Below are 56,750 nucleotides of genomic sequence, written 5' to 3' on the forward strand. Positions count from 1 at the left end.
GCCGGCGCCGACGCCGATCACGAGGAGTTCACGCATGCCGCGCACGCTACCGGGGCGGGTGCCTCACTAGACTGGCAGCCGTGCACACCCCGTACGAGGACCTCCTGCGACTGGTCATGACCACCGGCACCCCGAAGGCGGACCGCACCGGCACCGGCACCCGCGCCCTGTTCGGCCACCAGATGCGCTTCGACCTGGCCGAGGGCTTCCCGCTGATCACCACCAAGAAGGTGCACCTCAAGTCGATCGTCTACGAGCTGCTGTGGTTCCTGCGCGGCGACTCCAACGTCGCATGGCTGCGGGAGCACGGCGTCACGATCTGGGACGAGTGGGCGGACGCCGACGGCGAGCTCGGGCCCGTGTACGGCGTGCAGTGGCGGTCCTGGCCGACCCCGGGCGGAGAGCACATCGACCAGATCACCAAGGTGATCGAGACGCTGAAGACGAACCCGGACTCGCGCCGGATGATCGTCTCGGCGTGGAACGTCGCCGACCTCGACGCGATGGCGCTGCAGCCGTGCCACGCGTTCTTCCAGTTCTACGTCGCCGACGGCCGGCTCAGCTGCCAGCTGTACCAGCGCAGCGCCGACCTGTTCCTCGGTGTCCCGTTCAACATCGCCAGCTACGCGCTGCTCACCCACATGGTCGCCCAGCAGACCGGCCTCGAGGTCGGCGAGTTCGTCTGGACCGGCGGCGACTGCCACGTCTACGACAACCACGTCGACCAGGTCACCGAACAGTTGTCGCGGGAGCCGTACCCGTACCCGACGCTGACGCTGCACAAGCGGGACTCGATCTTCGACTACACGTACGAGGACGTCGAGATCACCGGGTACCACCACCATCCCGCGATCAAGGCACCGGTCGCGGTCTGATGACGGGACTGATCTGGGCCCAGGCCCACCGCGGTGTGATCGGCCGCGACAACACGATCCCGTGGCGCATCCCGGAGGACATGGCGTACTTCAAGGACGTCACCACCGGGCACCCGGTGATCATGGGCCGCCGCACCTGGGACTCGCTGCCCCCTCGATTCCGGCCGCTGGCCGGACGGCGCAACATCGTGGTCACCCGCGACCGGGACTGGTCGGCGGACGGCGTCGAGGTCGCGCACTCCGTCGACGAGGCGCTCGCGCTCGCCGGTCCCGGCGAGACGTGGGTGATCGGCGGCGGCGAGATCTACGCGGCCGCCCTGCCGAGCGCCGACCGGGTCGCGGTCACCGAGGTGGACCTCGACGTCGAGGGCGACGCGCACGCCCCCGCCCTCGGCCCCGAGTGGCACGCCGAGCGGACCGGCGACTGGCAGATCTCGAGCCGCGACGGGACCCGGTTCCGTTTCGTGACCTACGTTCGCCGCTGACCGTACGGCGAGTACGGCGCCACCGGCCGCCGGGTGGGCCATACTGCAGGGGCACGACGATCCCATCAGGTCTTTCCCAGCGAGAGGCACGCACATGGACAAGAAGTCGCTGACCGCCGTTGCGCGGCAACAACTCAAACTCGCGACCGCGGCGACCAGCGGTCGCAGTTCGCAGACGATCTACGGCGGTCACCAACGCAGCCTGCGGCAGACCGTGGTCGCGCTGACCGCGGGGCAGGAGTTGGCCGAGCACGACTCCCCCGGCGAGGCGACGCTGCTGGTGCTCAGCGGCACCCTGACCCTGGTGGCCGGCGACGACTCCTGGAAGGGGTCGACCGGTGACCTGCTGGTGGTGCCTGCGGTCCGCCACCGGGTCGAAGCGGTCGAGGATGTCGCGTTCCTGCTGACCGTCGCGAAGAAGTAGGAACCCGCCCAAAAGAGTGTGAATTTTGGTCACACACACCTCTTGACCCGGGTGAGTGGGCGGGCCTACGTTCCAGAGGTGACGGAACTCTCCGACGCGACGGAGGCTCACCGATGACCAGCACCTCTCCCGCCGACCGCGAGGTCGTCGCCGCCCGCCTGCTCGCCGGGTCGATCAAACGCTCCTACGACCCGGCGGTGGACCTCGACTGGGACGCCCCGCTCGTCGAGGGCCGCTACTTCCTGCCGCCGACGGTGCTGTCGCTGTACGGCACCCCGATGTGGGAGTCGATGAGCGAGGCGCAGCGGATCGAGCTGTCCCGGCAGGAGGCGGCGAACATTCTCAGCGTCGGCGCCTGGTTCGAGAACATCCTGCTGCAGGCGTTGCTGCGGTCCCTGCTGCACCAGGACCCGACCTCGCTGCACACCCGGTACACCCTCACCGAGATGGGTGACGAGTGCCGGCACATGACGATGTTCGGGCGAGCCATCGCCGCGATGGGCGTCAAGCCGTTTCCGTTGCGCAGGCACGAGGCGATGGTGGCGAACCTGCTGCCGAAGACGTTCCGCGGCACGATGCTCTGGGTGGCGGCTCTGATCGGCGAGGAGATCTTCGACGCCACGCAGCGCCGGGTGCAGAACGACCCGCAGCTGCAGCCGATGATGTCGCGGGTGATGCGGATCCACGTGACCGAGGAGGCCCGGCACATCCGCTTCGCCCGCGAAGGCGTCCGCCGCCGGGTCGCGCAGAGCCATCCGATCGAGAAGGTGTGGGTCGGCTCGGTACAGGGCGTCGGCGGACTGTTGCTGCAGCGGTTGTTCACCAATCCCACGATGTACAAGCGGGCCGGGCTCGACCCGCGCGAGGCCCGTCGGCAGGCCCTGGCGAACCCGTACTTCCGGGCGAACCAGCGCCGCGGCTTCGACAGCCTGGCCGCGTTCCTCGAGGAGAACGGCCTGATGCGGGCGCCGTCGCGGGCGATGTGGCGGCGGGCGGGTTTCCTGTGATCCGACGCCGCGCGATCCGGCGCCACCGCACCCCGGAACCGTTCGACCGTGCGGCCCTCGAACCCGACACCGCCTACACCGGACCGGCGGTGCTCGGCACCGACACCGGCCCGCTCGCCGTCGAGGTCCACCTGAACGGGCACTTCGAACCCCTCGACGGGCGCTTCCACTGGTACGGCCGGGTCGACGGGACCGGACTGGACGGCATCGCCGGGCACACCCGGTCCCGGTTGACGCTCGCCGTCGGCACCGGCGCGCCACGCCCCGCGACGCTCGGGGAGCAGGATCCGTGGGGGCACTTCCGGATCAGCGGCACCGGGGCGCCGCCGTTCCCGCTCGACGAGGTCGAGGCGGACCTGCCGATCCCGTAGGTTCACCTGCATGAGCGAGCTGTTCGAACGCGACGGCGTGATCGGCGACCTGCACCGGCCCGAGGGCGACCCGGTCGCGGCCCTGCTGCTCGCGCACGGTGCGGGCGGCGACCGCACCGCGGCGCTGCTGCAGCGCGCGGCCGCCGAGTTCGCGGCGCGCGGCCTGCTGGTGCTGCGGTACGACCTGCCGTTCCGGCAGCGCCGGCCGAAGGGTCCGCCGAGTCCGTCGACCGCGGCCGCGGACCGGGACGGCATCGCCGCGGCGGCCGAGGCTATCCGCGAATCCTGCTCCGGCCCACTCATTCTGGGCGGCCACTCGTACGGCGGACGACAGTCGTCGATGCTCGCGGCCGAGCGCCCCGAGGCCTGCGACGGGCTGCTGCTGTTCTCCTACCCGCTGCACCCGCCGGGCAAGCCGGAGAAGGCGCGCACCGCGCACCTGCCGGACCTGCGCTGCCCGTGTGTGTTCGTGCACGGCACCCGTGACCCGTTCGGCAGCCCCGACGAGATGCGCGCCGCGCTCGACCTGGTCAGCGCCCCACACACCCTGCTCCTCGTCGAGGGCAAGGGCCACGACCTGGCCCCCGGCAAGAGCCCGGCCGTGCCGATGGCCGTCGACGGCGTCGCCGCCGCATTCGGGTTCTGACCGGCGACCTCGGGCTCCCCAGTAGGCTCGACCACATGGTCGACGATCCCGCAGGCGGCCTGGACGACCTGCTCGACACCGTGCATCACCGTCTCGGCGCGGGGGTCGCCTCCCCCGAGACCCTCCGCGACCTTCTCGAGGCGGTGCTGGTGGTCGGCGCCGGACTCGACCTCGACACCACGCTGCAACGGATCGTGCGGGCGGCGACGGAACTGCTCGGCGCCCGCTACGGCGCGCTCGGGGTGCGCGCGCCGGGCGGTGGGTTGTCGGAGTTCGTCTACGAGGGGATCGACGCCGAGACCCGTGCCACGATGGGTCACCTGCCGGAGGGGCGCGGGCTGCTCGGGCTGCTGATCAACGACCCGCGACCGGTGCGGATCCGCGAACTGGCCACCCACGCGGCGTCGGTCGGGTTCCCGCCGAACCACCCACCGATGCGCAGTTTCCTCGGAATGCCGATCATCGTGCGCGGGCAGGCCTTCGGCAGCATCTACCTGACCGAGAAACAGGGCGGGCCCGAGTTCACCGACGTGGACCAGACGATCCTGACGGTGCTGGCCGAGTCGGCGGCGCTGGCGATCGACAACGCGCGGCTGTTCGAGCAGTCCCGCACCCGGGAGCGGTGGCTGAGCGCGATGTCGTCGATCACGTCCCGGCTGCTGATCGGCGGTTCGGTACCCGAGACGCTGGACCTGCTGGTGCGCAGCGTGCGGGACCTGAGTTCCGCGGAGGCCGTGACGCTCGTCGACACCGTGGACGGCGACGCAGGCACCGTCATCGCGACCACCGACCCGCGGGTGACCGTGACCCGGGACGTCGACTTCGCAGAGCTCAGTGCCGGGGCGGGGCGGGCGGCGACGCTGCCCGTGTCCGGTCCCCAGCACGTGCGCGGCGCGCTGGTGGTCAGCGGCGAGGGCGTGGCCGAGTGGGATCCCGACGAGCTGCAGCGGCTGGCGTCGATGGCGGATCTGGCCGCGGTCGCACTCGAGTTCGCGCACCAGCAGCGGCAACAACGCCTGCTCGACGTGCTCGCCGACCGTGACCGCATCGCCCGCGACCTGCACGACAACGTCATCCAGCGGCTGTTCGCGACCGGGATGAGCCTGCAGTCGGTGTCCGCCACCGCGGAGGGGCGCACCGCGGACGTGCTCGCCCGGTCGGTCGAGCAACTCGACCGGACGGTCCGGGAGATCCGGACCACGATCTTCGATCTGCAGTCCGGCGAGGCGACGCCGGACGCGGGTCTGCGGCGGCGGCTCCTCGACGTGGTCGGCGAGCTGACCGCCGGCGTCACCCCGTCCGTGCAGTTCTCCGGCCCCATCGACACCCTGGTCCCGCCTGCGATCGCCACCCACGCGGAAGCCGTACTGCGCGAGGGACTTTCGAACGCCCGTCGGCACGCGCACGCCACCTCGGTGACGGTGACGGTGTCCGCGGCCGAGGACTTCACGATCGTCGTCGGCGACGACGGTGTCGGGATGTCCGGCACCGAACCCCGCAGCGGACTGGCGAACCTGGAACGGCGCGCGAGCGCGTGCGGCGGTCGCTGCGAGCTGCGCAGCCCGGAGTCGGGCGGCACCACGATGACGTGGCGGGTGCCGCTCCGCTGACGGAGCGGCACCCGGGCGCGGCTACGCGATCGGCGGCAGCTGCACCACCTGGCCGGCATAGGCCAGTCCGGCGCCGAAGCCGAGCAGCAACGCGGTGTCGCCGGGACGGGCACCGCCCGAGCGGATCAGCTGTTCCATGGCCATCGGAATCGACGCCGCGCTGGTGTTGCCGGTCTCGACGATGTCCCGGGCGACCGCGACGGTGTCGGGCAGCGCGAGCGTCCGGATCAGCGCATCGGTGATGCGGCTGTTGGCCTGGTGCGGCACGAACGCGTCCAGGTCGTCGGTGGTGACCCCGGACTTCTCCAGTGCGTCGCGGCAGGCCTTCTCCAGGAACGTCACGGCCCACCGGAACACGGCCTGACCGTTCATCCGGATGTACGGGCGCTCCGCGTCGGCGCCCTGCTCCTGGACCTCGGCGAAGAACTGCTTGAAGTCCTTGTCCTGCTTGATGGCCGTGGTCTGGGTGCCGTCCGAGCCCCACGCGACCGGACCGATCCCCTCGGCCTCGGACGGCCCCACGACGACCGCGCCGGCACCGTCGGCGAAGATGAAGGCGCACGTCCGGTCGGTCGGATCGAGCAGGTCGGACAGCCGTTCCACCCCGATCACCAGGACGTGGCGGGCCTGCCCGGCCCGGACGAGGGCGGCCGCGTTGCCGAGCGCGTAGCAGAAGCCGGCGCAGCCGGCGGAGATGTCGTAGGCGGCGGTGTCGTGCATGCCGAGTTCGCTGGCCACGACGGCGCCGGCCGACGGTCCCAGCACCATCTGCGACGAGGTGGCCAGCACCACGGCGTCGATCTGGTCGGCGGCCAGTCCCGCTGCGGCGAGCGCGTCGCGGGCGGCCGCGACACTCATGCTGACGATCGTCTCGTCGGACTCGGCCCAGCGACGAGCCGTGATGCCGGACCGGGTCCGGATCCACTCGTCGGAGGAGTCGATGCGGTCGACGATCTCGGCGTTGGGGACGATCCGCCGGGGCCGGTACGCCCCGAGGCCGAGGAGGGCCGCATGGGCGACGGGACTGGCAGTGGCGATGTGGGCGGGCATGGCATCCTCTCCATATGAACCGATCGGTTCAGGTTCGGATCTAACATGAACCGATCGGTTCACACAAATTTTCCGGAAGGGACCCCGCATGACCACGGCCAGACCGCGCGCCCGACTGCTCGCGACCACCATCGCGACGGTCCAGGAGCTCGGGGTGCACGCGGCCGGGCTGACCGAGCTGCTCAAACGGAGCAACGCGTCGCGCAACTCCCTGTATCAGCACTTCCCGTCCGGCAAGAGCGAGCTCGTGGAGACGGCCACCCGGATCGTGTCGAGGGTGGTGCACTCGCACCTGAGCGCGATGGCGGACCGGCTGCCGGGCACCCCGTCAGTCGGTCAGTGGCTCGACGACCTGTTCGCGTTCTGGCGTGAGCCGCTCGAGTCCAGTGAGTACCGGCTGGGTTCGTTCATGATGGCGGCGGCGCTGGACGAGCTCGATCCGGCGGTGCAGTCCGCGGCCGGTCAGGCGTTCACCGAGTGGACGTCCCGGCTCGCCGACGGCATGGTCGCGGCCGGGGTCGACGACGCGGCCGCGCGGTCGGTCGCCGGGTTGCTGCTGTCGGTGATCGAGGGCGCCATCGTGCAGAGCCGCGCGCTCGAGTCGAGTGAGCCGTTCGCCGACGCCCACGCCCAACTCAGCGTCCTGTTGGACCACCACCTCGCCCGCGCCCGCCGGACGGCCTGATCACCGGCCTCGTTCGGGCCGCCCCCGGAGTTCGGTGGCCAGCACCGCGGCCTGTGTCCGGCGCTGCATGCCCAGCTTCGACAGCAGCCGCGACACGTAGTTCTTCACCGTCTTCTCGGCGAGGTGCATCCGGGCACCGATCTCCCGGTTCGTCAGCCCCTCCCCGATCAGCTCGAGCACGACCCGCTCCTGGTCGGTGAGTTCGTCCACGAGACCGCTCTGGTTGCGCTGGGCTCGGATCCGGGCCAGAACCGCGGCCGTGTCCCGGTCGTCGAGCAGCGATCCGCCGGCGGCGACGGTGCGGATCGCCGCGATCAGGTCGGTGCCGAGGATCTGTTTGAGCAGGTACCCGGACGCCCCGGCCATCACCGCGTCGAACAGCGCCTCGTCGTCCGAGTACGAGGTGAGCATCAGGCACCTCAGTTCCGGCCGCGCCGAGCGCAACTCACGGCACAGTTCGACCCCGGAGCCGTCCGGCAACCGCACGTCCAGGACCGCGACGTCGACCTCGACGGTGGGGACGGCCGTGAGGGCCTCGGCCACGGACGAGGCCTCCCCGACCACGGTGAAGTCGGGGGCGCTGCCGAGCAGGTCCACGAGGCCGCGCCGGACGATCTCGTGGTCGTCGACCAGGAAGAGCCGTGTCTGCATGCACCAATCCCAGCACATCGGGACTTTCGGCACTATCGCCCAGGTCGCCGGTCCAGCAGGCTCGTGTGGACTGTCGGCACTGCGAATGGGACTTCACAACCGTGACTCGCGAACTCACACAGCTCGAGTTGCTCCGCGAACTCGAGTCCGTCGCCGAGGAGAACGTGCACCGGCACCTGGCGATGGCGAAGGACTGGCACCCCCACGACTACGTGCCGTGGGACGACGGCCGCAACTACGCCGCGCTCGGGGGTGTCGACTGGGATCCCGAGCAGTCGCAGCTGACGGACGTCGCGAAGGCCGCGATGGTCACGAACCTGCTCACCGAGGACAACCTGCCCTCGTATCACCGGGTGATCGCGGAGAACTTCTCCCGCGACGGCGCCTGGGGGACCTGGGTCGGGCGGTGGACCGCGGAGGAGAACAAGCACTCGGTGGTGATGCGGGACTACCTGGTGGTCACCCGCGGTGTCGACCCGGTCGCGTTGGAGAACGCCCGGATGACCCACATGACCCACGGCTTCAATCCCGATCTCCAGGAGGGTCTGCTCGACGCGGTCGCGTACGTCACGTTCCAGGAGCTGGCGACCCGGGTGTCGCACCGCAACACCGGCCGGGCGTGCGGCGATCCGATCGCCGACCGCATGCTGGCCCGCGTCGCCGCCGACGAGAACCTGCACATGATGTTCTACCGCAACATCACCGGCGCCGCCCTCGACGTCGCACCCGCGCAGGCGATGCGGGCGATCCTGAAGATCCTCACCAACTTTCGGATGCCGGGCGTGACGATGCCGCAGTTCCGCCGCAATGCCGTGCTGATCGCCAAGGGCGGCATCTACGACCTGCGCCAGCACCTCGACGACGTCGTTCTTCCGGTGCTGCGCACGTGGAAGGTGTTCGACCGCACCGACTTCACCGGGGAAGCGGAGACGCTGCGCGAGCAGTTGGCGGTGTTCCTCGACGGACTGCAGGCCGACGCGGCACGGTTCGAGGAGTCCCGCGACCGGGCGCTGGCCCGCGCGGCGGCCCGGGGACAGAAGGTGGGTGTGCAATGACCGATGTGACGACGGAGCGACCGGCGACCGACACCAAGGCACTGTTCGAGGCGGCGCTGGAGATGGCGGCCGCGGCCAAGCGCGGCAACGTCGCCCGGTGGGCGGAGGCGAAGTCCGCCCGGCACGACCCCGACGCACTCGCCTTCCTGAACTCGATGCTGCTCGGGGTGCTGATCGAAAATGACGCCGTCCGGCGCGGAGTGCATCCCACCGACGTGTGGGCGCGACTGCGGGCGGGCGGGCTCGACGAGTTCGGCTGAACCGACATCGGCCCCGACGTCACCAGCGGGGCGGACTCGTCCGGCAGACGATGGGCCGGTCCCCGATCGGGGACCGGCCCGTCGTTCGTCTCCGGGTCTATCCGGCGGCCGACTCGGGCCGCACGATCAGCACCGGGCAGTCCGCGGTGCTCATCAGCGCGGCGCTGGTGGAGCCGAGCAGCATGCCCTTGAAGCCGCCGCGGCCGTGGCTGCCGACCACGAGAAGCTGCGCCCGCTCGGAGAATTCGCTGAGCACGCGCACCGGGCGGTCCCGGTGCACGACCCGCTGCACCGGCACGTCCGGATACTGTTCGATCCACCCGGCGAGCCGCTCGGACAGCACCGCCTCCTCGGCGGCCTGGATCGCGCTCCAGTGCGGGTCGTCCTCGGTGGCGCCGAGCGACGGCTGCACGGAGACGTCGCTCCAGACGTTCACCGCGACCAGTTGCGCGTTCCGGGCGGAGGCCTCCTCGAACGCGACGGGCACCGCGGCCTCGCTGATCTCGGATCCGTCGACCCCGACCACGACGGGCCCCTCGGTCGGCGGACGGCCGTCGAGGGTGCGGCCGCGGATCACGGCGACCGGCACCGTCGAGTGCGAGGCCACTGCACGGGCGACAGACCCGAGCAGGGCACCGCTGAACTCGCCGAGCCCGCGGCTGCCGAGCGCGATCATCGTCGCCTGCGGTGCGTACTGCAGCAGGACCTCCGCGATCCGGCCCTCGTGCAGCTTGGTGTCGACGTCGAGCTGGCCGACCTCCTCGGCGACCTCGTTCGCGAGGACCGCGGCGCTGTCGAGGTGGGCCCGGCCGGCGTTCTTGAGGTCGTCGCCGTAGCCGCGCACCAGGTAGGGCTCGGTGTAGTAGTAGGCGGGCACGTGCACGACCGAGACCAGCAGCAGCGGGAGCTTGCGGGCCGCGGCCGTGCGGGCGGCCCACACCACGGCCGTCGACGCCGATTCCGATCCGTCCACTCCCACCACGACGGGCTTGCTTGTGCTCATGCTGCTCCCTCACTTGCGATCCGGCACCGGCTGTCGGGGCGACGCACCCCGGACCATTGTCCCGGTTTTTCCCCGGCCCCGCGCGGGCCGAAGGTCCCCACTCCGCCGAGCGCACCGCTCGTCCGGCACCGGATCGACCCCCGGCGCGGCTACGATGATCGTGACGACCTGCGGATTCGCCGGTCGCCGACCTGTGGGCGCAGCCAGTCAGGAGTGTTGCGATGGCCGATCAGAGAAGCGCGAAACCGTCACTGCTGTCGACGATGACGCCCGCGAGATGGCTGGCGCTGATCCTGATGGTGCTGGCGGTGATCTTCATCTTCCAGAACACCGCGACGACCACGATCCAGCTCGCGTGGCTGCACATCAACGCACCGCTGTGGCTGGCCCTGCTGGCGGTGTTCGTGATCGGCTGGGCCGCGGGCTGGCTCACCGGTCGCCGCCGGGTCCGATAGCCGGCAGCCCGCAGACCCGTCGGCCGTCGTACGGAGCCGCGGATACGCGTGCGGGACGACGCCGTCCGCCCGATCCGCGGCTAGGTTGGAGTCCATGCCACCTCGACCGGGCGACGCCCTGGCCGCCGTCGCCGTCGGAGTCGTCTCCGCCGCCGGCTCGGTGGGTGCGGCCCGGCACGGCAACCCGGCCCACCCCCTCGACGCGGCGGCCTTCGTGCTGCTCGCGGTCGGGTCGGCGGCGCTCCTGTGGCGCCGCGTCGCGCCGGTGACGGTGCTGGCCGTGACGCTGGCGGCGGCGCTGGCGTACCTGCTGCGCGGCTACGGCATCGGCCCGGTCTTCTTGCCGGTCGTCGTCGCGTTCCTCACCGCCGCACCGAGGCTCCCGCGTTGGCCGATGTACGCCCTGCCGCCGATCGGATACGTGCTGTTCCTGTGGGGTGTGCCGTGGGCGACCGGCCGCGAGTACCCTCCGGTGTCGGCGGCGGTCGGGGTCGCCGCCTGGCTGCTGACCCTGGTCGCGGTCGCGGAGGTGATCCGGCAACGGCGCGAGGCGATCCGGGCCCGACGCCAGCGCGCCCGCGAACGCGCGCGGGTCGCCGAGGAGGAGCGGCTGCGCCGGGCCAGCGAGGAACGCCTCGACATCGCCCGCGAACTGCACGACGTTCTGGCGCACAGTCTTTCGATGATCAACGTCCAGTCCGGGGTCGCGCTGGAGCTGCTCGACTCCCGGCCCGAACAGGCGGGCGTGGCGCTGGCGTCGATCAAGGAGGCCAGCCGCGACGCACTGGTCCAGGTGCACGCGATGCTGCAGTCCCTGCGGCGGGGCGCCGAGACACCGCCCCTGACGCCGCCGCCGTCGATCACCGATCTCGATCGACTCGTCGCACGGGCACGTGACGCCGGAATCGAGGTCGCGACCACCGTTTCCGGGGACACGAGGCCCCTGCCGACGGCGGCGGACCTGGCGGCGGCACGGATCGTGCAGGAGTCGCTGACGAACGTGGCACGGCACTCGACGCAGACCGCGGCCCGGGTGTCGGTGCGGTACCGGTCCGACGCGGTGGAGGTTCAGGTGGACGACGACGGCCCCGCCCATGCACCGCCGGGGTCCGGGGCCGGCGGAGGCAGTGGCATCGCCGGGATGACCGAACGCGCCCGCGCACTCGGCGGCAGCCTCGCGGCAGGCCCCCGCCCCGACGGGGGCTTCCGGGTGCTGGCACGGATCCCCCTGTCCGACACCGGATCCGGTGCGTCGTGACCATCCGTGTCGTGGTCGCCGACGACCAGGCCCTGGTGCGGGCCGGTTTCGTCGCCCTGCTCGACGCGCAGGACGGGATCGAGGTGGTCGGCGAGGCCGAGGACGGCGAGCAGGCCGTGCGGTCGGCCGTGGACCTGGTCCCGGACGTGGTGCTGATGGACATCCGGATGCCGGTCCTCGACGGGCTCGCGGCGACTCGCCGGATCGCCGGCCGGACCGAGCTGGCCGGGGTCCACGTCGTGGTGCTGACCACGTTCGAACTCGACGAGTACGTCTTCGAGGCGATCCGCGCGGGCGCCGCCGGGTTCCTCGTGAAACACACCGAACCGGCGGACCTGGTGCGGGCGGTTCGTGTGGTCGCGGCCGGGGACGCGCTGCTCTCCCCCACCGTGACCCGGCGCCTGCTCGCCGAGTTCGCCGCCCGCACGAAACCCGTTCCGGACGGGACCGTCCTGGCCGCGCTGACCGACCGGGAGCGCGAGGTGATGGCACTGGTGGCGGAGGGGTTGAGCAACGCGGAGATCGCCGAACGGCTGGTGCTCAGTCCGGCCACCGCCCGTACCCACGTCGGGCGGATCCTGCTCAAACTCGGCGCCCGGGACCGCACCCAGCTCGTCGTCCTCGCGTACGAGTCCGGTCTGGTCCGCCCCGGTTGGCGGTGACCGCGCCGCCGTACGCGCGCGGACGTACCGGTGGTGCCGTACGAGGGCCGACGCGCAGGCGGCCGGATCCGAGCAGGCTCGGGGGCATGAACACTCTGACTGCACAGACCTCGTTGCTGCTGGCCGACCACTGGGACGGGCCGTGGGGACCGGGATGGGGCATCGGCCCGTGGTTCGTCCTGATCCCGATCACCTTCTGGCTGGTCGTCATCGCCGTGTTCGTCGCCCTCGGGCGGCGACGCCGGGGCAGGCACGGCGAATCCACCCTCCGTGACGTCTACGCGCGCGGCGAGATCACCGAGGCCGAGTACCGGGCGCGGCTCGCCGTGTTGCGGGAGACCCGACGATGAGGATCGTCGCGGTGGAGGCCCCGCGCGGCGGCGCGGACTGGGCCGATCGGGTACGACGGTTCGAAGACATGGGGTTTCACGCGGTCCTGGTCCCGGACACCCTGTGGACCCCGTCGCCGTTCCCCGCGCTCGGCGCGGCCGCCGCGGTCACCACGACGCTGCGGCTGCGGACCTGGGTGCTCGCCGCCCCGCTGCGTACCCCGGCGGCCCTGACCCGGGAAGTCGCGGCGCTGCAGGCACTCTCGGACGACCGATTCGAGCTCGGCATCGGCGCCGGGCGACCCGACGCCGAGGACGAGGCGCGCCGCCTCGGGGCACGGTGGGGCGACGCGGCCACCCGGATCGCCGCGATGGAGGAGTCGGTGACGGCGGTGCGCGGCGGCGTCGAGCCGGCCCCCGAGATCGTGGTGGCGGGCGCGGGACCTCGGATGCTGGCCGCCGCGGGCCGTGTCGCGGACCGGGTGGCGCTCGCCCTGGGCCCCGCCACCACCGACGCGGAGCTCGCCGTCGCGGCCGCCCGCGCCCGTGAGATCTGCGGCCCGGCAATGCCGTTCACACTCTCGCTCGTCGGGGTCGGCGACCGCGTTCCGTCCTGGTTCGCGCGCGGCGGCCCAACCGCCGAGCAGCTCCGCGGGATCGGCGGGTTCGGGCTGCTGGACGCCGACCCGGAACGCGCGGCCGACACGCTGCGTTCGTACGAGGACCGGTTCGGCGTCGACGAGGTCACCGTCCCCGGCGAGCTCGCCGACGCGTTCGCTCCGGTGCCGGCCCGGCTCGCCTGCTGACTCCACGCCGAGCGGGCACCTGCCACGGTGCGCGCTCGGCGGGAGGCGGACCGGCTACGCGTCGACGATCGCGCGCAGCTTCTCGATCTGGGCCACCCGGCCTGCGGTGTCGGGAGCCATCGCGGTGACCGTCAGCGTCGTCGCACCGGCCTCCCGGAACGCCGCGACCCGTTCCCGGACGTAGCCCTCGGGGCCGATCAACGAGATCGCCCGCACCAGCTCGTCGGGCACGGCCGCGGCGGCCTCCTGCTTCTTGCCGTCCAGGTAGAGGTCCTGGATCGCCTTCGCCTCGGCCTCGTAGCCGTAGCGGCAGGCGAGGTCGTTGTAGAAGTTCTTGCCGCGGGCACCCATGCCGCCGATGTACAGGGCCAGATGCGGCTTGATCCACTCGAGCATGTGGTCGACGTCGTCGCCGATCGCGAGGGCGGGGCCGGCGTAGATCTGCAGCTCGCCGAGCGCCGGATCCCGCTTGGCCTTTCCCTTCGCGAGGGACTCGCCCCACACGTCGTTCGCCCGCTCGGGGTGGAAGAAGATCGGCTGCCAGCCCTCCGCGATCTCCGCGGTCAGCGCGACGTTCTTCGGTCCGAGCGCCGCGATCACGATCGGAATCCGTTCGCGCACCGGGTGATTGATCAGCTTGAGCGGCTTGCCGAGGCCGGTGCCCTTCTCCGGCGGAAGCGGGATCTGGTAGTACTTGCCGTCGTACTGGACCTTCTCGCGACGCCACACCTGCCGGCAGATGTCGACGAGCTCGCGGGTGCGCCCCAGCGGGGCGTCATACGGCACGCCGTGGAAGCCCTCGATCACCTGCGGGCCCGACGCCCCGATGCCCAGCACGAACCGTCCGTCCGAGACGAAGTCGAGCCCGGCCGCCGTCATCGCCATCAGCGACGGGGTGCGGGTGTAGATCTGGAAGATTCCCGATGCGAGCTGCAGGGTCGTGGTCTTCGCGGCGAGGAAACCGAGCTGGCTGACCGCGTCGAACGAGTACGCCTCCGCCATGAAGGCGATGTCGAGGCCGGCGCGCTCGAGGTCGGCGACCTCCGCGACCGTGTCGGCGAAGCCGCCGCTGTAGGTGATCTGCGTTCCGATGCGCACCGGACACTCCAATCGAGTTGTGGGACTCCTCACGTGGACCTTACGCAGGGTCGCCGCCGATCCGCATGACCGATCCGAGCACGATCGGTGACCGGTCCCCCTACGATCGCGTGGTGAGACGCAGGGACCGGATGTCGTGGCCGAGCACGCACGTGATCGTGACCGGAGGGTCGCAGGGCATCGGCGCCGCGGTGGCCCGGGCCGCGGCCGCCCGGGGCGCCGCAGTCTCGCTCATCGCCCGCGGCGAGGAGGACCTGCGGCGAACCGCGGAACCGCTCGGGGCACGGTGGGTCGCCGCCGACGTCACCGACGCCGCGGCACTGAACCGGGCGATCGCGACCCTGGAGACGGGGTCCGGCCCGTGCGACGTGCTCGTCGCCTGCGCCGGGGCCGCCCTGCCCGGGCGATTCCTCGACGTGCCGATCCAGGAGTTCGACGACCAGATGCGCCTGAACTACCTCGGCGCCGTGCATGCGGCGCGCGCGGTGTTGCCGGGCATGATCGCCCGCGGGCGCGGACACCTGGTCCTGACGAGTTCGACCGCCGGACTGATCGGGGTCGTCGGGTACTCCGGCTACGGCCCGACCAAGGCGGCGGTGCACCAACTCGCGCACTGCCTGCGCTACGAGGCCGAACCGGCCGGCGTGACGGTCTCGGTGCTGTACCCGCCGGACACCGACACTCCCGGGTTCGCCACCGAGAACACCCGCAAACCACCGGAGACCGCCGCGGTGTCGGGAGCGATCACCCCGGTGTCGGCGGACCGCGTCGCGGCCGCGGTGGTCACCGGCATCGACCGCGGACGCCACCACATCGCCGTCGACCCCCTGACCCGGGTGCTGATCCGCGCCGGCGGACTGGTCGAGCCCGCGGTCCGGCCGTTCCTGGCCCGGACGATCCGCCGGTCTCGGTAACCCCGGCCGGGCGGCCACGGCCGTGACCTGCGTCACGGCCGTGCCGTCGCTGTGGGCAACGGCACAATAATTGCACGCCTCTGCAAGATTGCAGGGTCGTGCAATTTCCGTACGTTGGATGAGGTGAGCATTCAACCCGGCCTACGCGACCAGAAGAAGGCCGCCACCCGCGCCGCGCTCAGCGACGCGGCGATCCGGCTGGCCAGACAGGCCGGCATCGAGGGCGTCACCGCGGAGGCCATCGCCTCCGAGGCCGGCGTGTCCACGCGGACGTTCCACAACTACTTCGCGTCCAAGGAGGACGCCGTCCTCCACCGCTTCGAGACCGACGTGACCTCGTGGGTGGCGCGCCTGCGCGACCGACCCGCCGACGAGCCGATCTGGGATTCGCTCGAGGCGGTGGTGCTGGCGATCGCCCTCGATCCGGTCCGCGACCTCGAATCGCTGTCCGCGGAGATGGCGCTGATCGAGACCAGCCCGGCGCTGCTGGCCCGCAAGCTCCAACTGGAGGGCCGGGTCACCCGGATCCTGGGCGAGGCGATCGCCGCGCGCACCGGCACCGACATCGGCACCGACCTGTACCCGAACCTGCTGCAGATGGCGGTCGGGGCGGCCTGCAAGTCCGCGATCGAACTGTGGATGCAGGGCGACTCGGGCGACGACACGCCCGCACCGCTGATCCACGAGGCGTTCGCGATGCTGCGCGCCGGCATCCCCGAACCACCCGTCCCCTAGCGGCCGACCGACCCGGTCCACTCGCCACTCGCCCACCCGCAACCCGAAGGGTTCCCATGGCCACCTACCTGTACCGGATCGGCAAGTTCGCCTACCGGCGCAAGGGCATCGTCCTGTCGATCTGGCTCGCACTGCTCGTCCTGATGGGCGTCGGCGCCGCCACCCTGTCCGGTCCGACGAACGACTCCTTCTCGATCCCCGGAACTCCGGCGCAGACCGCGCAGGACCTGATGACCGAACGGTTCCCGGCCACCGGCAAGGACCCGTTCAACTCCATCTCGGCGCGCTACGTCTTCGCCGCCCCCGAGGGCCAGACCCTCGACACCCCGGCGAACCAGGCCGCGATGGACGCGACCCTCGCGAAGGTGCGCACCATCGACCTGGTCGACCCGGCCGCGAAGGTCGACCCCGCCACCGCGTCACCGGAAGCCGCACAGGGCGCACTCGTCAACCCGGTCGTCGCGGACGAGCACCTGACCGCGATGGCGACCGCGCAGGCCGAGCAGACCGGCAAGCCGGTCGACCAGGCCCGTGCCGACGCCCAGGCGCTGTCCCCGCTCAGCCCGGACAAGACCGTCGGCTACGTGGAGGTCCCGTTCAGCGGCGACTTCAAGGACGTCACCACCGACCTCACCGACCAGGTCGACGCCGCCGCGCAGGTCGCCCGCGACGCCGGTCTGACCGTCAAGCTCAGCGGCACCGCCGCCCAGACCGCGGAGGGGCCGGGCGGGTCGGCCGAGTTGATCGGCATGGCGGTGGCCGCCGTCGTCCTGATGCTCACGTTCGGGTCGCTGGTCGCGGCGGGTCTGCCGCTGATCTCCGCGATCATCGGCGTCGGTATCGGCAGCCTCGGTATCACCATCGCGACCGGGTTCACCGAACTCGGCTCGATGACCCCGACGCTGGCGGTGATGATCGGCCTCGCCGTCGCGATCGACTACTCGCTGTTCATCGTCTCCCGCTTCAGGCACGAGGTCAGCGTCACCGGCAATCGCGAGGAGGCCGCGGGCCGCGCGGTCGGCACCGCCGGTTCCGCGGTCGTGTTCGCCGGCCTGACCGTGATCATCGCGCTCGTCGCGCTGCGTGTGGTCGGCATCAAGTTCCTCAGCGACATGGGCATGGCCGCCGCGTTCGCGGTGTTCGTCGCGGTGCTCGTCGCGCTGACGTTCCTGCCCGCGTTCCTCGGTCTGCTCGGCCGTAAGGCGTTCGCCGGCCGGATCCCGTTCGTCAAGGCCCCGGACCCGGAGGCGGAGGACGCGGCCGAGGGCCCGGCAACCCGCTACGCCGGCTGGGTGGCGCGCAAGCCCGCCATCCCGCTGATCGCCGGCGTCCTGGTGCTCGGCGCCCTCGCCCTGCCCGCGACGGGCCTGAAGCTGGCCCTGCCGAGCGAGAGCACCGGCGACCCCGCGACCAGCTCGCGGCAGGCCTACGACCTGGTGTCCGACGCGTTCGGTCCCGGACGCAACGCACCGCTGGTGGTCGTCGTCGACGCCAAGGACGCGACCGTGCCTGCCCCGGAGGCGTTCGGCGAGGTGGTCCGGACCATCTCCGCGCAGCCCGGCGTCGTCAACGCGCAGGTCGTCGCGATGAACCCGGCCGGTGACACCGCACAGGTCCTGGTCACCCCGGGGAGCGCACCGACCGACCAGAAGACGGTCGACCTGATGCAGTCCATCCGCGACGGGGAGGGGGCGCTGCACGAGCAGATCGGCGTCGACTACGGCGTCACCGGACAGACCGCGCTCGAGACCGACGTCTCGGACCGCCTGCAGGACGCGCTGGTCCCGTACCTGATCATCGTGGTCGGACTCGCGTTCATCCTGCTGATGCTGGTGTTCCGGTCGATCCTGGTGCCGCTGACCGCGGCCCTGGGCTTCCTGCTCAGCGTCGCCGCCACGTTCGGCGCCACCGTCGCGATCTTCCAGGAGGGCTGGGGCGGGCTGATCTCCAACCCGCAGCCGCTGGTCAGCTTCATGCCGATCTTCCTGATCGGTGTCGTGTTCGGTCTCGCGATGGACTACCAGGTGTTCCTGGTGACGCGGATGCGGGAGGAGTACGTGCACGGCGCCTCCGCGAAGAAGGCGATGACCATCGGCTTCAGCCACGGCGCCCGCGTGGTGGCCGCCGCGGCGCTGATCATGATCTCGGTGTTCGGTGCGTTCATGCTCGAGGACAACGCGTTCATCAAGTCGATCGGTTTCGCGCTCGCCTCGGCGGTCTTCTTCGACGCCTTCCTCGTCCGCATGGTGATCATCCCCGCGGTGATGGCCCTGCTCGGGGACAAGGCGTGGTGGCTGCCGAAGTGGCTGGACAAGATCATGCCGAACGTCGACATCGAGGGCGAGAAGCTGCGCCGGGACCTGCCGCAGCCCGAACCGGTCACCGTGCGGTAACCGCGCTCGAACACCCCACACCGGGCGGCCGTGTCGTGACGACACGGCCGCCCGGTGTTGTCCTGTCGGCCCGCGGTTCCGGCCTAGGCTGAAGCCGACATCACCGCGGGCGGTGGCCCGGGTCCCGGGCAGGCGAGGAATTCGATGGCACACCAGACGCATTCGGACGTCGTACCGGGACTGAGTCGCGCCCGGAAGGCGGCCCTGACCACCGGCGCCGACTTCTGGCACACGGTCGCCGCACCCGAGGCGGGGATCGCGTCGATCATGCTGACCGACGGTCCGCACGGTCTGCGCAAGCAGTCGGAGGGCGGGGACGCGCTCGGGCTCGGTGACAGCGTTCCGGCGACCTGCTTCCCGCCCGCTGTCGGCCTGGGCTCGAGCTGGAACGTCGGCCTGATCCGCACCGTCGGCATCGCCCTGGGCACCGAGGCCCGCGCACAAGGCGTGTCGGTGCTCCTCGGCCCCGGGGTGAACATCCGGCGATCGCCGCTGTGCGGCCGCAACTTCGAGTACTACTCCGAGGACCCGTATCTGGCGGGTGTGCTCGGCGCCGCGTGGGTGCAGGGCGTGCAGTCCCGCGGTGTCGCCGCCTCGCTCAAACACTTCGCCGCGAACAACCAGGAAACGGACCGGATGCGGATCGACGTCCGGGTGGACGAGCGCACCCTCCGCGAGATCTACCTGCCCGCCTTCGAACGGATCGTCACCACCGCAGCGCCGTGGACCGTGATGTGCTCGTACAACCGGATCAACGGCACGTACGCGAGCGAGAATCGTTGGCTGCTCACCGAAGTTCTCCGTGACGACTGGGGGTTCGACGGCCTGGTGATGTCGGACTGGGGCGCCGTGAACGACCGGCCGCGGGCACTGGCGGCCGGGCTGGACCTGACGATGCCCGCGGCGGCCGGCGACGAACGCGTCGTCGCGGCGGTCGAATCCGGCGAACTCGACGAGGCCACGCTGGACGAGGCGGTGCGACGGCTGCTGACTCTGATCGACCGCACCGAACGCACCGGCGAACCCCCTTCCGACGCCGACGCGGACGCCCATCACGACCTGGCCGCACTGGCGGCCACCGAATCGGCGGTCCTGCTCAGGAACGAGGGTCTGCTGCCGCTCGACGTCACCGACCTCGACTCGGTCGCCGTGATCGGCGAATTCGCGCGCACCCCACGGTTCCAGGGGTCGGGCAGTTCCCAGGTGGTGCCGACCCGCGTCGACTCGGCAGTCGACGCGCTGACCGCGCTCGGCGGCGGCACCGCGTGGGCGCGCTTCGCGCCCGGATTCCGGTTCGACGGCACCGCCGACCCGGACCTGGTCGCCGAGGCGGTCGCTCTCGCCGAGAAGTCCCGCACCGTGGTGCTGTTCCTCGGCCTGCCCACCGAGTTCGAGTCGGAAGGCTTCGACCGCACCGACATCGACCTGCCCGCGAACCAGCTGGCGCTGCTCGAGGCCGTCACGGCCGTCAACCCCCGCGTCGCCGTGGTGTTGTCGAACGGTGGGGTGGTCGCGCTCAGCGGCTGGCAGGACCGCACCCAGGCGATCCTCGAGGGCTGGCTGCTCGGGCAGGCGGGCGGGTCCGCGATCGTGAACCTGCTGTTCGGACTCGCGAACCCGTCCGGACGACTGACCGAGACCATCCCGGTGCGGTTGTCCGACACCCCCAGCCACCTCAACTTCCCGGGTGCCGACGGCGTCGTCGTCTACGGCGAACGCATCCACGTCGGGTACCGCTGGTTCGACACCCTCGACCTGCCGGTGGCCTATCCGTTCGGATTCGGCCTGTCCTACACGACGTTCGAGTACTCCGACCTCGTCCTGACACCGACCGAGGACGCACTCGAGGTGACGTTCACGGTCGCCAACACCGGCGACCGCGCTGGCGCCGAGGTGCCGCAGGTGTACGTGCGCGACGTGGAGTCGACGGTGGACCGCCCCGTCCACGAATTGAAGGGATTCGCGAAACTGCTGCTGGCGCCCGGTGAGTCGAGGATGGTGACGATCCGCCTCGACGACCGCGCCTTCGCCTACTGGTCGTCGCGCGAACGCCGCTGGGTGGTCGAGGCCGGGGACTTCGAGATCCGGGTCGGAGCCTCGTCCCGCGACATCCGGCTCGCCGGGACCTTCGCCTCCCCCGGCGACGGCGTCCTGCCGACCCTGACCGGAATGTCCTCGCTGTCCGAGTGGTTCGCGCACCCGATCGGTGGTCCACTTCTGATGCAGGCGCTCGCGTCCGGCACCGACGGCGCCCGGTTCGACACCGTCGATCCGCTGGTCGCGAAGATGGCTGCCGGCACCCCGCTGACGAAGCTGGCCGCGTTCGTCCCCGGCATGTCCGGTGACCTCGTCGACGAGCTGGTCGAGACCGTGCGGGCCCGGACGCCGCGACCGTGACGCAGTTCCCCCACCGAGAGGCGACCGACAGTGAGCAGGCCGAAACACGAAGCCCCGGAACCCGCCTCGCCGGGGCAGCGGACGCGGATGCTCCGCAGTCCGATGTTCTGGGCGGCCCCGATCGTGGCGGTGGCGGCGCTGATGGCCCTGCTGGCCGCGCTGTACCTGGGCGGGATCCTCGACCCGCGGGGCAACCTGCACGGATTCCCGGTCGCCGTCGTCAACCAGGACGAGGGCGACGTCACCCCCGGGTCGGGGGTCCGGCAGAACATCGGCGACCAGATCGTCGACGGTCTGGTCGCCGGGATCCCGTCCGACAAGGTGGACCTGCAGCAGGTCGGCATCGGGTCCGCGCTGTCGATGCTCGACTCCGCGGAGGTGTACGGGGCGATCGTGATCCCGTCCGACTTCACCAAACGCCTGATGATCCTCGCCCAGTCCAGCGTGGTGCCGGGTGACGTGGATCGGCCGGTGATCACCGTCCACACCAACCCGCGGGCGGGCACGTTCGGCGTCGGGCTGACCGAGGCGATCACCGACCCGGCACTGACCGCGGTCAACGAGAAGGTCGGCAAGCAGCTCACCGACCAGGTGGCGGCCGCGGTCGGCAACACCCCGGTCGCGGGCGCGGCCCGGCTGACGCTCGCGGCACCGATCGACGTGCTGACCGTGCCGTACAAGCCGCTCCCGGAGCACACCGGCAACGGTCTGTCCGCGTTCTACTATGCGCTGCTGGTGATCCTGGCCGGGTTCACCGGAGCGATGATCGTCAACACCCTCGTCGACGGAATGCTCGGTTTCGCTCCCACCGAGTTCGGGCCGCGGTACGTGCACAATCCGGCGGTCGAGATATCCCGGTTGCAGACGCTCGCGGTCAAGTGGGGCGTGATGCTGGTGGTCGCGCCGCTGGTGTCGGGTTTGTACCTGTGGATTTCACACCTGCTGTCGATGCCGCTGCCGAACGCGTTGGGGCTGTGGATGTACGGCACGTTCGCGATCGTCGCGGTCGGGGTCACGGCACTGGCGGTGCTGGCGGCGTTCGGCACGGTGGGCCTGATCGTCAACCTGCTCGTGTTCGTCATTCTCGGGCTGCCGTCGGCCGGCGGCACCATCCCGATCGAGGCCACGCCCCCGTTCTTCGGGTGGCTGGCCGGTTTCGAACCGATGCACCAGGTGTTCCTCGGTGTCCGGTCGTTGCTGTACTTCGGGGCCGGCGGCGCAACCGAACTCGCCCACGCGGTCGCGATGACCGGCATCGGCCTGGCGATCGGCCTCACCCTCGGACTCGTCGTCACCGTCCTGTACGACCACAAGGGTTTCCACCGCGGTGTCGCGCGGCCCGCGGCGGACGCCTGACGGTTCGCGCGGTCAGATCAGGTTCGTGCCCTTGCGGATTCGACGACGAAGGTCGCGCATCATCAGGTGACTGCCGCCGGTTCGCAGGAACCGCGGCAGGAACCGGTTGACGAACGAGACGAAGACGAACAGGCGCTCGAACCGGCGGCGGTCGTCCTCGGTCCACGCGAGGTCGAGCCGTTCCCGGAACAGCGGCGGAAGGAACCCGATCGTCAGGAATGTCAACAGGTTCCGGAACGTCGCCCGCAGCGGCCAGTTGATCATTCGCAGTCCGACCAGGTCGTCGACGAAGCGGGCGGTGCGCTCGTCGAACCGTACCCGCTCGCAGGCGGTGTTCCAGTAGACGTCGAAGTCGGCGCGGGTGGCCGGCCACATGTCCTCGGTGACCTGCAGGGTGGTTCCGAGCGTCGACGACCGCTGGTAGAAGTGCTCGAGCGCCTCGCCGGACAGCCTGCCGTGCAGCAGCTGGAAGGTGTCCTCGAAGCCGATGTAGAGGCACGCCGCGACCCACAACTGCAGCTCGCGGTTGAAGGCGTTGTACGGGACCGGGCTGTTCTCGTCGGACCGCACGCGCCGGTGCGCACCGTCGACCGCCTCCCGGTACGCCGCCCGTTCGGCGTCGCTGCCGAGGATCGCGACCGCGAGGTACTGGGTGGTGGTGCGGGCCCGCTTCCACGGGTGCGCCATCAGCGACCCGGACTCGACCTTGCTCTCGATCACCCCGTAGGCGATCTCCGGCCAGCCGATCTGCATGACGACGTTCGCGGCCGCGCCCGCGAACGACCAGAAATCGAGGGCGTCGGTGAGGTCCGGGTTGTGCCGGGTCCACCGTTTCGGCGTGGCGGTGATCGTGATGCGGGTCTGCGCGGTGGTCAGCCGCGGGGGATGGCCGAGATTGACATAGCTGCGCGGCATGCGCCCCTCCTTCGCCAATCCCGGACGCGAAACGGCCTGGGCATCAACGGCTCCCGCGGGACACATCCGCCCGACCGACGCGAATTTCCGTTAACATAGCACTCGCCGGGCGCTCGGCGTGGCACAATCGCGTGCCCGCCCTCGACGGCGTGCGCCGCGGGCGGCGGGGCCCCAGGTCGCGGGCCCCGCTACACTGCCAAGTGCAGCGGGGACGGCGGCGACGCCCACACCGCTGCACGCCCTCGTAGCTCAGGGGATAGAGCACGGCTCTCCTAAAGCCGGTGTCGCAGGTTCGAATCCTGCCGAGGGCACAAGAAAAGGCCAGGTCAGATGCAGCATCAGGCACTCCGGCTGTTCCCTCGCGCGAGGCCGCTCCCTCTCGCGGACGTGATGGCAGCATGCCCGTCACGAGCCCTCGTCACCCGCACGATCGGTATCGCCGGTGTTCCGCTCCCACCGTCTCCGATGCTCCCGCAGCCCCGCGTCCCGGCGCGCGCGGTGGTGCACCAACGCCGCCGCAACGAGTTCGCCGAGGTGGTGGCTGGTGGACCGCGGTCATCGACGCGGGCGCTTGGTAACCCGGACGGGTGCAGCCACGCGAGGCGGCGATTCCCCCAAGCACTTCGTGCAGGGAGGTACCCCCGAAGCCAGTCGCCGGTCCGCCGAGCCAGCCGCCGCGCCCTCCCCAAATGCAGCGGCCGACCGTGGTGATCGACGACCGCCCAGCGAGAGGTACCGACAAGAAGGTGGACGTCACGTCCAGTCCCTCTGGCGTGCACCCTCCGCGAGATGCCCGACCACGCTCCGCAAAGATAACGTTCAGCACAATTGCGCAACAGCAGGCGCATCAGCCACATCCAAACCAGGAGGCACCCGACCCATGCGGCGACATCGACTGAGACCGGCGGCTCTGGCGGTCGGGCTCCTCCTCGCCGTACTCGGCCTCGCTCCGGCACACGCCGCGCCCCTCTACCCCACCCCGGATCCGGATCCCTTCTATCTGGCACCCGAGGATCTCGCGACCCGGCAGCCGGGCGACGTCGTCCGGATCCGTCCGATCGACACCTGGATGTACCCGAACACCGACGGCCGGCAGGTCGCGTTCCGTTCGACGAACTCCGCCGGCACGCCGATCCTCGGGATGACGACCGTCCTGCTCCCGCGCGGTGTCGCGAACCCGCCGCTCGTCTCGTATCAGGCGATCGTCAATTCGCTCGGCACGAAATGCAATCCGTCCCGATCCCTGTTCAACGGCGAGCTGCAGGATGCGCCGGGCATGAACCTGGCCGTCGCCCGCGGCTGGGCGGTGTCCGTGCCCGACCACCTCGGGCCGACCGGCGCCTACGGCGCCGCTCGACTGGGCGGCATGATCACCCTCGACAGCATCCGAGCGGTGCAACGGGCAGCCGAGCTGGGACTGGCCCACAGCCCCGTCGCCCTCGCCGGATACTCCGGCGGCGGCATGGCCAGCGCCTGGGCCGCCGCTCTGGCACCGACGTACGCGCCGGAGCTGACGCTCGCAGGGGTCGCCGCCGGCGGCATCCCCGCCGATCTCGAGCAGATGGCGCAGGCACTGGGCAGCAACCCGCACCCGGGATTCGGGCTCGCGTTCGCCGCCGCGATGGGCCTCGAGCGGGAGTACCCCGACCGGCTGCCGGTGTCGGATCAGCTGAACGCGACGGGCCGATGGCTGCGCGACTGGATGCACGACGAGTGCCGTCGCTTCCTGCTCTTCCACGGGGTGAACCGCAGCGCCGACCAGGTGGCGACGTCGACCAGCCTCCTGACCAGCCCGGAGGCCCGGGCGGTCCTGCGGGAGAACAGTCTGCGGTACGACTCCGGTGTTCCCACGGCACCGATCTACATCTGGCACGGCGTGTACGACGGCTTGACGCCGTTCGATGCCGTCGACGACGTGGCCCGGCGGTACTGCGCCGCCGGTGCGGCGGTGACGTTCGTCCCGTACGACATCGCCGAGCACATGACCACCGCCGTGGCCGGTTTCGGCGACGCCTGGAACTACATCGAGGCCCGTTTCCGCGGGGAACCGGCACCGACCCGCTGCTGACGACCCGACCCGCCGCTCACCCACCGATCGCGACACGACCGGCACCGCGCACGGGGCGGATCTCGACCACCCGGCCCCGGCACCCGGCAGCGTGCTCGCTCTGCGTGTTGCCGCCCACCCTCACCCACGGCAGTATGTCCCGGTGCCCAGAACCGGACATCGTCCCGCCGCACTGATGCCAGTTGCCATCACCGCGGCGGTCGCACTCGCAGGATGTTCGACGACGGGAGCCGACACCCCGCCGCCGGCGACGACCACGCTCCCACCGGTCGCGTACACGAAGCTGCCGCCGACGGCGGCGATCGGCGACTGCGGGCCGGACAGTCGCACGACGAAGGCCCCGGGCACGCTGACGATCGCGACCGACTCACCCGCGTACGAGCCGTGGTTCGTCGACGACGACCCCGCCAACGGCAAGGGATTCGAGGGCGCGGTCGCGCGGGCGGTGGCGGATCGCCTGGGCTACCAGCCGGACCGGGTCACGTTCGTGCGGGTGCCGTGGGCCGACGCGATCACGCCGGGGCCGAAGGACTTCGACTTCGACATCAACCAGGTGACGATCGTCGGTGACCGCCGCGAGGCGGTCGACTTCTCGTCCCCGTACTACGCGGTCGGGCAGGCGATTGTTGCGATGGCGGGCACCCCGGCCGCCTTCGCCCGCAACCTGGGCGACATCACCCGGTTCCGGCTGGGGGCACAGGCGGGCTCGACGAGCCTGTCCGCGATCACCGGAACCATTCGGCCGTCGCAGGATCCGGTCGCGTTCGCCACCAACGACGAGGCGAAGGCAGCATTGGCCGACGGCCGGATCGACGCGCTCGTGGTCGACATCCCGACGGGATTCCAGATCACGGAATCCGACCTTCCCGGCAGCGTCCTGGTGGGCCAGTTCCCGCGCCCCAACTCCGTGACCGAGTTCTTCGGCCTGGTGCTCGAGAAGGGCAGCCGGCTGACGCCGTGCGCGTCGGCGGCGGTGGATTCGCTCTACGCCGACGGCACCCTCGACGAGCTGGCGCAGGCCTGGTTGGTCGACTCGGTCGGCACGTCGATCCTCGAATAGCCCACTCCCTCGGGACCGTGACGGATCCGACATCCCACCTACATACCCCTGGGGGTATCTTGGACATCGACACCGAGTCGAGGAGTGAGCGTCATGCCCCTGCCCCATCACGACGGATGGACCGTCGCACGAGTCGTCCCCCTGCTCGGAGGGCTGATGGTGCTGCTCAGCGCCGCACTCGCCGCCGCCCTGTCCCCGTGGTGGCTGGTCCTCACCGGGTTCGTCGGCGCCAACCTGGTCTTCTACGCCGCGGTCGGCTGGTGCCCCGCGAGCCTGCTGATGCAGCGCGCCGGCGTTCCGGTCGCCTGCTCGGCCGCCCCGGCACGCCACTCGGCGTGATCGACGACACGAGCCACCGAGGACGTTCGCCTCTGCCGTGATCGCCCGGTCGCGGGCGAGTATGGGAGCGCGGAACGGTGGTGGACGGCCCACCCGCACGCGTTCCGCGTCAGGAGGGCGCAATGACCATCAACCCCGCGATCGTGGTGGGCGTCGACGGATCGGACACCTCGAAGGCCGCGGCGGCCTGGGCGGCCCGCGCCGCGGCACGGCACGCGGTGCCGCTGCGGTTGGTGGCCGCGCAGCCGGCGACGCTCGCCTACGGAGGCCCGCTGATGGCGTCGCAGGAGTTCTACGACGACCTCGACAGGGAGACCAAACGTGTTCTCGCCGAGGCGAAGGACGTCGCCGCCGCGGCGGCACCGGGACTCGAGGCGGAAACCGTCATCGTGAACAGCTCACCGATCCCGGTGATGCTCGACGAGTCGGAGCGCGCGCGGATGATCGTGCTCGGCACCCGCGGGCTCGGCGCGGTGCGCGGTGCACTGCTCGGCTCTGTGACCGCCGCGCTCGCCACCCACGCCCGCTGTCCGCTCGTCGTGGTCCCCACCGTCGACACCGATCCCGCCGACGGCCCGGTCGTCGTCGGCGTCGACGGATCGGCGAACAGCGCGCCCGCCGTCGAGGCCGCGTTCACGGAGGCCTCCCTGCGCGCCGCGCCGCTCGTCGCGGTACACGCCTGGAGCGACGTCGATTTCGACACTCTGCCCGCCGCGGTCGAGGAGATCCCGTGGCCCGGCCTCGCCGAGAACGAGGAGGCGACCCTCGCCGAGAGTCTCGCCGGGTGGCAGGAACGTTTCCCCGACGTCGACGTGCGCCGGGTCGTGGTCCGCGACCGTGCGGTCGAGCAGTTGCTCGACCAGTCCCACACGGCGCAGCTCGTCGTGGTCGGCAGTCACGGCCGCGGCGGCTTCCGCGGCATGCTGCTCGGCTCGACGAGCCGCGCCCTGCTGCACCGCATCGAGCGCCCGCTGATGATCGTGCGGGAACGCCGCTGACGGACCTCTACGCGTAGAGGGTGACGAACTTCTGCAGCGAGGACTCGATGTCGCCCTTGAGCGCGCGGGCGACGCCGGATCCGATCGGGCCGAACAACGGGGCGCCGCCGAGGTCGATGTTCAGCCCGACCTCGGCGCCCGAATCCTTCGGTGTCACCGACAACACCAGGCCGATCTTCACACCGCCCTTGCCGTCCCCCGCGAGCACCAAGGTCTTCGGGGGTTGGTAGTCGGTGATCACCCACTTGACCCGGTTCCGCAGTCCCTTGACACTGACGACGGACTCGGCGGTCGTGCCGGACAGCAGTTCGGCGGGCAGATCGCACCGCCACCCCTCGTGGATCGACAGCCACTTGTCGAATTCCGACAGATCGCTGGCCCGTTCCCACGCCACTTCCGGTGCGAGCGGCACCGCAACCGAGACCTTCAGCTTTGCCATGCGCGCATGGTAGCGGCCGGGGACGCCGAGCCGTCCCGCACCTGGCGTCGGGGCCGTCCAGGTGCGGGACGCGGGTTGCGAGGCGTGCGCTAGTGCGCGACCGCCTTCTCGACGCCGACGCCGGTCAGGGAGCGAACCTCCATCTCGGCCTGCTTGGCGGCGTCCTCGAGCTTGCGGCGGCCGACACGGGTGCCGACGATGCCGAGGACGAACGCGAGCGGGATGGACACGATGCCCGGGTTGGCCAGCGGGAACCACGAGAAGTCGCTGTTCGGGAACATCGAGCTCTTCGCGCCCGACACCGCCGGCGAGAAGACGATCAGCAGCAGGCAGCTGGACAGACCGCCGTAGATGCTCCACAGGGCACCGGTGGTGTTGAAGTTCTTCCAGAACAGCGAGTACAGCAGCGTCGGGAGGTTCGCCGACGCCGCGACCGCGAACGCCAGTGCCACCAGGAACGCGATGTTCTGCCCCATCGCCAGGATGCCGAGCACGATCGACGCCAGGCCGATCACGACGACCGTGATGCGCGAGACCTTGACCTGCTGCTCCTCGGATGCCTTGCCGCGCTTGATGACGCTGGCGTAGATGTCGTGCGCGAACGACGCCGACGCGGTGATCGCGAGGCCGGCGACGACCGCGAGGATCGTGGCGAACGCGACGGCGGAGATGATCGACAGGAACAGCGTGCCGCCGAGTTCGAACGCGAGCAGCGGGGCCGCCGCGTTCTCCTTGCCCGGGGCGGCGAGGATCTTGTCGGGGCCGACCATTCGTGCCGCACCGTAGCCGAGCACGAGGGTGAACAGGTAGAAGGCGCCGATCAGTCCGATCGCCCAGGTGACCGAGCGGCGTGCCTCCTTGGCGGTGGGCACCGTGTAGAAGCGCATCAGCACGTGCGGCAGACCGGCGGTGCCCAGGACCAGGGCGATGCCGAGCGAGAGGAAGTCCAGCCGCGACATCGAGCTGATGCCGTACTTGGCACCCGGCGCGAGCACGTCCCGGCCGGCGACGGCGTCGTTGGTCGACCGGGCGACGGTGCTCTGCGCGTCGGCGAGCAGCTGCGAGAAGTTGCCGCGGACGGCGAGAAGGACGAGCACGAACATGATGCCGGCGCCGGCGATGAGCAGGACGGCCTTGACCATCTGCACGTAGGTCGTGCCCTTCATGCCACCGACGAGGACGTAGACGATCATCAGCACGCCGACGACGGCCACGACGACGGCCTGACCGGCCTTGTCGTGGATGTCGAGCAGCAGCGCGACCAGACCGCCGGCACCGGCCATCTGCGCGAGCAGGTAGAACAGCGACACCACGAGGGTCGACAGCGCCGCGGCCATCCGGACCGGCCGCTGCTTCAGCCGGAAGCTGAGCACGTCGGCCATCGTGAACCGGCCGGTGTTGCGCAGCAGCTCGGCGACGAGCAGCAGCGCCACCAACCAGGCGACGAGGAAGCCGATCGAATACAGGAAGCCGTCGTACCCGTAGACCGCGATCGCGCCGGCGATACCGAGGAACGACGCCGCCGACAGGTAGTCGCCGGCGATGGCGAATCCGTTCTGCGGCCCGGAGAACTGGCCGCCGCCGGTGTAGAAGTCGGACGCCTTCTTCGTGGTGCGGCTCGCCCGGATCACGATGCCCATCGTGATCACGACGAACGCCACGAAGATGGCGATGTTGAGCACCGGGTTGCCCACCTGGGAGCCGCCTGCGGCCAGAATCGTCACTTGACCGGTCCTTCCAACTCGTCGCGGATAGCCGCGGCACGGGGGTCGAGCTCGCGGTTCGCGAACTTCACGTACAGCGCCGTGATGACGAACGTCGACACGAACTGCCCCAACCCGAGGACGATGCCGAGGTTGACGTTGCCGACGACCTTCGTTGCCATGAAGTCCGCCGCGTACGTGGCCAGCAACACGTACACCGCGTACCAGGTCAGGAAGAACGCCGTCATCGGAAAGACGAAGCGGCGCAACCGGCGTCGCAGATCCTGGAACTCCGGACTCGCCTGCATCTCGATGAAGGCCTGCGAGTCCGGGACGCGCCGGGTCGGCGTCGCCTCCGAACTGAGGTCGGCTGTGGTCACGTCGGACTCCTCGGTCGAGTGGGCGCCAGCATGGGCTGGCCGAACCCAGACGCTAGTGAGACCCAGGTCACAGCACCATGCTGTGTCGGCGGTCACACGCCGAGCTGCCCGATCGCGCGCCGGGCGGTCGATTCGACGCGACGAGCGGCGCCCTGGCCATCGGGGATGTCGGCCCGTCCCGAGGCCCGTGCGCCCGCTCCACCGCGGCACGCGCCGGGCCCGGCGGGGCGTCACACAACCTCCACCCCGACCCCTCGACTTGTGAGGGCCGTCACCGGTGTGCGTACGATGTACACATCGATGGCTCGCCGAGTCATCGTCCGGAAGGCATCGATTCGTGAATACCCCGCTGACACGCACCAGCCTCGCCCAGGCCGGCATCACGATCGCCGACGCGGAGGGACTCGGGGCGCTCACCATGCGACGTGTCGCCGGCGCCCTCGGCGTCGCCACCATGTCGCCCTACCGGCACGTCACCGATCGGGACGACCTCCTCGTCGCCATGGTCGAGCTGATCATCCGCGACCGCCGTCCGCCCGTCGGCGACAGCGTCACCTGGGACGCGGCGCTTCGCGACGTCGCGTTCTCCGACTGGGACGCCTTCGCCCAGCACCCGTGGCTCATCGAGGTCTGGTCGACCCCTCGGCTTCGAGTCGACATGGGATCCTTCGACCAGTTGGAGCGGCTGCTCGAACGACTGGAGCGGGCCGGAGTTCCTCGGCCGCACAGCCTTTCCGTCGTCCTCGGGGTGCGTGGCCTCACCCTGGGCATGGCCTCGATGGCGATCGAGAACCGGAGCGGCGACCGGGCGGCCGAACCGGAACTCGCGGACCACTGGGCGCAACTGGTGACCCGCTTCGGTGCGCAGTTCCCCGACAGTCATCCCCGCTCGACCTGGTTCATGACCCATCTGCACGAGAACGGCGGGTCCGCCGCGTTCGTCGAGGCTCTCGACGGATTCCTCGGCGGAGTTGCCGCCCGGCACGGGCTGCGGATCGCACCCGAACAGACCGTGGAAGGAAGTGACGCACCGTGATCGCTCCGTTCGAAGACCGGGTCGCCCTGGTGACCGGCGGCGGTTCGGGAATGGGCGCGGCGTGCGCACGCACGCTGGCGGACGGCGGCGCGCGGGTGCTGGTCGTCGACGTCGACGGTGCCCGCGCGGACGCGATCGCGAGCGAGATCGGCACCGCGGCCACACCGTTCACGGCCGACATCACCGACCCGACGGCCGCCGAGGCGATGGTGGACGCCGCGGTGCGCGTGTTCGGCCGCCTCGACATCGCCGTGAACGCGGCGGGGGTGAGCCAGAGTCCCTTCGCGAAGGTCGCCGACCTGGACCTCGACACCTGGCGACGTGTGGTGTCGATCAACCTGGACGGAACGTTCCACGCGCTGCGGGCGGAGATCCCCGCGATCCTGGCCGCCGGCGGCGGAGCCATCGTCAACTTCGCCTCGACGATGGCCGTGGTGGGCAGCCCGTCCGGAATCAGCGCCTACGCGGCGTCCAAGCACGGCGTCCTCGGACTGACCCGCGCCGCCGCGCTCGAGTACGCGGGGCAGGGCGTGCGCATCAACGCGGTCGGTCCCGGCATCATCGAGACCCCGATGACCGAGGTGTGGGACACGGCCAAGCGGGCCGAGCAGATCTCCCGGCACCCGGTCGGCCGGTTCGGCCGCGCCGACAAGGTCGCGGGGCTGGTGGCGTTCCTGTGTTCGGACGCAGCCGGATTCGCCACCGGCGCCTACTACCCGATGGACGGCGGCTTCACCGCGGCGTGATGCACCGGGCCGGTGGTCCGGTCCGTCACGCGCGGGCGCCGACCGTCCCGCTCCGCTCCGCCTCGGACGCCTCGGCCCTGCCCACGTAGAGCAGTCCGTCCCGCTCGTCGGTCGCCCATGCCCGCGCGGGTGTGGACACCGGCGCACCGGACACGCTGGCGCCGGTGCCGTCCCAGCACCAGTGGTGGATCGGGCAGTCGATCACGTCGCCGACGACCGTGCCGTGCGTGAGATCCCCGCCCATGTGCGGGCACCGGGCGTCGAGCATCCGGATCGAACCCGCCCGGTCCGCGAACGCGACCAGATCGGTGTCGAAGGCGCGGACGGCGTGCGGCTTGCCGTCGCGATAGTCGCCGGCCGGCCCGAGGCAGTGCCAGTACACCACGAGATCTCCTTCCGCTGGGTGCGCGCACCGCGCGCACACCCCGCCCGTCACGGTCGCCGACGCACCCCGATGACGTCAATCGCGGTGACCGGCCACCGGAATCCCGTCACATCGAACGCAGGTCACCCTCGCGGTCGCGGCCGACACCGAGCCGCTCGGGTGCGTGCATGCGGGTGAACGTGCGCGCGACGTCGGCCGGGATCCGGCCCCGGGTCGCTCGACTGACGAGCACCATCACCGCGAACGCGAGCGGCACCGTCACGGCGGCCGGGTAGCCGATCAGCACCTGCGGCCAGCCGTGCCAGGGCCCCGCACCGATGCCGCCGAGCGAGGCCAGCAACGCCGCCGTCCCCGACGTCACCCCACCGACGATCAGGCCGGCGCCGGCGCCGGGCGCCGTCAGACCACGCCACCAGATGCCGAGCACCAGCAGCGGGCACAGCGTCGACGCCGCGACCGCGAACACCGACCCGACGGTGCGGGACAGGTCGATCGAGGTCACGCCGATCGCCAGCGCCAGCGGCACCGCGCCGGCGACGACCGCGGCCACCCGGAAGTCCCGGACCCGGCCGCGCAGCACGTCGGTGCTCAGCACGCCGGCGGCGCTGACCAGCAGGCCCGACGAGGTGGCCAGGAAGGCGGCGATCGCCCCGGCCGCCACCAGCGCCGCCAGCAACTGCCCGCCGACACCGGAGAGCACCGCGGACGGCAGCAGCAGCACCGCCGCGTCCGAGGTTCCGGTGATCAGCAGTTGCGGCACCCACAACCGGGCGAAGACCCCGAGCAGGGTCGGGAACAGGTAGAACACCCCGACGAGACCGATCACCGCCAGCGACGTCCTCCGCGCCGCCCGGCCGTCGGGGTTGGTGTAGAAGCGCACCAGGACGTGCGGTAACCCCATGGTGCCCAGGAAGATTCCGATGATCAGCGAGTACACCTGGTACCACGGATGCGAGCCCCCGAAACCCCACCCCGGCTCGAGCCACCGATCTCCGGTCGGCGGGGCACCCGCGACCACCGGGACCGGCGCACCCGCCTCGAGGACCAGTGCCGTGCCCGCGCCGAGTTCGTGCTCCCCGGCCGCGATCGCGACGGGTCCGTGCACGGGCTCCCGGTCGAGGGTCCCGGACACCGTGGCGGACAACGGTTCCGGAACCTGGACGATCACGTCGGTGGTCACGTCGACGGTGGTCCGGTCGGCGACGGTGGGCGGTGCCGGGCCGCCGAGGTCGCGGTCCGCACCGGTGAAGTGCACCGCGAGCACCAGGGCCGGCACCGCGACCGCGGTCAGCTTCAGCCAGTACTGGAACGCCTGCACGAACGTGATCGACCGCATGCCGCCGCCGACGACGTTCGCGATCACGATCGCCGCGACCACCACCGCGCCCACCCAGGCGGGGATCCCCAGCAGGACCCCCAGCGCCAGGCCCGCGCCCTGGAACTGCGGCACCATGTAGAGGACGCAGATCACCGCGACCACTACCATCGCGAGCTTCCGCAGTCGGGCACTGCCGAGCCGGAACTCGGCGAAGTCGGGCACCGTGTAGGCCCCCGATCGACGCAGCGGGGCCGCGACGAACAGCAGCAGTCCCAGATATCCGGCGGTGAAGCCGACCGGATACCACAACGCGTCCGCACCGTACTTCGCGATCAGCCCGGCGACCCCGAGAAACGATGCGGCCGAGAGGTATTCGCCGGAGATGGCGGCGGCGTTCCATCGGGGGCCGACGCTGCGCGACGCGACCAGGAAGTCGGAGGTGGTGCGCGCCAACCGAACCCCGTAGGCACCGATCGCGATCGTCGCGATCGCGGCGGCCACCAGGGCGACGACCGTCAGCACGGGAATCGGCTCCCCCGTCACCGTCACCTCCGCGTTCAGTCGTCGGCCAGGTCGACGAATTCCTGTTCGGTGCGCTCGGCCAGGCGAATGTAGAGCCGGCCCGCCAGGTACAGCGCCGGGTAGGCCGCCACGCCGAGCAGCACCCACGACAGCCGCACCCCGAACACCGACGCGTCCGCGAGGGACGGCAGCGTCACCAGCACCAGCGGGATCGCCGCCACCACCAGGAGCACCGCCGCCGCGAACCGCACCGCGAGCCCGAGCTGCGCCCGCACCAACGCGCGGATCATCGCGTCGCCGACCTCGGTCTGTTCCTGGACCTCGACCCGGGTCCGGACCGTCCGGGCACCGCGCCGATGCGCGAGCACGACCCGCTCACGCGGGCGGGCCGCCCCGGCACCGCCGGCGGACCGGTCCGGACCGGGGTGGCCGGTCACCGAGTCGTCCAACTCTGCCGCGGCGCCCGCACGAGACGATCCTTGAGTTCCCGGGTGTGCCTGCGGCTGACCGGAAGCTCGACGACCGGGAACTCGGCGGCGACGCGCAGACACACCACGGTTCCGGTGCCGACGCTGCGGATCCCGGTGACCAGCGGCAGGGCCACGAGGTAGGAGCGGTGCACCCGCAGGAACCCGGCCGCCTGCCAGCGCGACTCGAGTGCGGAGATCGGGATCCGGACCAGGTGCGAGCCGGTGGCGGTGTGCAGGCGGGTGTAGTCGCCGTCGGCCTCGACCCAGGCGACGTCGGACCGGTGCACCAGGGTGGTGACGCCGCCGAGCTCGACCGGGATCACCTCGTCCTGGGTATCCGGTTCCGCGGCGGGCGCGGGTTCGGCCGACCGGCGGGCGGTGCGGATCCGGCGCACCGACTCGGCGGGGCGCTCCCCGCGCAGCGGCTTGAGCAGGTAGTCGACGGCACCGAGGTCGAAGGCGTCGACGGCGCGGTCGTCGTGCGCGGTCACGAACACCACGACGGGTGGCGTCGCGAACGCGGACAGCACCCCCGCGAGCTCGAGTCCGTCGAGCCCGGGCATGTTGATGTCGAGGAACACCGCGTCGATCGGCGCCGCCGCACCGAGCCGGTCCTTGATCACCCGCAGCGCGGTCGTCGCGTCCCCGGCGGTGAGGATCTCGCCGACGTCGCACTGGGTGCCCAACAGGTACGCCAGTTCGTCCAGCGCGGGACGCTCGTCGTCCACGGCCAGCACCGTCAGCGGGGCATCGGGCACCCCTTCGAGATTCTGTGTCACAACGACAACCATCGTGCCACGCTCCTCCGGACCGGCGGGCTCAAGCCCTGATCCCGGGCCGGAACTTCGGCACCCGCATGCTCACCTTCGTGCCCGCGCCGGGCGCCGTCTCCACGACCAGCCCGTAGTCGTCGCCGAACGCGGCCCGCAACCGGTCGTCGACGTTGGCGAGGCCGACGTGCGCGGACTCGGTCGCGCTCGGTCCGCCGGTGCCCGACGCCACCGCGTCGAGGGACCCGGACCGCAGCAGTTCGGGATCCATCCCGACACCGTCGTCCTCGACGCTGATGACGCAGTCGGCTCCCTCGTCGGCGGCGACGATCGTGACGGTGCCGTGGGCCTGCCCCGCGAGGCCGTGCCGCACCGCGTTCTCCACCAGCGGCTGCAACGCGAGGAACGGCAGCACCACACCGAGGACCTCGGGGGCCACCTGCAGCCGCACCTCGAGGGCGCTGCCGAAGCGGGCCCGCTCGAGCGTCAGGTAGCGGTCGATGTTGCGCAGTTCGTCCGACAGAACCGTGTACTCGCCGGCCGAACGGAACGAGTAGCGGGTGAAGTCGGCGAACTCGAGGATCAGCTCCCGCGCGCGGTCCGGGTCGGTGCGCACGAAGGACGCCACCGTGTTCAGCGCGTTGTAGATGAAGTGCGGGCTGATCTGCGCGCGCAGTGCACGGACCTCGGCGCGGTCGAGCCGGGCCCGGGACGCGTCGAGTTCGGCGAGCTCGATCTGGCTGCACGCGTAGCGGGCGACCTCGGTGATCGCACCGAGCATCCCAGGCCCGGGCGCGGCGGCCGTCAGCACCCCCATCACCCCGACGACCCCGACGTCGTCGACCACGAGCGGCTGCACGATCAACGCGCGGACACCGTGGCCGGGGTCGGTGATCAGTTCCCGCCGCCCGGTTTCGGCCGCGGCGCGGGCGGCGGCCGCGAACCGGTCGGCGAGGTGCTCGTTCGGCCCGTGCCACGCCAGCACCGCCCCGTCGGCGTCCGCGAGGACGAGGGAGTCCGCTGAGGTGAGGGCCCGCAGGTGCGGCGCGGCCTCGGCCGCGGAGGCGGCGTCGAGGCCGCGCCGCAACGGCCGGGCGGCCAGCGACGCGGTGTGCAGCGTGGCGTGGACCGCACGCTCCTCGGGGGTGGTGAGGGTGCGCCGGGTCCGGGCGCGCAGCACCACGACGGCGAGCACGCCCAGCGCGGCGAACAGGATCAGGATCACCGCGGCGCTCATCGGTGCCCGCCCCCGTCGGCGTCGAGCCGGGCCCGCAGGGTCGCGGGCGCCACGGTCCGGTACGCGTCGTCGACGATGTCCTCAATGTCCTGCCAGTCACGTTGCGTGGGAACACCGTTCGGACCCACGTCGAGATGGACGCCGATCCAGCCGCGACCGCCCACGTACGGCGGGACGAAGAACCGCTCCGGGTCGCGGGACACCCAGTCCGCCTGGGCACCGGGCGGCGCGGCCGCCCAGAACGCGACGCGGTCGTCGTGGTGCCGCTCCGCGTAGGTGACGAACTGGGGTGCCCGCCGCACGAACCAGGCCGGCTCGCCGTGGCTGATCCGTTCGGTCGCCTCGGGCAGCCGCAGGCACAACTCGCGGAGCCGGTCGAGCGGGCGGGGCGCGGTCATGCGCCCCACGCTACGACAGCACGCCCACGCTCGTCCGGATCGGCGTCGTCCGAGCCCGAAACGTCGCGGCCCGCAGCCGATCCGGTCACGCACCACCCGATCGCGCGAGAATTGTCGCCAGCAGACCCGGTGCCACCCCGCCGAACACCAGCACGTGGCGGATGTTCCGGCCGGCGGGCGAGCGTAGCCGCGCCGCATCCCACCGGGCCCGACCGTCGAATGCGGCCCATGACGTCCGCGCCGCACCGTCCCTCCCGTCACGGAGGCCGTGATCGCCGCGGTCCGGCCGGCCCTCCTCGTCGCGCTCGGCACTCTCGTGTGGCGGGCGTATCTGCGGGCCGGCGATCGCGGGGCCCGGCACCGGGCCGCCCTCGCGACGGGCGGGGCACTCGTCGTCGGGCTCGCCCTGGTCGCGCTGGTGGCGACGATGGCCGACATCCAGGGCGCGATGGCCCCCTTCTTGTCGCTGATGTCGATGCTGCCGGTCGGCGAAACCGACGGAGAACTCGCCGACACACTCGACCAGTTCGGGCAGCACCTGGTCGACCGCCCGCGCGGGGGTGACCCGGCCTCGCCCGCACTCGACGTGATGATCAGCGACTTCGCCCGCTTGTCACGCGGTGATGGCCGTGGTCTGGGCGATCGTCGCGGCCGTCCTCGTCGCCGCGAGTGCGGTGCTGTGGACGACGCGTGCGCGAACCCCCTCGGCCGAGCGGCGAACGCGGCGCGCGCCGGCGGCCGCCGGAGTGCTCACGGCGCTGGTGGCGCTGGCGGGAACCATTGTCGCCGTGGCGAACAGCGCCACCGCGACAGATCCGGCGCCGGCGCTGCCGGCCGCCTTCGAGGGCGGCTCGCTCTGAGCGCCGGAGGACCGGCGGCGGTCGAGACCGGGGTGTGGCCCACCGGAGGTTGCGAGACAATGGCCGTCTAGCGTGAGGGTATGTCGGTGACGGTGGTTCTCGCAGGTCGGTACGAGTTGCGGGGAGTGCTCGGTCGCGGCGGGATGGCGGACGTCCACGAGGGGTGGGACCGGCGCCTCGGCCGTCCGGTGGCGGTGAAGGTACTCCGCGCGGAGTTGGCATCGGCTCCCGACACCCGTCGGCGTTTCGAGTCCGAGGCCAGGCTGGCCGCGACCCTGAACCACCCGAACGTCGTCGCCGTCCACGACAGCGGCGAGGACGGCGGCGTCCCCTTCATCGTGATGGAACGGCTGCCCGGTCGGTCGCTCGCCGACGACATTCGCACCGGCCCGCTGCCCGGACCGCGGGTGCGCACGATCCTCACCCAGATCCTGGCCGCGCTCGGTGCGGCCCACGCGTCGGGCATCCTGCACCGCGACATCAAACCCGCGAACGTCCTGTTCGACGCCGCGGGCACCGTGAAGGTCACCGACTTCGGCATCGCCAAGAGCGCAGACACCGACCACACCGCGGCCGGGCTGGTCCTCGGCACCGTCGCCTACCTCGGTCCCGACCGCATCGCCGGCAAGCCCGCCACCGCCGCGGACGACCTCTACGCCGTCGGCGTCGTCGGCTACGAAGCGCTGTCGGGGCGACGCCCGTTCGCGGGCGAGACGTCCATCGCGCTGGCCCACGCCATCATGAACGGGCAGTATCCGCCGCTGGCCGCACTGCGGCCGGACGTCGATCCCGCTCTCGTCGAGGTGATCGACCGCGCGATGACTCGCGACCCGCGGCACCGCTTTCCCGACGCACACGCCATGGCCACCGCACTGCAGGCTCCGCGCCCGACGGCTCCACCGCCGACGCGGGTGTTCACCCCCGCGGCACCCGCGCCGGCCGCATCGCCCGCCCCGGTCCGGAGGTCCCGGCGAACGGGCGTGATCGCCGCCGTCGCGGCTCTGCTGGTGGCGGTCGCCCTCGTGGCACTCGCGGTCGCCATGCGCGACGACGGGAGCACCGTCGGCCCCACCACGGTCAGCCCGACCCGTCCACCGGTCACGAGCACCGCCCTCGTGCCGGTCGCACCCCCGGTGACGAACGCTCCCCCGCCGACCAATCCGGGCCCGGGCAACGGAAGCCACGGAAACCACAACGGCAACGGGGGCGCCGGAAAGACCAACGAGAAGGGCGACAAGAGCGGCAACTGAGCGACATCGGTCCGCGTCGCGGATGTCCTGCGTCGAGCACACGCCGGCTCGTGCTCGCCTCGCGGGCCGAACCCCCGACCTGGAGGACCACATCGGCGACGCACCTCCACGGCGTCGGTCGTCGGGTTGATCCATACCCCGCCCTGCAGGCGAGGTTGCCTGTACCGCTGGGCTCGAGTCACCGTGACAGGCAGGAGTCCGCGGGGGCCGTGAAGACGAGTAGTCGAGTACGCGCGCCACGCGTACGGGGTGGTGCCACAATCGGCAAGAGGCCGATCTGGAAGCGAGTCCTGGTGTGCGGGAGGATCGTAATGGCTGCTGATCTTGACGCTGTGATTCGAGCCCTCGACGATGTGGGAGTCGATTTCAGTATCCCGAGAGAGTCCCTGCTTGATTTCCTGGCCAACGCGGAATTCACCCCCTATCCCGCTGTGGCGGCGGCCCTGCTGAAGTTGCTCGAGCGCCGCGCTCTACGGTTGCCGGTGTTCATCGATGTGATCGTGTTCAACTACGAGCACTCGTCTGGCAATCCGTCTCCGCGCCGAATCGACGATGTCGACTTCGCTGTGTTGGAAGCCGCGGTGATCGAAGGGTTCAATGTCCGCCACGGGGAACAGAACACCAGCTTCGAGTCGTTGTTGAAGCCGTTGGATCAGGGAGACCAGTCTCCTGAGCCCACCAAGCCGTCAGCACCCCTCGTGCTCGACAGCGCGGCCAGGTATGTCCTGAAGGGCACCCTGGTACCACTGCAGGTCGCACCGGCCACCGGAGAGCCCAACGGCCCCGCGGTGGATGCCGAACGGCCAGCGAGCGGCGGTCTGACGAAACTGGTGGCGATCCGTCAGTTTGCACTTTCTCCGGGCGACACCGACGAGGTACGTACTCGCATGCAGCCCGCCGACCCCGACGATCACATGCATGGCGAAGTCGTGTCGGAGAAGACACTCGACGCGCTCTCTGGACTCGAGCAGCCCCCCGTGCCCTCGCTGCAGCCAGATGTCGCAGTCATGGCGACACTTCCCACCGCCGAGCTCGCCGCCTTCGCGAACGTACTGGTCGAACTGCGCGCCGAGCACCTGGCACGCAACCCCGACATTCACGCGGCTGTTTTGCTGAACACTGCTGTGATTGCTGCTCGAGAACTGGACCGCACACCCGTGCTGCCGGTCGGGCTGCTCAATCTGGAACGCATCGAAATGGTTCCAGCGGGGATTCAGCGTGGTGAGCTCATCTCAACGGTCCCGCTGGCACCCGGCGAGGAAACCGCGGTCACCCACAAGGAATGGTCGGTGACGTCCAAGGAGTTCACCACGATCGTCACCGACTCTCTGGAGAGCGTCAGCGAAACCGGCGTGACCGACAACACCGACCTGTCGCAGGCCGCAACCTCGGAGAATCAGCATTCCAACCAGTTCAACATCACCGGCACCGTGCAGGGCGGAATCCCAATAATCTCGGGTTCGAGCACAACCAACTTCACGGCCCAGGATGCACATTCGAAGTCCGCGACCGAGAGCATCAAACACGCCCGTACGACCACCGAGAAGGCGTCGTCGCGTGCACGCCAGGAACACAAAGTCACGATCTCGACGAAGACCGAGACCGGCTCGTCGGAGACATCGACGCGGATCTTGAAGAACCCCAGTCAGCAACCGATCCGGATCGACTACTTCGCCATGATGCGGAAGTGGCGGGTTCGCTTGTACCGGTATGGACTTCGCCTCACCTACGACCTCGTAATTCCCGAGCCGGGCGCCGCGATGCGCCGGTCCTACGCTGAACTCGAACAACTGCGGGGGCAATTGGGGCCATTCGAGTTTCCGGTACGACATTCGGACATTGCCATCGATCTCGTCGACTCCAACGGCCAACCGAGTCCGACCGGCGTGCCGAAGTACCAGTGGCTTGCCGATCAGTACGGGGTTACCGTGCCCCCGTATCCCTCCGATCCGGCCCCGGTCGGTGCCAGCGCTCATGTGAGCACCAACGGCGGCTGGTGGTTCCTGGACCTGGAATTCGACGTACCTTCGGGCACCCGGATCCGAGAGGTGCTGTTGGATACCCAGATCGGCAAGCAAGACGGCGACGACAACCACCTCAACTTCGACGTCATCGGCACCGCGCCACAACCTGCCTGGAACAACCTGGGCGGGCCGCTGATCATCCGCAGTCACAAGCTGTTGGCGCCGGCGAACGCACCATTTCTCGAGCACGAGGTCGGGCACCAGAAAGTGACGTGCTTCTTCCACCACTCGGAGCAGGTGTTCGTCGGACTCACAGCCAACGTGGAGCTGACCCGCGAGACGATCGAGCGCTGGCAGGACGAAGTGTGGAATGCGCTGTTCGGCGCGGCCCAGACGAAGTACTTTGCGCAGCAGCAGGAAATCGCGGGGCGGATCGCCGAGACCGAAGCACGACTGGCCAACGTGGACACATTGACACTGCGGCGCGAAGAAGGCGACGAGATCATGAAGAGCGTCTTGCGATTCATCCTCGGCGCCAACTTCGAGTTCATGCCGGACGATGTGCTCAACGCGTTCAAGGACGCCAACGTGGATCTGCAACACGGAATCGGCTTCGACGGATCGAAACTCGGCCTGAGTCAAGAGCAGTGGACGCTGATGCGCCAGCACGAGGATCTCGTCAAGTTCATCAACGAGGCGATCGAATGGGAGAACGTGGTCAGCTTCCTGTACTCGTACTTCTGGGACGTCCCGCCCAGCTGGGGGTTCGTTCGCGATCTGCGCCACCCCGACCCGAATCGGCAGGCGTTCCTGCGCGCCGGCGCCGCGCGGGTCGTTCTCACGGTACGCAAGGGGTGGGAAGAACGCTGGATGCGGTTCGCCGAAGGCGGATCGATCGATGCCGCGATACCAGCACCGTATCTGTCGATCGCCCAGGAGATCGCCGCCTACGACGACCGCAACTACCCGGGGATTCCACCGGCCAACCCGGGAAAGTCAGCGAGCCGTCTGGAAGACGCCGTCTTCACGACCTCGACGGCGAAACTGATGGCCAGCCCGTCCCCGGTGACGATCAAGGTGGCAGACAGTGCAGGGTTCGTCGCCGGCCTGCCTGTGGTGCTTGACAGCGACGACGATCGCCGCCTCCAGGAATCGGTTCGGATCATCGAGATTCCCAGTGGCACTGAGATCGCCGTCGAGAACCTGTCGTTCGATCATGACGGCACCGCCACGCCAATTGCTGTTCTGCAGCCTGGGGAGAAGGGCGCGCTCATCGCTGAATGGAACGAATACACGCCGACGTCGGGCACCGACATCGCGATCACTTCCAATCTCGCCACCATCGCGTGAGGGGCCCGGGATGGGTACAGATCCCTCCACTCCCGCGCCCGCGCCTGCGGTTGCGCCCCGCTCGCCGTTCCCGCCGGACAGTGAGGCCGCCCGGCAGTCCGCCGTATCAGCGGGGTGCGGCCTACGGGTCAGATCGATCTGCAACCGGACAACGATGAACGGACTGCCAGAATGGCCAATTTTGCATTTCAAGAGTCGCCGTTCCGAACTCTGACGGACCTCGCGCTGAAGACAGGTGAAGAGGCCAGGCCGATAGTTTGGCAAGGAGCCCCCGGCGACCATGTACACACCGCGTTCTTCAGACAGTCCGCGCCGCTCGTATTTATTGATGAACTCAATTCCGGAGTCACCGCGAGGAGGTCGTTTCGCACACTTCGGGTGACGGGAAGAATCAGCGGCTCTGGACAATTGACCGCCGCGGCGGTGACCACGCGGCACGGCGACGATGTCCCCACACTCGGAGTCGTGAACATACGGGTGGACGATGCGAGCGACACAGAAACCGACATGACATATTCTGGCCGGTATTTGTACTGGCACGGCAATCGCCCCTCGATCGTTCGCGGAAGTCTACTGTTTCCGGCGACTTCGGGACTCGTCGGCCACCAAATCGCACTTGCCCAGAATCAGAAGGATCACGGGCCGCTACCCGAGGGTCTGTTTGCGCTGAGGGCGGCCGTCTCTCCAGGGCAGGCGTCGGTCGAAGCCGCCAACCGACGCGGCGACAACTCAACGAGCAACACCGAGGAGGGCGTCCAGTTCCTACGTATCGGCGGCCAGGGAATTGTTGACATCAATTGGGGGACGATGCGGGTCAAGCTGAACCCCCTGCAGGGCGACATGCACAAGCGCGACGGATTCTACATCCACAATTCCAGAAAAGGATATAGCCACGGTTGCATTGAAGTGGCCCCAAGCGGGGACGGCGTCGACTTCTTCGCAGCACTGCTCGCATATTCAAATGACCCAAAGAAGAAACAGTACCTCAAGCTGAGGGTCAAATACTCGTACCCAGCGCAGGACACCGTTGGCAACACATTCGATCCCCAGTACGAGAAGCGCCGCCAGCTCCCTTAGAGTACGGGTGACATTTCACCTGGCTGGATCGTGTCGATGACATTGCGGGATAGTGGCCGGTGGGTGCCGGCGCACCGAGTGGGACGTCACGACCTCCTCGAAGATGGTGGGCGGCGTTCCGTATCGCCTGTGCCCGAATGTCGCGCTCCGTGAAGTCGACCGACCACCTCTTGCCCGTGGAACTTACGTACCTGGCGCATCGCAACTCACCCCCAGGCTGCGCGAGCACATTCCCTACGACGGCAGCCGGGGTCGCCACCCGATTCTTCGTCCAGCCTCACGTGCAGGGCCGGACGGCCGCGGCGGGGCACCACTGGTCGACGTCGAGGCACCCTCGGCCGTTGCCGGTGGGGATCGTGAAGGTGACTCGGCAGATCCAGCCACCGCCGGTGGTGCGCGCCCAGGCGTGGAGCCGCCCGGGAACCTGGAGGTCGAGTGCGAGTCCTTCCGCGCGGACGCGGAGGGGGATGGCATTGGCGGACCGTTCCGCGGACTGGCTGATCGCGGTGGCGATGTGCACGATCACGGGCGTCGGCGGATCGACGACCCGGTGCGGCGGTGGGCCGAACTCGGTCCGCCATTGTTCGAACACATGAGCGAGTATATCGGGCGGTGCCGCCGTCGGCGCAGGCTGGGCACCGACGCCTGTCGCGCAGATCACAGAACAATCAACCGCCCCGGGAATTGATCACAAGGCCGACACGTTAGTTGAGTCAAGATCACTCAACTTCCAGGAGGCTCGTCAATGCCAGCATTCTTCGGTCCCCAGGGTCCCGGCCGCATCGACATCAGCCGACTCATGAGCCGGGCCACGCAGGAGATCGTGAACGCGGCTGCCGGGTTCGCGGCGGGTCGGGGGGACTCCGAACTCGACGCCCTGCACGTCATCCGCGTCATGTCCGAACACGACCCGGTCCGGTCCCTGATGCAGCGCGCGGGCACGGATCCGGCGGCCGTCGCCGAGGCCGCCGAGGCGCGCCTGCCGCAGGGCCGCACCCCCACCGGTTACGCGGCGAGCACGCTGAGCCCCGCCCTGAGGACCGCGCTGCTCGAGGCGCACCAGCTCGCGCGTGCCCTGGGTTCGACGTACATCGATCCGGAGCACCTGTTCCTCGCGCTGGCGTCCGACCGTGAACACGCCGTCGGACGGCTGCTCGCCGAGAAGGGTGTCACCCTCGAGGCGCTGCAGCGGGCGGTCCAGGCCGGCCCGGCCGAACCCGAGGCCGAATCCACCAGCACGACGCCGACGCTGGACCAGTACGGTGTCGACCTCACCGAACGCGCACGCGCCGGCCAGATCGACCCGGTGATCGGCCGCGCGCTGGAGATCGAGCAGACCGTCGAGATCCTGGCCCGCCGGACCAAGAACAACCCGGTCCTGATCGGTGAGGCCGGCGTCGGCAAGACCGCGATCGTCGAAGGCCTCGCCCAGCGCATCGTCGACGGCGACGTCCCCGATCGGCTGGCCGGCAAGCGCATCGTGCAGCTGGAGATGTCGGCGCTGGTGTCCGGCACCCGCTACCGGGGCGACTTCGAGGAGCGGCTGACCAAGCTGGTCGACGAGATCACCGCCCACAAGGGCGATCTGATCGTGTTCATCGACGAGATCCACACCATCGCCGGAGCCGGCGCGGGCGCGGACGGGGCGATGGACGCCGGCAACATCCTCAAGCCGAAGCTGGCCCGCGGCGACCTGCACGTGGTCGGCGCCACCACGCTCGACGAGTACCGCAAGCACATCGAGAAGGACCCGGCCCTCGAACGCCGGTTCCAGCCGGTGACCGTCGACGAGCCGAGCACCGCGGACGCGATCACGATCCTGACCGGACTCAAGGACCGGTACGAGGAGCACCACGGGGTGCGGTACGCCGACGACGCGATCGTCGCGGCCGTCGAACTGTCGCACCGCTACATCGGCGACCGGTTCCTGCCGGACAAGGCCATCGACCTGATCGACCAGGCCGGCGCCCGGCTGTCGCTGCGCTCGCCGAAGGCCGACACCGAGTCCCTGACGGCCCGGCTCGCCGAGCTCGAGAGGGACAAGGAGCAGGCCGTCGCCGACGAGGCGTACGAGACGGCGTCCACCCTGCGGGACCAGATCAGCCGCCTGCAGGAGCGGATCGACGGCACCGCGGGCGTCGGGGCCGTCGACGATCCCGAGGTGACGGCCGAGATGATCGCCGAGGTCGTCGCCCGCGCCACCGGCATCCCGGCGAGCCGGATGACACAGGAGGAGAAGGACCGGCTGCGGAAGCTGGAGGACGAGCTGCACCAGCGGGTCGTCGGCCAGGACGACGCCGTGCGCGCGGTCGCGCGGGCGGTGCGCCGGTCCCGGGCCGGCATGGGCGACCCGAACCGACCGGTGGGCAGCTTCCTGTTCCTCGGCCCGACCGGGGTCGGCAAGACCGAGCTCGCGAAGGCACTGGCCGCGTCGCTGTTCGGCGACGAGGACAAGATGATCCGCTTCGACATGAGCGAGTTCGGCGAGCGGCACACCGTCTCCCGTCTGCTGGGTGCCCCTCCCGGGTACGTCGGCTACGACGAGGCCGGTCAGCTGACCGAACAGGTGCGGCGCAATCCGTACTCGGTGATCCTGCTCGACGAGATCGAGAAGGCCCACCCGGACCTGTTCAACACGCTGCTCCAGGTGCTCGACGACGGGCGGCTGACCGACGGTCACGGCCGGACGGTGGACTTCACGAACACCGTGCTGATCATGACCAGCAACCTCGGCTCCGACCTGATCTCCAGCAAGGGCGGTGCGCTCGGCTTCGTCACCGGCGATCCGGCGGCGGCCGAGAAGCCGCTGCGGGACCGGGTGATGGCCCGGCTGCGCGAGTCGATGCGGCCGGAGTTCCTGAACCGGATCGACGAGATCGTCGTGTTCCGCAAGCTCGACGCCGAGCAGCTGCACCGGATCACCGACCTGATGCTCGAGGACAGCCGAAACCGGCTGCGGTCAAAGGGCATCGAGATCACGTTCAGCGACGAGGCCGTCGACTGGATCGCCGAGCACGGGCACCAGCCCGAGTTCGGGGCCCGGCCGCTGCGTCGGTCGATCCAGCGGGTCGTCGACGACCGGATCGCGGACCTGCTGATCGACGACGTGATCGGTGAGGGCGCCGAGGTCACGGTCGAAGTGACGAACGGTGAGCTGGACCTGCAGGTCGCGTAGACGGACCCGACGGCAGAGGGCGGTGGTGACGCGCGGTCTCCACCGCCCGCTGCGGTTCGACCTCCGTTGTCGGAACCGGGACGCGATGGTCACCGCCGTCGGTCGTACCCCTGGTGGACCTCGACTTTCGGGCCCCGGCCTCGGCGGGCTCCGCCCTTCACGATTCGTCGAGGACGTGGCGCGACACGTCCCGTGGAACCTCACCGGCCGGAATTCACCACCTGTTGACCGCTCATCGCCACCGCCCTACGATCCCGGACATGCGGGCGATGATCATCAAGGAGTTCCGCGAGCTTCGGCGGGACCGTCGCACCTTGGCCATGCTGATCGTGCTGCCGCTGCTGCTGCTGGTGGTCTTCGGCTATGCGGCGAACTTCTATGTCTCGTCGGTGAAGGCGGCGGTCGTCGGCCCCCAGGCGGCCCAGATCGCGCCGGCGCTGCCCACATTCTTCGACGTCACCGTGACCGAGCCCGGGGGCACCCGTGCCGATGCCGAGAATCTGCTGCGTGACAACAAGGTTGATGTCGCGATCGTGACATCGGTGCCCGGGGCGACGTCCGTTGCGCTGGTCGACGGGTCCAATCTGTTCGCGGCGCAGTCGACCGTCTCGGTGCTCAACAAGGCCGGCGGTGCCATGCAGACCGAGGTTCTCTACAACCCCGACCTGAAGACCTCGTGGGTGATGGTGCCCGCGATCATCGGTCTGATCCTGACGTTCATCGGCACGATCATCACCAGCATCGGGCTCGTGCGCGAACGGGAGGCGGGAACGCTGGAACAGTTGGCGGTCATGCCGATCCGTCCCAGCCAGGTGATCCTGGGCAAGATCGTGCCCTACTTCCTGCTGGCCTCGCTGGACATGATCGTCGTGACGGTCCTCGGCATCGTCCTGTTCGGGGTGCCGTTCAACGGCAACGTGCCGACGTTCGCGCTGGGCGCGGCGATCTTCCTGTTTGTCGTCCTGGGTCTCGGTGTGCTCATCTCGACCGTCTCCCAGACGGCAGGTCAGGCGATTCAGACCGCCTTCCTCTTCCTGATGCCACAGATCCTGCTGTCCGGCATGATCTTCCCGCTGGACGCCATGGCCGCGGGTGTCCGGTGGATCGGCTATCTGCTGCCGCTGACGTACTTCACGATGATCTCGCAGGGTGTGATGCTGCGCGGCGCCCCGATCACCACCTTGTGGCTGCCGCTGGTCGTCCTGACCGTGATGGCCGTCATCGTCTTCACCGGTGCCACTCTGCGCTTCCGACGGGATCTCGCACCGAACGTGAAGTCCGGACATCGTCCTGCCGGCGTTGGCGCGGACAAGTCGTGATCGCCGCGGCAGAGAACACAACCGTTCGCTTCGGCGAGCGGGTCGCGCTCGACGGCGTCACGGTGGAGGTTCCGGCCGGATCCGTGGTCGCCGTCGTCGGTGGCGACGGCGCCGGGAAGACCACGCTCCTGCGTGCTCTCGCGCGCGAGGTGGTTCCGGAATCCGGAACGGTGACCTCTCCCGAAAAGCACCAGATGGGATATCTCCCGGCCGGTCCCGGGAGTTGGGGTGCCCTCACGGTACGGCAGAACCTCGACTTCGTGGGTGGCGCCTACGGCCTCGCGGGAGGCGAACTACGGTCGCGGCGCGACGAAATGATCGAACGCTGCGGGCTGACCGTGGCCGCAGACCGGCCGGCGTCGGCATTGTCGGGTGGAATGCGCCGCAAGCTCGGCACCGCCATGGCGATGATCCACCGCCCGATCCTGTTGATCCTCGACGAACCGAGCACCGGTGTGGACCCGGTGAGCCGGATCGACCTGTGGCGGATGGTGTCCGAGACGGCGGCGGACGGCACCGGGGTGATCATGTCCACCACGTATCTCGACGAGGCCGAACGCGCCACGCATCTGGTGGTGCTGGACTCGGCTCGGATACTCGTGCAGGGCTCCTACGACGAGGTGCGATCGAGCTTCGACGGCACCATCACCCGCAGCCCGGAGCCGGTTCGCCGCGAATGGTCATGGCGGCGAGGTCGGGAGCGTCACGAGTACTGGCCCGGACCGACGGTGACGACCGACGCACCGAGAATCGATCCCGACCTGGAGGACATCGTGATCGCGATGTCACTGACCCGTCGACAGGTTCCGTCATGACCATGATCCTGAGCACCGACGTCGTGACGCGCAGATTCGGTTCGTTCACCGCCGTCGACGCCGTCAGTGTCGAGGTGGGCGCGGGTGAGGTCGTCGGCCTCCTCGGCGCCAACGGGGCAGGCAAGACGACCCTGATCCGCATGATGCTGGGACTCCTCGCACCGTCGGACGGGGCGGTCACCCTGTTCGACGGACCGCCCGACCTGCCACGGCGGGCGCGATTGGGTTACGTACCACAGAATCTCGGCCTGTACCGGGACATGACGGTCGCCGAGAACCTGGAGTTCAGCGCGCACGCCTACGGCGGGAGCGCTCCCGCCCTGCCTCCAGAACTGGCCGACAGCGCGGACACACTCGTCGGCGACCTGCCCCTGGGCACGCAGCGGCGGGTCGCGTTCCTCGTCGCGCTCGCACACACCCCGGAGGCCCTCGTCCTCGACGAGCCGACGTCCGGGGTCGACGCCCTGTCACGCGCGCGCCTGTGGGACACCATCCGAGAGCAGGCCGACCGCGGCGCCGGGGTGCTCGTCACCACGCACTACATGGAGGAAGCGCAGCAGTGTGACCGGCTGCTGCTGATGTCGAACGGGCGGCTCGTCGCGGCCGGCGACGAGGACGACATCATCGGCGACACCCACACGATCGCCGTGCATTGTCCGGACTGGACACGCGCTTTCGCCGCCCTCAACGACGCCGGAGTCCCGGTGATTCTCGCCGGCCGCGCCATCCGGGTACCCGACATCGACGAGCAGAAGTTGCGGACGGTGCTGACGTCGGCCGGTATCGAAGCCCGCCTGGACACAGTACGAGCGACCATCGAGGAACGCATGCTGACCCTGGCCCGCGGATCGAACCAGTGAGCGGTCACATCTGTCGACGGTCGGCACAGACGGTGTCGGACGCTTCGTAGGAACCATGTGCCGGCATGTCGGTGCGCTGGGGTGGTCCCGGACACCCCGCCGGTCGACTGCTGAGCGAGGCCGGTGGTGACCGACCGGTCACCACCGCTGTCGCTGCACGCGAGCCTCGGCCGCGGCCTCCTCCATGTCCAGTTCGTCGAGGACCCGGCGCAGCACCTCGTCGTCGAGGTCGCCGGCGTCGCGGGCCGCGATCAGCGCCCGCCGCTGCGCCTTGAGCACGTCGTTGCGCAGCCGGTTGAACTGCGCGCCGAGCTTCAGCGCCCGCGCCTCGTGTTCCCCGAGGTCGTCGGCGTCCTCGGCGGCCAGTCTCGCCTCGGTCGAACGCCGCAACCGCTCGACCACCTCGGCCGTCTCGCACCGGGGCAGCGCGGCCGGCGGTTGACGCAGGGTCTCGGCGAGGACACGCTCTGCGGCACCCCGGGACACTCGCCGCGCCAACGCCCGCTGCTCCGCGAAGCGGGCCTCCTCGTCGGGGTCGGCGACGTCGAGCAGCCGGATCAACGTCGGCAGCGTGGAACCCTGGATCAGCAGGGTGCCGACCGCGACCGTGAACGCGACGGCCTGGATCGCCCCGCGCCCGGGGAACGGGGCACCGGCCTGCGTGGCCAGCGGAATGCCGGCGGCCGCGGCGAGGGTGACGACACCACGCATCCCGACCCACGACAGCACCAGGTTCTGCCGCCAGGTCAGCTGATCGGGACGGCCGGTGCGCCGGACCTTCAGCGTGCGGACCCGGCGGGCGGCGAGCCGGCGGAGCCCGGCGTTGACGAAGATCCACACCGGGCGGATCACGATCACCAGCGCCAGCACCGCGAGCCCGTAGCCGAACACGTGGTGCACCGGCAGCCCGTCCGCGCGCACCGCGTCGATCACGGTCTTCAGCTGCAACCCGAGGTACGCGAACACGAACGTCTCGAGCACCAGGTCGATCGTCGGCCACACCGAGCGTTCCTGGATCCGGGTGCTGACCGACTCGTCACCGACGGTGCGGCCCAACACGAATCCGGCGGTCACGACCGCGAGGACCCCGGACGCGTGGATCTCCTCGGCCGCGAGGAAGGCGGCGAACGGAAGCACCACGCCCAGCACGGTTTCCAGGGCCGGGTCCGAGGCCCGGGCCCGCACCAGCCGCACCAGCAGGGACAGCGCGAGGCCCACGAGGACACCGCCGGTGATCTCGTACCCGAAGTAGACGATCGGCGAGTCGATCGCGATGCGCCGCCCGGTGACCGCGGCGGTCGCGAGCGTGAACAGGGTCAGGGCGGTGGCGTCGTTGACCAGGCTCTCGCCCTTGAGGATCGCCATCATCCGGTCCGGGAGACCGAGTTTGCGTCCGACCGCGACCGCGGTCACCGCGTCGGTCGGCGCGACCACCGCGCCCAGCACGATCGCGGCACCGAGCGTCAGCTCCGGAACCAGCCAGTTCGCGAACGCCCCCACCGCGAGGGCGGTGACGAGGACCATGCCGACACCGAGCCGCAGGATCGGCCAGATGTTGCGGCGAAAGGTGGTGAACGACAGGTCGAGTGCCGCGGAGTACAGCAGCGGCGGCAGCACCACCGAGAGGATCAGGTCCGGCGAGAGGACCAGGGGCGGCACACCGGGCACGAACGAGGCCGCGGCACCGACCGTCACGAGCACCAGCGGCACCTGGAACCCGAGACGTTTGGCGAACCCCGCGACCGCGATACCCGTGACGATGACCAGCAGCAGCCCCGCGACGCTCATCGGCTATCCGACTGCGCAGCTGCCGCCCCGGCCGGGCAGCCGGTGCCGATTGCGGGCGACGAGCCGGTACAGCGCGTCCTGCAGCTGCCTGATTCCCGGAATCCGATACACCCGCAACGGGATTCGGGTACCCAGCAGGGCGGACAGCGCGGCGTCGATCGCCCCGGCCCCGGCGTGCCGTCGTCCGTCCGCATCGAGGGCCCACGCCTGCTCGAGCGCCTCGTCGACGCTCACCCCGAAACGCTCCGGAGCACCGCGCGTCTGCAGGGGTGTCGCGGTGACCCGGCCGTGCCGGTCGAGCCGTGCGAGCCACCGCGCGCACCACACACAGAAGCCGCAGTCGCGGTCGTACAGCAGCTCCACCGGGTACGGCCTGCCGCGCGAGCGGCCGGGGACCGTGACTGCGGGCATGGCGACTACTGCTTCGGGGGAATGATCTTCTTCGCGGCGTCCTGCGCCTTGTCGACGTGTTCGGCGTACTTGCCGCCGGTCTTGTCGTCGATGAAGTCGCCCGCCTTGTCGATCGCGTCCTCCACCGTGTCGGCGTGGTCGGCAGCGAGCTGCTGGCCCTTTCCGAACAGGCCCTTCAACGTGTCGGCGAAACTCATGACGGCTCCTTCTGGCGACAAACCGGATCGGACATCTGCCGACGGAGGACCCTCCCCCGCCGACGTTCAGTCTCACAGCTTTGGCCGGAGCCCGCCACAGCGCTGGTCACGACCCGTCGGACCCCGCCGGCGACTCCGGCAGCGAGAACAACCGTCGCTTCTCCCCGTGCAACCGGCCCGACACCCACCAGCCGACCTCGACCAACACGATGCCGACGCCGCCGCAGACGAACGCCGTGGTGGTCGCGGCGACGTTCGACGGGTCGAGTTTGAAGAACTCCCGGCAGAACGGGACCGAGAACAGCACCAGGTACCCGGCGACGGACCCGGCGAGCAGCACGATCTTCCACCACACGTACGGCCGTGCCACGATCGCGAGCACCCACAGGGCGATCATGATCAGGGTGATCAGCGCGGTCGTCCCGGCCTGGATCTTCTGCGTCTCGGTCTGGTCCGGGCCTGCGTACACGAGGGCGTACGCGACGAACGTGGCGACACCGATCACCAGACCCGACGGGATCGCGAACCGCATCACCCGCGGCACGAAACCGGTCCGCGCGCGTTCGTTGTTCGGCGCCAACGACAGGATGAACGCCGGGATGCCGATCGTGAACCACGCCGCGATCGTCACGTGCCGCGGCAGGAACGGGTACGGCATCGGATCGAAATGGAACAGCTGCGCCGCCACGCCGGACAGGCCCACGAGCAGCGCCAGCAGCACCGAGTACACCGTCTTGGTGAGGAACAGATTCGAGACCCGCTCGATGTTGCCGATCACCCGACGGCCCTCGCCGACCACGTACGGAAGTGTCGCGAAACTGTTGTCCAGCAACACGATCTGCGCGACCGCCCGCGTCGCGGGACTGCCCGACCCCATCGACACCCCGATGTCCGCGTCCTTCAGGGCGAGCACGTCGTTGACACCGTCACCGGTCATCGCGACCGTGTGGCCACGGGACTGCAGCGCGCCGACCATCGCCCGCTTCTGGTCGGGACGCACCCGGCCGAACGTGGTCGAGTCCTCGAGGACGTCCGCGAGTGCGTCCGGCTCGTCGGGCAGGTCGCGGGCGTCGACGGCCCGGGTCCCGCCCGGCAGCCCCAACGACTGCGCGACCGCGCCGACCGACACGGCGTTGTCCCCGGAGATGACCTTGACCTCGACCTTCTGCTCCGCGAAGTACGCCAGGGTGTCCGCGGCGTCGGGCCGCACCCGCTGCTCGAGCACCACCAGCGCCCGCGGCGTCACCCGTCCGGGCGCGGCGGCGGCGTCGACCGGGACGTCGCCCTCGCCGAGGAGCAGCACCCGCAGCCCGCCCGCTCCGATCTCCTCGGCCGTGCGGGCGTCGTCCGATGCCGGGTCGAGCAGCACGTCGGGGGCGCCGAGCACCCAGTTCCCGTTGCCGTCGTACGAGATTCCGCTCCACTTCTTCGCCGACGTGAACGGCGCGACGCCCGTCGCGGTCCACCCGGGGTCGTGGTCGAACGCCTCCGCGATCGCCTGCACGCTCGCGTTCGGACGCGGGTCGTCGCCGGCCATCGCCGCCAACGCGTCCCGCACCCGGGTCTCGTCGCCGCCCGCACCGGTCGTGAGCAGGCGCAGCTCCGCCAGGCGCATGCCGTTCTCGGTCAGGGTGCCGGTCTTGTCCGCGCACACCACGTCGACGCGGGCCAGCCCCTCGATCGCCGGCAGTTCCTGCACCAGGCACTGGCGGCGGCCGAGCCGGATCACGCCGACCGCGAAGGCCAGCGACGTCATCAGCACCAGGCCCTCGGGCACCATCGGCACCAGGGCGGCGACCATGCCGTTGAGAGCCGAGCCGAGATTCTGCTCGCTGACGAACAACTGGTTGTAGATGATCAGGACACCCGCCGGGACCATCATGTAGGTGATGACCTTGAGGATCTTGTCGACGCCGCTGCGCAGTTCGGAGTGCACGAGCGTGAATTTGCTCGCCTCCTCGGCGAGCTTGGCCGCATAGGCGTCCTTCCCGACCTTCGTGGCGCGGTAGGCACCGCTGCCGGAGACGACGAAGCTGCCCGAGAGCACCGCGTCGCCGGGCTGCTTGTGCACCGGGTCGGCCTCACCGGTCAGCAGCGACTCGTCGATCTCGAGGAGTTCCCCCTCGACCACGGTGCCGTCGACGACGATCTGGTCGCCGGCGCCGAGCTCGATGATCTCGTCGATCACGACCTCGCTCGGTGCCACCGCCGTGGCGGTGCCGTCGCGGCGGACCACCGGCTGGGACTGGCTGACGATCGCCAGCTGGTCGAGGGTCCGCTTCGCCCGGGTCTCCTGGATGATGCCGATCGCGCTGTTGGCGATGATCAGCAGTCCGAACATGCCGTCGACGACCGACCCGGTGGAGAGCACGATCAGCAGCAGCACGCCGAGGATCGCGTTGATCCGGGTGAAGACGTTGGCCCGGACGATGTCCCTGACCGAGCGACTGGCCCGGCTCGGGACGTCGTTGGTCCGGCCCTCGGCGCGGCGCCGCGCGACCTGTTCGGACGTCAGTCCGGTCCGGACGTCCACGTCCGTGGGCGGGAGGGTCCCGACCGTGTCGATCTCGTCGTTGGCCATGCCAGCCAGGCTATGCCAGTTGCCGCCACCACTGCCGCTGGGCGCCCGGCCGCAGCACGTCGATGCGCTGCCCCGGCATCGGGACCCGCACCCGTGCCCCGACCGGGTCGGCGGCCGCGAGCAGGCGGGTGATCGGCTCGGCCCACGGGTGGAACGCGAGGTTGAACGTCGCCCAGTGCACCGGGACCAGCACCCCGGCCGCGCTGTCCCCGGCCCCGAGGTCGGTGTGCATGCGCACCGCCTCCTCCGGGTTCATGTGCACGTCCGGCCAGTGTTCGTCGTACGCGCCGACCGGGAGCAGCGTCAGGTCGAACGGGCCGTGCCGGTCCCCGATCTCCGCGAACCGCGGCGTGTACCCGGTGTCGCCGCCGAAGAAGACGCCGTGGTTCGGTCCGCGCACGGCCCACGACGACCACAGGGTGGTGTTGCGCCGCAGCCCGCGCCCGGAGAAGTGCCGCGCCTCGGTGCAGGTGAGCACGAGCCCGCCGACGACGGCGTTCTCCTCCCAGTCCAGTTCGACGATCCGGTCCTCGGGGACCCGCCAGTGTCGCAGGTGCGCACCGATTCCCCGGGGAACCACGAACGGGGCCCGCTGGGTGCGCAGCAGCGCGGTGACGGTGGCCTTGTCGAGATGGTCGTAGTGGTCGTGGGAGATCAGCACCGCGTCGACGGCCGGCAGCGCGTCGACGTCGACCGGCGTCGGGTGCAGACGCGCCGGACCGATCAGCGGGGACGGTGAAACCCGGTGGCTCCACACGGGATCGGTGAGCACGCGGTGCCCGTCGACCTCGATCAGCGCGCTCGAGTGGCCGTACCAGGTGACCGCGAGCTCGGCCGCCTCGGCGGGCGCCAGCGGCGTGGCCAACGGAATCGGCCGGCGGGGCCGGCCGAGGCGGCGCCGGGTCAGCAGCGCCGACAGCAGGCTCGACTCGTCGCCGCGGACCACCTGGGTGCTGGGCTCGGTGTTGTGAAATCTGTTGTCCCGGTAGCGCGCCGAGCCGGATGCCCGGGGCGCGATCGCCGCGGCCGAGGCGCCGATCTGGCCCGGTATCCCCCACGCCGCGCGGCCCACCGCCGCCGCGCCCGCCACCGCGAACGCCGCGACGACCACGTCCCGCACGCGCACGTCAACGCCCCCGGAACATCGGGCTGCGCTTCTCCCGGCGGGCCAGCCACGCCTCGTGCATGTCCTCGCTCGACCACGCCGCGTGCAGCGCCGCGACCTGTTCCGCGGTCGGATCGTCCTGCGTGCCGTCGTCGTTGAGGACGAGCTTGAGGTGCCGCAGCGACAGGGGCGCCAGCGCGGCGATCCGCTTGGCCCACTCCTGGGCGGCGTCGAGCCCGCCGATCTTGTTGGCCAGCCCGACGGCGTGGGCGTCGGACGCGTCGATCTGCTCGGCACCGAGCAGCACGGTGCGCGCGGGACCGCCGCCGGCCAGCGAGACGAGTCGCTTGACCGTCCACGAGTCCACCGAGATCCCGAGCTTGACCGCAGGCACCGCGAAGTAGGCGTCGGGCGCGACCACCCGCAGGTCCGACGCGAGCGCCAGCTGGGTTCCGGCCCCGATGGCCGGGCCGTTGACCGCGGCGATCACCGGAATCGGCGCCGAGTCGATCGTGTGCAGCATCTCCAGGAGGGTGTCGAGGAATCCGTCCGCGTAGACGTCTCCGGACAGGTCCGCGCCCGCGCAGAACGCGGACCCCTGTCCGGTCAGCACGATCACCCGTGCACCGTCACCGACCGCCTCGTCGACCGCGTCCCGCAGCAGCACACACAGCTCGGTGTTGAGCGCG

Annotated in this window: 57 protein-coding genes and 1 tRNA gene (2 of these 58 cut by a window edge); 35 read left to right on the plus strand and 23 right to left on the minus strand. The window is 70.3% G+C overall.

The window, feature by feature from the left end:
• Positions 1-36: the 5' end (the start) of a precorrin-6A synthase (deacetylating) gene (gene cobF, locus ABD951_RS24935; RefSeq protein WP_345351917.1), read on the minus strand. 705 nt of this gene lie to the left of the window's left edge; 36 of the gene's 741 nt are visible here — the first part of the coding sequence; its start codon is at positions 34-36; its stop codon lies off the left edge, out of view.
• 80 nt (positions 37-116) lie between these two features.
• On the opposite strand from cobF, the gene ABD951_RS24940 reads away from it, so the two are divergent.
• The 7 genes from ABD951_RS24940 (at position 117) to ABD951_RS24970 (ending at position 5,418) form a co-directional block, all read left to right on the plus strand.
• Positions 117-875, plus strand: coding sequence for a thymidylate synthase (locus ABD951_RS24940; RefSeq protein ID WP_345353221.1), 759 nt, complete (start codon positions 117-119; stop codon positions 873-875).
• Positions 875-1,360, plus strand: coding sequence for a dihydrofolate reductase (locus ABD951_RS24945; RefSeq protein WP_345351920.1), 486 nt, complete (start codon positions 875-877; stop codon positions 1,358-1,360). The genes ABD951_RS24940 and ABD951_RS24945 overlap by 1 nt, the downstream gene beginning before the upstream one ends.
• A gap of 94 nt (positions 1,361-1,454) precedes the next feature.
• Positions 1,455-1,784, plus strand: coding sequence for a cupin domain-containing protein (locus tag ABD951_RS24950; RefSeq protein ID WP_345351923.1), 330 nt, complete (start codon positions 1,455-1,457; stop codon positions 1,782-1,784).
• Positions 1,785-1,897: 113 nt separating this feature from the next.
• Positions 1,898-2,791, plus strand: a complete 894-nt coding sequence (locus ABD951_RS24955; protein WP_345351926.1) for an AurF N-oxygenase family protein — start codon at positions 1,898-1,900, stop codon at positions 2,789-2,791.
• Positions 2,788-3,162, plus strand: a complete 375-nt coding sequence (locus ABD951_RS24960) for a DUF4873 domain-containing protein (protein WP_345351929.1) — start codon at positions 2,788-2,790, stop codon at positions 3,160-3,162. The genes ABD951_RS24955 and ABD951_RS24960 overlap by 4 nt, the downstream gene beginning before the upstream one ends.
• Before the next feature lie 10 nt (positions 3,163-3,172).
• Complete coding sequence (locus ABD951_RS24965) at positions 3,173-3,808, plus strand: alpha/beta hydrolase family protein (protein ID WP_345351932.1); 636 nt, start codon at positions 3,173-3,175, stop codon at positions 3,806-3,808.
• Between the two features lie 35 nt (positions 3,809-3,843).
• Positions 3,844-5,418, plus strand: a complete 1,575-nt coding sequence (locus ABD951_RS24970) for a GAF domain-containing sensor histidine kinase (RefSeq protein WP_345351935.1) — start codon at positions 3,844-3,846, stop codon at positions 5,416-5,418.
• A 21-nt stretch (positions 5,419-5,439) separates the two neighbouring features.
• Here ABD951_RS24970 and ABD951_RS24975 read toward each other — a convergent pair whose 3' ends face one another.
• Positions 5,440-6,468 (minus strand): beta-ketoacyl-ACP synthase III, encoded by a 1,029-nt coding sequence (locus ABD951_RS24975; RefSeq protein ID WP_345351938.1) that lies wholly within the window; start codon positions 6,466-6,468, stop codon positions 5,440-5,442.
• Positions 6,469-6,556: 88 nt separating this feature from the next.
• On the opposite strand from ABD951_RS24975, the gene ABD951_RS24980 reads away from it, so the two are divergent.
• Positions 6,557-7,153, plus strand: a complete 597-nt coding sequence (locus ABD951_RS24980; RefSeq protein ID WP_345351941.1) for a TetR/AcrR family transcriptional regulator — start codon at positions 6,557-6,559, stop codon at positions 7,151-7,153.
• Here ABD951_RS24980 and ABD951_RS24985 read toward each other — a convergent pair whose 3' ends face one another.
• A complete protein-coding gene (locus tag ABD951_RS24985) occupies positions 7,154-7,804 on the minus strand; it encodes a response regulator (RefSeq protein WP_345351944.1) in 651 nt (216 codons plus the stop codon).
• A 101-nt stretch (positions 7,805-7,905) separates the two neighbouring features.
• On the opposite strand from ABD951_RS24985, the gene ABD951_RS24990 reads away from it, so the two are divergent.
• Together ABD951_RS24990 and ABD951_RS24995 are read left to right on the plus strand one after the other, a co-directional pair.
• Positions 7,906-8,859 (plus strand): acyl-ACP desaturase, encoded by a 954-nt coding sequence (locus tag ABD951_RS24990; protein WP_345351947.1) that lies wholly within the window; start codon positions 7,906-7,908, stop codon positions 8,857-8,859.
• On the plus strand, positions 8,856-9,119 hold the full coding sequence (locus ABD951_RS24995) for a hypothetical protein (protein ID WP_345351950.1): 264 nt from the start codon (positions 8,856-8,858) through the stop codon (positions 9,117-9,119). The genes ABD951_RS24990 and ABD951_RS24995 overlap by 4 nt, the downstream gene beginning before the upstream one ends.
• 97 nt (positions 9,120-9,216) lie before the next feature.
• Here the strand turns inward: ABD951_RS24995 and ABD951_RS25000 are convergent, their stop codons facing one another.
• Positions 9,217-10,122 (minus strand): universal stress protein, encoded by a 906-nt coding sequence (locus ABD951_RS25000; RefSeq protein ID WP_345351953.1) that lies wholly within the window; start codon positions 10,120-10,122, stop codon positions 9,217-9,219.
• A gap of 221 nt (positions 10,123-10,343) precedes the next feature.
• Between ABD951_RS25000 and ABD951_RS25005 the strand changes: the two genes are divergently transcribed.
• The 5 genes from ABD951_RS25005 (at position 10,344) to ABD951_RS25025 (ending at position 13,632) form a co-directional block, all read left to right on the plus strand.
• A complete protein-coding gene (locus ABD951_RS25005; protein WP_345351956.1) occupies positions 10,344-10,577 on the plus strand; it encodes a LapA family protein in 234 nt (77 codons plus the stop codon).
• A 94-nt stretch (positions 10,578-10,671) separates the two neighbouring features.
• A complete protein-coding gene (locus tag ABD951_RS25010) occupies positions 10,672-11,835 on the plus strand; it encodes a sensor histidine kinase (RefSeq protein ID WP_345351959.1) in 1,164 nt (387 codons plus the stop codon).
• Entirely contained in the window at positions 11,832-12,497 is a 666-nt protein-coding gene (locus ABD951_RS25015) for a response regulator transcription factor (protein WP_345351962.1), read from the plus strand. Before ABD951_RS25010 ends, ABD951_RS25015 begins: the two co-directional genes overlap by 4 nt.
• Positions 12,498-12,583: 86 nt before the next feature.
• Positions 12,584-12,847 carry an SHOCT domain-containing protein gene (locus ABD951_RS25020; protein WP_345351965.1) on the plus strand — a complete coding sequence of 88 codons (264 nt, stop codon included), beginning with the start codon at positions 12,584-12,586 and terminating at the stop codon, positions 12,845-12,847.
• Positions 12,844-13,632 (plus strand): LLM class flavin-dependent oxidoreductase, encoded by a 789-nt coding sequence (locus tag ABD951_RS25025; RefSeq protein ID WP_345351968.1) that lies wholly within the window; start codon positions 12,844-12,846, stop codon positions 13,630-13,632. The genes ABD951_RS25020 and ABD951_RS25025 overlap by 4 nt, the downstream gene beginning before the upstream one ends.
• A gap of 54 nt (positions 13,633-13,686) precedes the next feature.
• Here the strand turns inward: ABD951_RS25025 and ABD951_RS25030 are convergent, their stop codons facing one another.
• Positions 13,687-14,730 carry an LLM class F420-dependent oxidoreductase gene (locus ABD951_RS25030; protein WP_345351971.1) on the minus strand — a complete coding sequence of 348 codons (1,044 nt, stop codon included), beginning with the start codon at positions 14,728-14,730 and terminating at the stop codon, positions 13,687-13,689.
• Positions 14,731-14,843: 113 nt separating this feature from the next.
• On the opposite strand from ABD951_RS25030, the gene ABD951_RS25035 reads away from it, so the two are divergent.
• The 5 genes from ABD951_RS25035 (at position 14,844) to ABD951_RS25055 (ending at position 22,525) form a co-directional block, all read left to right on the plus strand.
• Entirely contained in the window at positions 14,844-15,644 is an 801-nt protein-coding gene (locus tag ABD951_RS25035) for an SDR family NAD(P)-dependent oxidoreductase (protein WP_345351974.1), read from the plus strand.
• Positions 15,645-15,767: 123 nt separating this feature from the next.
• Complete coding sequence (locus tag ABD951_RS25040; RefSeq protein ID WP_345351977.1) at positions 15,768-16,379, plus strand: TetR/AcrR family transcriptional regulator; 612 nt, start codon at positions 15,768-15,770, stop codon at positions 16,377-16,379.
• Positions 16,380-16,435: 56 nt separating this feature from the next.
• Positions 16,436-18,772, plus strand: coding sequence for an MMPL family transporter (locus ABD951_RS25045; RefSeq protein ID WP_345351980.1), 2,337 nt, complete (start codon positions 16,436-16,438; stop codon positions 18,770-18,772).
• A 144-nt stretch (positions 18,773-18,916) separates the two neighbouring features.
• Positions 18,917-21,169, plus strand: coding sequence for a glycoside hydrolase family 3 C-terminal domain-containing protein (locus ABD951_RS25050; RefSeq protein ID WP_345351983.1), 2,253 nt, complete (start codon positions 18,917-18,919; stop codon positions 21,167-21,169).
• Positions 21,170-21,256: 87 nt separating this feature from the next.
• On the plus strand, positions 21,257-22,525 hold the full coding sequence (locus ABD951_RS25055; protein ID WP_345353223.1) for a YhgE/Pip domain-containing protein: 1,269 nt from the start codon (positions 21,257-21,259) through the stop codon (positions 22,523-22,525).
• Between the two features lie 12 nt (positions 22,526-22,537).
• Here the strand turns inward: ABD951_RS25055 and ABD951_RS25060 are convergent, their stop codons facing one another.
• Positions 22,538-23,440, minus strand: a complete 903-nt coding sequence (locus ABD951_RS25060; protein ID WP_345351986.1) for an oxygenase MpaB family protein — start codon at positions 23,438-23,440, stop codon at positions 22,538-22,540.
• Positions 23,441-23,678: 238 nt separating this feature from the next.
• Between ABD951_RS25060 and ABD951_RS25065 the strand changes: the two genes are divergently transcribed.
• The 5 genes from ABD951_RS25065 to ABD951_RS25085 all read left to right on the plus strand — a co-directional run bounded on the left by ABD951_RS25065 (position 23,679) and on the right by ABD951_RS25085 (position 27,905).
• A tRNA-Arg gene (locus ABD951_RS25065) sits at positions 23,679-23,751 on the plus strand.
• A gap of 569 nt (positions 23,752-24,320) precedes the next feature.
• Positions 24,321-25,508 carry a lipase family protein gene (locus ABD951_RS25070; RefSeq protein WP_345351989.1) on the plus strand — a complete coding sequence of 396 codons (1,188 nt, stop codon included), beginning with the start codon at positions 24,321-24,323 and terminating at the stop codon, positions 25,506-25,508.
• Between the two features lie 175 nt (positions 25,509-25,683).
• Complete coding sequence (locus ABD951_RS25075) at positions 25,684-26,568, plus strand: ABC transporter substrate-binding protein (RefSeq protein WP_345351992.1); 885 nt, start codon at positions 25,684-25,686, stop codon at positions 26,566-26,568.
• 93 nt (positions 26,569-26,661) lie between these two features.
• Entirely contained in the window at positions 26,662-26,907 is a 246-nt protein-coding gene (locus tag ABD951_RS25080) for a YgaP family membrane protein (protein ID WP_345351995.1), read from the plus strand.
• Positions 26,908-27,029: 122 nt separating this feature from the next.
• The gene (locus ABD951_RS25085; protein WP_345351998.1) at positions 27,030-27,905 is read left to right on the plus strand and encodes a universal stress protein; all 876 of its coding nucleotides are present in this window, start codon (positions 27,030-27,032) and stop codon (positions 27,903-27,905) included.
• A 7-nt stretch (positions 27,906-27,912) separates the two neighbouring features.
• Here ABD951_RS25085 and ABD951_RS25090 read toward each other — a convergent pair whose 3' ends face one another.
• The 3 genes from ABD951_RS25090 to ABD951_RS25100 all read right to left on the minus strand — a co-directional run bounded on the left by ABD951_RS25090 (position 27,913) and on the right by ABD951_RS25100 (position 30,427).
• Entirely contained in the window at positions 27,913-28,344 is a 432-nt protein-coding gene (locus ABD951_RS25090; RefSeq protein ID WP_345352001.1) for a type II toxin-antitoxin system Rv0910 family toxin, read from the minus strand.
• An 89-nt stretch (positions 28,345-28,433) separates the two neighbouring features.
• Positions 28,434-30,068, minus strand: coding sequence for a solute symporter family protein (locus ABD951_RS25095; protein WP_345352004.1), 1,635 nt, complete (start codon positions 30,066-30,068; stop codon positions 28,434-28,436).
• Positions 30,065-30,427, minus strand: a complete 363-nt coding sequence (locus ABD951_RS25100; protein ID WP_345352007.1) for a DUF485 domain-containing protein — start codon at positions 30,425-30,427, stop codon at positions 30,065-30,067. The genes ABD951_RS25095 and ABD951_RS25100 overlap by 4 nt, the downstream gene beginning before the upstream one ends.
• A gap of 337 nt (positions 30,428-30,764) precedes the next feature.
• On the opposite strand from ABD951_RS25100, the gene ABD951_RS25105 reads away from it, so the two are divergent.
• Together ABD951_RS25105 and ABD951_RS25110 are read left to right on the plus strand one after the other, a co-directional pair.
• On the plus strand, positions 30,765-31,463 hold the full coding sequence (locus ABD951_RS25105; protein ID WP_345352010.1) for a TetR/AcrR family transcriptional regulator: 699 nt from the start codon (positions 30,765-30,767) through the stop codon (positions 31,461-31,463).
• The gene (locus ABD951_RS25110; RefSeq protein WP_345352013.1) at positions 31,460-32,209 is read left to right on the plus strand and encodes an SDR family NAD(P)-dependent oxidoreductase; all 750 of its coding nucleotides are present in this window, start codon (positions 31,460-31,462) and stop codon (positions 32,207-32,209) included. The genes ABD951_RS25105 and ABD951_RS25110 overlap by 4 nt, the downstream gene beginning before the upstream one ends.
• 25 nt (positions 32,210-32,234) lie before the next feature.
• Here the strand turns inward: ABD951_RS25110 and ABD951_RS25115 are convergent, their stop codons facing one another.
• The 7 genes from ABD951_RS25115 to ABD951_RS25145 all read right to left on the minus strand — a co-directional run bounded on the left by ABD951_RS25115 (position 32,235) and on the right by ABD951_RS25145 (position 37,847).
• On the minus strand, positions 32,235-32,594 hold the full coding sequence (locus tag ABD951_RS25115) for a Rieske 2Fe-2S domain-containing protein (RefSeq protein WP_345352016.1): 360 nt from the start codon (positions 32,592-32,594) through the stop codon (positions 32,235-32,237).
• 106 nt (positions 32,595-32,700) lie between these two features.
• A complete protein-coding gene (locus ABD951_RS25120; protein ID WP_345352019.1) occupies positions 32,701-34,455 on the minus strand; it encodes a sodium/solute symporter in 1,755 nt (584 codons plus the stop codon).
• A gap of 14 nt (positions 34,456-34,469) precedes the next feature.
• A complete protein-coding gene (locus tag ABD951_RS25125) occupies positions 34,470-34,871 on the minus strand; it encodes a hypothetical protein (RefSeq protein WP_345352022.1) in 402 nt (133 codons plus the stop codon).
• Positions 34,868-35,695: a LytR/AlgR family response regulator transcription factor gene (locus ABD951_RS25130; RefSeq protein ID WP_345352025.1), complete on the minus strand. Its 828-nt coding sequence runs from the start codon at positions 35,693-35,695 to the stop codon at positions 34,868-34,870. Before ABD951_RS25130 ends, ABD951_RS25125 begins: the two co-directional genes overlap by 4 nt.
• Before the next feature lie 28 nt (positions 35,696-35,723).
• Positions 35,724-36,911, minus strand: a complete 1,188-nt coding sequence (locus ABD951_RS25135; protein WP_345352028.1) for a sensor histidine kinase — start codon at positions 36,909-36,911, stop codon at positions 35,724-35,726.
• Positions 36,908-37,309, minus strand: coding sequence for an MmcQ/YjbR family DNA-binding protein (locus ABD951_RS25140; RefSeq protein WP_345352031.1), 402 nt, complete (start codon positions 37,307-37,309; stop codon positions 36,908-36,910). The genes ABD951_RS25135 and ABD951_RS25140 overlap by 4 nt, the downstream gene beginning before the upstream one ends.
• Before the next feature lie 85 nt (positions 37,310-37,394).
• Entirely contained in the window at positions 37,395-37,847 is a 453-nt protein-coding gene (locus ABD951_RS25145; RefSeq protein ID WP_345352034.1) for a hypothetical protein, read from the minus strand.
• 85 nt (positions 37,848-37,932) lie between these two features.
• On the opposite strand from ABD951_RS25145, the gene ABD951_RS25150 reads away from it, so the two are divergent.
• From ABD951_RS25150 to ABD951_RS25165, 4 genes are all read left to right on the plus strand, one after another.
• Positions 37,933-38,169: a hypothetical protein gene (locus tag ABD951_RS25150; protein ID WP_345352037.1), complete on the plus strand. Its 237-nt coding sequence runs from the start codon at positions 37,933-37,935 to the stop codon at positions 38,167-38,169.
• An 80-nt stretch (positions 38,170-38,249) separates the two neighbouring features.
• On the plus strand, positions 38,250-39,419 hold the full coding sequence (locus ABD951_RS25155) for a serine/threonine-protein kinase (RefSeq protein WP_345352040.1): 1,170 nt from the start codon (positions 38,250-38,252) through the stop codon (positions 39,417-39,419).
• A gap of 311 nt (positions 39,420-39,730) precedes the next feature.
• A complete protein-coding gene (locus ABD951_RS25160) occupies positions 39,731-42,733 on the plus strand; it encodes a hypothetical protein (RefSeq protein WP_345352043.1) in 3,003 nt (1,000 codons plus the stop codon).
• A gap of 171 nt (positions 42,734-42,904) precedes the next feature.
• On the plus strand, positions 42,905-43,810 hold the full coding sequence (locus ABD951_RS25165; protein ID WP_345352046.1) for a hypothetical protein: 906 nt from the start codon (positions 42,905-42,907) through the stop codon (positions 43,808-43,810).
• 277 nt (positions 43,811-44,087) lie between these two features.
• On the opposite strand, the gene ABD951_RS25170 is transcribed toward ABD951_RS25165, so the two are convergent.
• Complete coding sequence (locus ABD951_RS25170) at positions 44,088-44,402, minus strand: hypothetical protein (protein ID WP_345352049.1); 315 nt, start codon at positions 44,400-44,402, stop codon at positions 44,088-44,090.
• 153 nt (positions 44,403-44,555) lie between these two features.
• Between ABD951_RS25170 and ABD951_RS25175 the strand changes: the two genes are divergently transcribed.
• The 4 genes from ABD951_RS25175 to ABD951_RS25190 all read left to right on the plus strand — a co-directional run bounded on the left by ABD951_RS25175 (position 44,556) and on the right by ABD951_RS25190 (position 49,979).
• Positions 44,556-46,985, plus strand: coding sequence for an ATP-dependent Clp protease ATP-binding subunit (locus ABD951_RS25175; RefSeq protein WP_345352052.1), 2,430 nt, complete (start codon positions 44,556-44,558; stop codon positions 46,983-46,985).
• A gap of 260 nt (positions 46,986-47,245) precedes the next feature.
• Complete coding sequence (locus tag ABD951_RS25180) at positions 47,246-48,304, plus strand: ABC transporter permease (RefSeq protein ID WP_345352055.1); 1,059 nt, start codon at positions 47,246-47,248, stop codon at positions 48,302-48,304.
• Positions 48,301-49,119, plus strand: coding sequence for an ABC transporter ATP-binding protein (locus ABD951_RS25185; RefSeq protein ID WP_345352058.1), 819 nt, complete (start codon positions 48,301-48,303; stop codon positions 49,117-49,119). The genes ABD951_RS25180 and ABD951_RS25185 overlap by 4 nt, the downstream gene beginning before the upstream one ends.
• A 2-nt stretch (positions 49,120-49,121) precedes the next feature.
• The gene (locus ABD951_RS25190) at positions 49,122-49,979 is read left to right on the plus strand and encodes an ABC transporter ATP-binding protein (protein ID WP_425569976.1); all 858 of its coding nucleotides are present in this window, start codon (positions 49,122-49,124) and stop codon (positions 49,977-49,979) included.
• 138 nt (positions 49,980-50,117) lie between these two features.
• On the opposite strand, the gene ABD951_RS25195 is transcribed toward ABD951_RS25190, so the two are convergent.
• The 6 genes from ABD951_RS25195 to ABD951_RS25220 all read right to left on the minus strand — a co-directional run.
• On the minus strand, positions 50,118-51,767 hold the full coding sequence (locus ABD951_RS25195) for a Na+/H+ antiporter (RefSeq protein ID WP_345352064.1): 1,650 nt from the start codon (positions 51,765-51,767) through the stop codon (positions 50,118-50,120).
• Between the two features lie 3 nt (positions 51,768-51,770).
• Complete coding sequence (locus ABD951_RS25200) at positions 51,771-52,178, minus strand: thiol-disulfide oxidoreductase DCC family protein (protein ID WP_345352067.1); 408 nt, start codon at positions 52,176-52,178, stop codon at positions 51,771-51,773.
• Between the two features lie 5 nt (positions 52,179-52,183).
• The gene (locus tag ABD951_RS25205) at positions 52,184-52,375 is read right to left on the minus strand and encodes an antitoxin (protein ID WP_345352070.1); all 192 of its coding nucleotides are present in this window, start codon (positions 52,373-52,375) and stop codon (positions 52,184-52,186) included.
• Positions 52,376-52,481: 106 nt separating this feature from the next.
• On the minus strand, positions 52,482-54,956 hold the full coding sequence (locus tag ABD951_RS25210) for an HAD-IC family P-type ATPase (protein WP_345352073.1): 2,475 nt from the start codon (positions 54,954-54,956) through the stop codon (positions 52,482-52,484).
• A gap of 10 nt (positions 54,957-54,966) precedes the next feature.
• Positions 54,967-56,082 (minus strand): MBL fold metallo-hydrolase, encoded by a 1,116-nt coding sequence (locus tag ABD951_RS25215; RefSeq protein WP_425569958.1) that lies wholly within the window; start codon positions 56,080-56,082, stop codon positions 54,967-54,969.
• 1 nt (position 56,083) lies between these two features.
• A protein-coding gene (locus tag ABD951_RS25220) for an enoyl-CoA hydratase (RefSeq protein WP_345352076.1) crosses the window boundary here: on the minus strand, positions 56,084-56,750 show its 3' portion. 65 nt of this gene lie beyond the right edge of the window; only the last 667 of its 732 coding nucleotides appear in the window; its start codon lies off the right edge, out of view; the stop codon is at positions 56,084-56,086.

It is taken from the genome of Rhodococcus olei (genome assembly GCF_039540555.1).
Classification (GTDB): Bacteria; Actinomycetota; Actinomycetes; order Mycobacteriales; family Mycobacteriaceae; genus Rhodococcus_G; species Rhodococcus_G olei.

Coding starts and splice junctions, on each gene's coding strand:
- ABD951_RS24940 (WP_345353221.1), top strand. CDS start 117: ATGACCACCGGCACCCCGAAGGCGGACCGCACCGGCACCGGCACCCGC.
- ABD951_RS24945 (WP_345351920.1), top strand. CDS start 875: ATGACGGGACTGATCTGGGCCCAGGCCCACCGCGGTGTGATCGGCCGC.
- ABD951_RS24950 (WP_345351923.1), top strand. CDS start 1,455: ATGGACAAGAAGTCGCTGACCGCCGTTGCGCGGCAACAACTCAAACTC.
- ABD951_RS24955 (WP_345351926.1), top strand. CDS start 1,898: ATGACCAGCACCTCTCCCGCCGACCGCGAGGTCGTCGCCGCCCGCCTG.
- ABD951_RS24965 (WP_345351932.1), top strand. CDS start 3,173: ATGAGCGAGCTGTTCGAACGCGACGGCGTGATCGGCGACCTGCACCGG.
- ABD951_RS24970 (WP_345351935.1), top strand. CDS start 3,844: ATGGTCGACGATCCCGCAGGCGGCCTGGACGACCTGCTCGACACCGTG.
- ABD951_RS24975 (WP_345351938.1), bottom strand. CDS start 6,468: ATGCCCGCCCACATCGCCACTGCCAGTCCCGTCGCCCATGCGGCCCTC.
- ABD951_RS24980 (WP_345351941.1), top strand. CDS start 6,557: ATGACCACGGCCAGACCGCGCGCCCGACTGCTCGCGACCACCATCGCG.
- ABD951_RS24985 (WP_345351944.1), bottom strand. CDS start 7,804: ATGCAGACACGGCTCTTCCTGGTCGACGACCACGAGATCGTCCGGCGC.
- ABD951_RS24995 (WP_345351950.1), top strand. CDS start 8,856: ATGACCGATGTGACGACGGAGCGACCGGCGACCGACACCAAGGCACTG.
- ABD951_RS25000 (WP_345351953.1), bottom strand. CDS start 10,122: ATGAGCACAAGCAAGCCCGTCGTGGTGGGAGTGGACGGATCGGAATCG.
- ABD951_RS25005 (WP_345351956.1), top strand. CDS start 10,344: ATGGCCGATCAGAGAAGCGCGAAACCGTCACTGCTGTCGACGATGACG.
- ABD951_RS25010 (WP_345351959.1), top strand. CDS start 10,672: ATGCCACCTCGACCGGGCGACGCCCTGGCCGCCGTCGCCGTCGGAGTC.
- ABD951_RS25020 (WP_345351965.1), top strand. CDS start 12,584: ATGAACACTCTGACTGCACAGACCTCGTTGCTGCTGGCCGACCACTGG.
- ABD951_RS25025 (WP_345351968.1), top strand. CDS start 12,844: ATGAGGATCGTCGCGGTGGAGGCCCCGCGCGGCGGCGCGGACTGGGCC.
- ABD951_RS25045 (WP_345351980.1), top strand. CDS start 16,436: ATGGCCACCTACCTGTACCGGATCGGCAAGTTCGCCTACCGGCGCAAG.
- ABD951_RS25050 (WP_345351983.1), top strand. CDS start 18,917: ATGGCACACCAGACGCATTCGGACGTCGTACCGGGACTGAGTCGCGCC.
- ABD951_RS25055 (WP_345353223.1), top strand. CDS start 21,257: ATGCTCCGCAGTCCGATGTTCTGGGCGGCCCCGATCGTGGCGGTGGCG.
- ABD951_RS25060 (WP_345351986.1), bottom strand. CDS start 23,440: ATGCCGCGCAGCTATGTCAATCTCGGCCATCCCCCGCGGCTGACCACC.
- ABD951_RS25070 (WP_345351989.1), top strand. CDS start 24,321: ATGCGGCGACATCGACTGAGACCGGCGGCTCTGGCGGTCGGGCTCCTC.
- ABD951_RS25075 (WP_345351992.1), top strand. CDS start 25,684: ATGCCAGTTGCCATCACCGCGGCGGTCGCACTCGCAGGATGTTCGACG.
- ABD951_RS25080 (WP_345351995.1), top strand. CDS start 26,662: ATGCCCCTGCCCCATCACGACGGATGGACCGTCGCACGAGTCGTCCCC.
- ABD951_RS25085 (WP_345351998.1), top strand. CDS start 27,030: ATGACCATCAACCCCGCGATCGTGGTGGGCGTCGACGGATCGGACACC.
- ABD951_RS25090 (WP_345352001.1), bottom strand. CDS start 28,344: ATGGCAAAGCTGAAGGTCTCGGTTGCGGTGCCGCTCGCACCGGAAGTG.
- ABD951_RS25130 (WP_345352025.1), bottom strand. CDS start 35,695: ATGGTTGTCGTTGTGACACAGAATCTCGAAGGGGTGCCCGATGCCCCG.
- ABD951_RS25135 (WP_345352028.1), bottom strand. CDS start 36,911: ATGAGCGCCGCGGTGATCCTGATCCTGTTCGCCGCGCTGGGCGTGCTC.
- ABD951_RS25140 (WP_345352031.1), bottom strand. CDS start 37,309: ATGACCGCGCCCCGCCCGCTCGACCGGCTCCGCGAGTTGTGCCTGCGG.
- ABD951_RS25150 (WP_345352037.1), top strand. CDS start 37,933: ATGGCCGTGGTCTGGGCGATCGTCGCGGCCGTCCTCGTCGCCGCGAGT.
- ABD951_RS25155 (WP_345352040.1), top strand. CDS start 38,250: ATGTCGGTGACGGTGGTTCTCGCAGGTCGGTACGAGTTGCGGGGAGTG.
- ABD951_RS25160 (WP_345352043.1), top strand. CDS start 39,731: ATGGCTGCTGATCTTGACGCTGTGATTCGAGCCCTCGACGATGTGGGA.
- ABD951_RS25165 (WP_345352046.1), top strand. CDS start 42,905: ATGGCCAATTTTGCATTTCAAGAGTCGCCGTTCCGAACTCTGACGGAC.
- ABD951_RS25175 (WP_345352052.1), top strand. CDS start 44,556: ATGCCAGCATTCTTCGGTCCCCAGGGTCCCGGCCGCATCGACATCAGC.
- ABD951_RS25180 (WP_345352055.1), top strand. CDS start 47,246: ATGCGGGCGATGATCATCAAGGAGTTCCGCGAGCTTCGGCGGGACCGT.
- ABD951_RS25190 (WP_425569976.1), top strand. CDS start 49,122: ATGATCCTGAGCACCGACGTCGTGACGCGCAGATTCGGTTCGTTCACC.
- ABD951_RS25195 (WP_345352064.1), bottom strand. CDS start 51,767: ATGAGCGTCGCGGGGCTGCTGCTGGTCATCGTCACGGGTATCGCGGTC.
- ABD951_RS25200 (WP_345352067.1), bottom strand. CDS start 52,178: ATGCCCGCAGTCACGGTCCCCGGCCGCTCGCGCGGCAGGCCGTACCCG.
- ABD951_RS25205 (WP_345352070.1), bottom strand. CDS start 52,375: ATGAGTTTCGCCGACACGTTGAAGGGCCTGTTCGGAAAGGGCCAGCAG.
- ABD951_RS25210 (WP_345352073.1), bottom strand. CDS start 54,956: ATGGCCAACGACGAGATCGACACGGTCGGGACCCTCCCGCCCACGGAC.